The organism is Providencia sp. 2023EL-00965 (assembly GCF_033550225.1).
GTDB classification, from domain to species: domain Bacteria; phylum Pseudomonadota; class Gammaproteobacteria; order Enterobacterales; family Enterobacteriaceae; genus Providencia; species Providencia manganoxydans.
Window position 1 is genome coordinate 115,343 of sequence record NZ_JAWUEH010000010.1, and the last position, 57,671, is coordinate 173,013.

The 57,671-nt window shown below is 37.2% G+C and carries 52 protein-coding genes (2 of these 52 running past the window's edge); 24 read left to right on the forward strand and 28 right to left on the reverse strand.

What is annotated here, in order from left to right; genetic code table 11:
- Positions 1-573: the 5' end (the start) of a chitoporin ChiP gene (chiP, locus tag SC428_RS13685; protein ID WP_410003661.1), read on the reverse strand. It extends 804 nt beyond the left edge of the window; 573 of the gene's 1,377 nt are visible here — the first part of the coding sequence; its start codon is at positions 571-573; its stop codon lies beyond the left edge, outside the window.
- A gap of 509 nt (positions 574-1,082) precedes the next feature.
- Between chiP and SC428_RS13690 the strand changes: the two genes are divergently transcribed.
- The 6 genes from SC428_RS13690 to SC428_RS13715 all read left to right on the forward strand — a co-directional run bounded on the left by SC428_RS13690 (position 1,083) and on the right by SC428_RS13715 (position 8,876).
- Positions 1,083-2,288 carry an MFS transporter gene (locus tag SC428_RS13690; RefSeq protein WP_318708103.1) on the forward strand — a complete coding sequence of 402 codons (1,206 nt, stop codon included), beginning with the start codon at positions 1,083-1,085 and terminating at the stop codon, positions 2,286-2,288.
- A gap of 12 nt (positions 2,289-2,300) precedes the next feature.
- Complete coding sequence (locus tag SC428_RS13695) at positions 2,301-4,073, forward strand: SDR family NAD(P)-dependent oxidoreductase (RefSeq protein ID WP_070927268.1); 1,773 nt, start codon at positions 2,301-2,303, stop codon at positions 4,071-4,073.
- A 10-nt stretch (positions 4,074-4,083) separates the two neighbouring features.
- A complete protein-coding gene (locus SC428_RS13700) occupies positions 4,084-5,748 on the forward strand; it encodes an amidohydrolase (protein ID WP_318708105.1) in 1,665 nt (554 codons plus the stop codon).
- A 57-nt stretch (positions 5,749-5,805) separates the two neighbouring features.
- Positions 5,806-6,945 carry a class II histone deacetylase gene (locus tag SC428_RS13705; protein WP_070927265.1) on the forward strand — a complete coding sequence of 380 codons (1,140 nt, stop codon included), beginning with the start codon at positions 5,806-5,808 and terminating at the stop codon, positions 6,943-6,945.
- A 69-nt stretch (positions 6,946-7,014) separates the two neighbouring features.
- The gene (locus tag SC428_RS13710) at positions 7,015-8,067 is read left to right on the forward strand and encodes a RidA family protein (protein WP_140187240.1); all 1,053 of its coding nucleotides are present in this window, start codon (positions 7,015-7,017) and stop codon (positions 8,065-8,067) included.
- A 20-nt stretch (positions 8,068-8,087) separates the two neighbouring features.
- Positions 8,088-8,876, forward strand: a complete 789-nt coding sequence (locus SC428_RS13715; RefSeq protein ID WP_070927263.1) for a MoaF C-terminal domain-containing protein — start codon at positions 8,088-8,090, stop codon at positions 8,874-8,876.
- On the opposite strand, the gene SC428_RS13720 is transcribed toward SC428_RS13715, so the two are convergent.
- Together SC428_RS13720 and SC428_RS13725 are read right to left on the reverse strand one after the other, a co-directional pair.
- Positions 8,864-9,190 carry a helix-turn-helix domain-containing protein gene (locus SC428_RS13720; RefSeq protein WP_254679868.1) on the reverse strand — a complete coding sequence of 109 codons (327 nt, stop codon included), beginning with the start codon at positions 9,188-9,190 and terminating at the stop codon, positions 8,864-8,866. The genes SC428_RS13715 and SC428_RS13720 overlap by 13 nt on opposite strands.
- Positions 9,191-9,237: 47 nt before the next feature.
- Positions 9,238-9,918, reverse strand: a complete 681-nt coding sequence (locus SC428_RS13725) for an AraC family transcriptional regulator ligand-binding domain-containing protein (RefSeq protein ID WP_254679867.1) — start codon at positions 9,916-9,918, stop codon at positions 9,238-9,240.
- A 493-nt stretch (positions 9,919-10,411) separates the two neighbouring features.
- Here SC428_RS13725 and SC428_RS13730 point away from each other — a divergent pair, with 493 nt between their 5' ends.
- The gene (locus SC428_RS13730) at positions 10,412-10,834 is read left to right on the forward strand and encodes a DoxX family protein (protein WP_070927306.1); all 423 of its coding nucleotides are present in this window, start codon (positions 10,412-10,414) and stop codon (positions 10,832-10,834) included.
- Between the two features lie 43 nt (positions 10,835-10,877).
- Here SC428_RS13730 and SC428_RS13735 read toward each other — a convergent pair whose 3' ends face one another.
- The 4 genes from SC428_RS13735 to SC428_RS13750 all read right to left on the reverse strand — a co-directional run bounded on the left by SC428_RS13735 (position 10,878) and on the right by SC428_RS13750 (position 14,334).
- Entirely contained in the window at positions 10,878-11,471 is a 594-nt protein-coding gene (locus tag SC428_RS13735) for a glutathione S-transferase family protein (protein ID WP_140178880.1), read from the reverse strand.
- A 50-nt stretch (positions 11,472-11,521) separates the two neighbouring features.
- Positions 11,522-12,220: a YafY family protein gene (locus tag SC428_RS13740; protein ID WP_318708114.1), complete on the reverse strand. Its 699-nt coding sequence runs from the start codon at positions 12,218-12,220 to the stop codon at positions 11,522-11,524.
- Positions 12,221-12,297: 77 nt separating this feature from the next.
- The gene (locus SC428_RS13745; RefSeq protein WP_318708116.1) at positions 12,298-13,098 is read right to left on the reverse strand and encodes a nucleotidyltransferase domain-containing protein; all 801 of its coding nucleotides are present in this window, start codon (positions 13,096-13,098) and stop codon (positions 12,298-12,300) included.
- Positions 13,099-13,107: 9 nt separating this feature from the next.
- Positions 13,108-14,334, reverse strand: a complete 1,227-nt coding sequence (locus SC428_RS13750; RefSeq protein WP_272581118.1) for an RtcB family protein — start codon at positions 14,332-14,334, stop codon at positions 13,108-13,110.
- 262 nt (positions 14,335-14,596) lie between these two features.
- On the opposite strand from SC428_RS13750, the gene rtcR reads away from it, so the two are divergent.
- Both rtcR and rnz read left to right on the forward strand, forming a co-directional pair.
- The gene (gene rtcR / locus SC428_RS13755; protein ID WP_318708119.1) at positions 14,597-16,198 is read left to right on the forward strand and encodes an RNA repair transcriptional activator RtcR; all 1,602 of its coding nucleotides are present in this window, start codon (positions 14,597-14,599) and stop codon (positions 16,196-16,198) included.
- Positions 16,199-16,339: 141 nt separating this feature from the next.
- Entirely contained in the window at positions 16,340-17,254 is a 915-nt protein-coding gene (rnz, locus tag SC428_RS13760; RefSeq protein WP_318708121.1) for a ribonuclease Z, read from the forward strand.
- A gap of 39 nt (positions 17,255-17,293) precedes the next feature.
- On the opposite strand, the gene fic is transcribed toward rnz, so the two are convergent.
- The 3 genes from fic to deoC all read right to left on the reverse strand — a co-directional run bounded on the left by fic (position 17,294) and on the right by deoC (position 20,146).
- Complete coding sequence (fic, locus tag SC428_RS13765; protein ID WP_070927252.1) at positions 17,294-18,409, reverse strand: protein adenylyltransferase Fic; 1,116 nt, start codon at positions 18,407-18,409, stop codon at positions 17,294-17,296.
- 242 nt (positions 18,410-18,651) lie between these two features.
- Positions 18,652-19,431, reverse strand: a complete 780-nt coding sequence (deoR, locus tag SC428_RS13770; RefSeq protein WP_070927304.1) for a DNA-binding transcriptional repressor DeoR — start codon at positions 19,429-19,431, stop codon at positions 18,652-18,654.
- 46 nt (positions 19,432-19,477) lie between these two features.
- Positions 19,478-20,146: a deoxyribose-phosphate aldolase gene (gene deoC, locus SC428_RS13775; RefSeq protein ID WP_070927250.1), complete on the reverse strand. Its 669-nt coding sequence runs from the start codon at positions 20,144-20,146 to the stop codon at positions 19,478-19,480.
- 173 nt (positions 20,147-20,319) lie between these two features.
- Between deoC and rbsK the strand changes: the two genes are divergently transcribed.
- The 3 genes from rbsK (at position 20,320) to SC428_RS13790 (ending at position 23,869) form a co-directional block, all read left to right on the forward strand.
- Positions 20,320-21,240 (forward strand): ribokinase, encoded by a 921-nt coding sequence (rbsK, locus tag SC428_RS13780; RefSeq protein ID WP_070927248.1) that lies wholly within the window; start codon positions 20,320-20,322, stop codon positions 21,238-21,240.
- A gap of 204 nt (positions 21,241-21,444) precedes the next feature.
- Entirely contained in the window at positions 21,445-22,749 is a 1,305-nt protein-coding gene (fucP, locus tag SC428_RS13785; RefSeq protein WP_070927246.1) for an L-fucose:H+ symporter permease, read from the forward strand.
- Between the two features lie 103 nt (positions 22,750-22,852).
- The gene (locus SC428_RS13790) at positions 22,853-23,869 is read left to right on the forward strand and encodes an aldose 1-epimerase family protein (protein ID WP_070927301.1); all 1,017 of its coding nucleotides are present in this window, start codon (positions 22,853-22,855) and stop codon (positions 23,867-23,869) included.
- A 38-nt stretch (positions 23,870-23,907) separates the two neighbouring features.
- On the opposite strand, the gene SC428_RS13795 is transcribed toward SC428_RS13790, so the two are convergent.
- Entirely contained in the window at positions 23,908-24,303 is a 396-nt protein-coding gene (locus SC428_RS13795; protein WP_070927244.1) for a DUF2750 domain-containing protein, read from the reverse strand.
- A gap of 154 nt (positions 24,304-24,457) precedes the next feature.
- Between SC428_RS13795 and SC428_RS13800 the strand changes: the two genes are divergently transcribed.
- From SC428_RS13800 to SC428_RS13815, 4 genes are all read left to right on the forward strand, one after another.
- Positions 24,458-25,477, forward strand: a complete 1,020-nt coding sequence (locus tag SC428_RS13800; RefSeq protein ID WP_070927242.1) for a mechanosensitive ion channel family protein — start codon at positions 24,458-24,460, stop codon at positions 25,475-25,477.
- 272 nt (positions 25,478-25,749) lie between these two features.
- Positions 25,750-27,909 (forward strand): ornithine decarboxylase, encoded by a 2,160-nt coding sequence (locus SC428_RS13805; protein ID WP_318708128.1) that lies wholly within the window; start codon positions 25,750-25,752, stop codon positions 27,907-27,909.
- 184 nt (positions 27,910-28,093) lie between these two features.
- Positions 28,094-29,029 (forward strand): nucleoside hydrolase, encoded by a 936-nt coding sequence (locus tag SC428_RS13810; RefSeq protein ID WP_140178899.1) that lies wholly within the window; start codon positions 28,094-28,096, stop codon positions 29,027-29,029.
- A gap of 14 nt (positions 29,030-29,043) precedes the next feature.
- Positions 29,044-29,526 (forward strand): DUF6882 domain-containing protein, encoded by a 483-nt coding sequence (locus SC428_RS13815; RefSeq protein ID WP_070927238.1) that lies wholly within the window; start codon positions 29,044-29,046, stop codon positions 29,524-29,526.
- Between the two features lie 106 nt (positions 29,527-29,632).
- On the opposite strand, the gene SC428_RS13820 is transcribed toward SC428_RS13815, so the two are convergent.
- The 12 genes from SC428_RS13820 to SC428_RS13875 form a co-directional block, all read right to left on the reverse strand.
- Positions 29,633-30,802 (reverse strand): hypothetical protein, encoded by a 1,170-nt coding sequence (locus tag SC428_RS13820; protein ID WP_070927236.1) that lies wholly within the window; start codon positions 30,800-30,802, stop codon positions 29,633-29,635.
- Position 30,803: 1 nt separating this feature from the next.
- Positions 30,804-31,652, reverse strand: coding sequence for a prepilin peptidase (locus SC428_RS13825; protein ID WP_140187248.1), 849 nt, complete (start codon positions 31,650-31,652; stop codon positions 30,804-30,806).
- Positions 31,653-31,670: 18 nt separating this feature from the next.
- A complete protein-coding gene (locus SC428_RS13830) occupies positions 31,671-32,699 on the reverse strand; it encodes a type II secretion system F family protein (protein WP_070927232.1) in 1,029 nt (342 codons plus the stop codon).
- Positions 32,683-34,017, reverse strand: coding sequence for an ATPase, T2SS/T4P/T4SS family (locus tag SC428_RS13835; protein ID WP_412544688.1), 1,335 nt, complete (start codon positions 34,015-34,017; stop codon positions 32,683-32,685). The genes SC428_RS13830 and SC428_RS13835 overlap by 17 nt, the downstream gene beginning before the upstream one ends.
- A 208-nt stretch (positions 34,018-34,225) precedes the next feature.
- Positions 34,226-34,756, reverse strand: a complete 531-nt coding sequence (locus SC428_RS13840; RefSeq protein ID WP_070927230.1) for a hypothetical protein — start codon at positions 34,754-34,756, stop codon at positions 34,226-34,228.
- On the reverse strand, positions 34,744-35,568 hold the full coding sequence (locus SC428_RS13845) for a hypothetical protein (RefSeq protein ID WP_283126249.1): 825 nt from the start codon (positions 35,566-35,568) through the stop codon (positions 34,744-34,746). Before SC428_RS13845 ends, SC428_RS13840 begins: the two co-directional genes overlap by 13 nt.
- Positions 35,569-35,572: 4 nt before the next feature.
- Entirely contained in the window at positions 35,573-36,112 is a 540-nt protein-coding gene (locus SC428_RS13850) for a hypothetical protein (RefSeq protein ID WP_140178913.1), read from the reverse strand.
- Entirely contained in the window at positions 36,105-37,610 is a 1,506-nt protein-coding gene (locus tag SC428_RS13855) for a type II and III secretion system protein (protein WP_318708141.1), read from the reverse strand. The genes SC428_RS13850 and SC428_RS13855 overlap by 8 nt, the downstream gene beginning before the upstream one ends.
- Before the next feature lie 3 nt (positions 37,611-37,613).
- The gene (locus SC428_RS13860; protein ID WP_081335928.1) at positions 37,614-38,048 is read right to left on the reverse strand and encodes a TcpQ domain-containing protein; all 435 of its coding nucleotides are present in this window, start codon (positions 38,046-38,048) and stop codon (positions 37,614-37,616) included.
- Between the two features lie 24 nt (positions 38,049-38,072).
- A complete protein-coding gene (locus SC428_RS13865; RefSeq protein ID WP_140178919.1) occupies positions 38,073-39,695 on the reverse strand; it encodes a type II secretion system protein in 1,623 nt (540 codons plus the stop codon).
- An 80-nt stretch (positions 39,696-39,775) separates the two neighbouring features.
- The gene (locus SC428_RS13870; protein ID WP_070927217.1) at positions 39,776-40,519 is read right to left on the reverse strand and encodes a type IV pilus major pilin; all 744 of its coding nucleotides are present in this window, start codon (positions 40,517-40,519) and stop codon (positions 39,776-39,778) included.
- 112 nt (positions 40,520-40,631) lie between these two features.
- Positions 40,632-40,910, reverse strand: coding sequence for a helix-turn-helix domain-containing protein (locus tag SC428_RS13875; RefSeq protein WP_070927215.1), 279 nt, complete (start codon positions 40,908-40,910; stop codon positions 40,632-40,634).
- Positions 40,911-41,636: 726 nt separating this feature from the next.
- Here SC428_RS13875 and dusA point away from each other — a divergent pair.
- The gene (dusA, locus tag SC428_RS13880) at positions 41,637-42,665 is read left to right on the forward strand and encodes a tRNA dihydrouridine(20/20a) synthase DusA (RefSeq protein WP_070927213.1); all 1,029 of its coding nucleotides are present in this window, start codon (positions 41,637-41,639) and stop codon (positions 42,663-42,665) included.
- A 44-nt stretch (positions 42,666-42,709) separates the two neighbouring features.
- On the opposite strand, the gene SC428_RS13885 is transcribed toward dusA, so the two are convergent.
- Positions 42,710-43,693 (reverse strand): quinone oxidoreductase, encoded by a 984-nt coding sequence (locus SC428_RS13885; RefSeq protein ID WP_318708147.1) that lies wholly within the window; start codon positions 43,691-43,693, stop codon positions 42,710-42,712.
- Between the two features lie 328 nt (positions 43,694-44,021).
- Between SC428_RS13885 and dnaB the strand changes: the two genes are divergently transcribed.
- The 3 genes from dnaB to SC428_RS13900 all read left to right on the forward strand — a co-directional run bounded on the left by dnaB (position 44,022) and on the right by SC428_RS13900 (position 48,159).
- A complete protein-coding gene (gene dnaB, locus SC428_RS13890; protein WP_070927209.1) occupies positions 44,022-45,431 on the forward strand; it encodes a replicative DNA helicase in 1,410 nt (469 codons plus the stop codon).
- Between the two features lie 252 nt (positions 45,432-45,683).
- Positions 45,684-46,766, forward strand: a complete 1,083-nt coding sequence (gene alr, locus SC428_RS13895) for an alanine racemase (RefSeq protein WP_318708148.1) — start codon at positions 45,684-45,686, stop codon at positions 46,764-46,766.
- 196 nt (positions 46,767-46,962) lie between these two features.
- Complete coding sequence (locus tag SC428_RS13900; protein ID WP_070927205.1) at positions 46,963-48,159, forward strand: aromatic amino acid transaminase; 1,197 nt, start codon at positions 46,963-46,965, stop codon at positions 48,157-48,159.
- Between the two features lie 86 nt (positions 48,160-48,245).
- Here the strand turns inward: SC428_RS13900 and uvrA are convergent, their stop codons facing one another.
- Complete coding sequence (gene uvrA / locus SC428_RS13905) at positions 48,246-51,080, reverse strand: excinuclease ABC subunit UvrA (protein WP_070927203.1); 2,835 nt, start codon at positions 51,078-51,080, stop codon at positions 48,246-48,248.
- Positions 51,081-51,421: 341 nt separating this feature from the next.
- On the opposite strand from uvrA, the gene SC428_RS13910 reads away from it, so the two are divergent.
- Positions 51,422-51,940 carry a single-stranded DNA-binding protein gene (locus SC428_RS13910; RefSeq protein WP_140179013.1) on the forward strand — a complete coding sequence of 173 codons (519 nt, stop codon included), beginning with the start codon at positions 51,422-51,424 and terminating at the stop codon, positions 51,938-51,940.
- Between the two features lie 405 nt (positions 51,941-52,345).
- On the opposite strand, the gene SC428_RS13915 is transcribed toward SC428_RS13910, so the two are convergent.
- Together SC428_RS13915 and SC428_RS13920 are read right to left on the reverse strand one after the other, a co-directional pair.
- A complete protein-coding gene (locus SC428_RS13915) occupies positions 52,346-52,753 on the reverse strand; it encodes a helix-turn-helix domain-containing protein (RefSeq protein ID WP_070927573.1) in 408 nt (135 codons plus the stop codon).
- Between the two features lie 368 nt (positions 52,754-53,121).
- A complete protein-coding gene (locus SC428_RS13920) occupies positions 53,122-53,769 on the reverse strand; it encodes a GNAT family N-acetyltransferase (RefSeq protein WP_070927575.1) in 648 nt (215 codons plus the stop codon).
- Between the two features lie 82 nt (positions 53,770-53,851).
- On the opposite strand from SC428_RS13920, the gene SC428_RS13925 reads away from it, so the two are divergent.
- The gene (locus SC428_RS13925; RefSeq protein WP_070927577.1) at positions 53,852-54,442 is read left to right on the forward strand and encodes a TetR/AcrR family transcriptional regulator; all 591 of its coding nucleotides are present in this window, start codon (positions 53,852-53,854) and stop codon (positions 54,440-54,442) included.
- A gap of 72 nt (positions 54,443-54,514) precedes the next feature.
- On the opposite strand, the gene SC428_RS13930 is transcribed toward SC428_RS13925, so the two are convergent.
- On the reverse strand, positions 54,515-55,681 hold the full coding sequence (locus SC428_RS13930; protein ID WP_318708153.1) for an MFS transporter: 1,167 nt from the start codon (positions 55,679-55,681) through the stop codon (positions 54,515-54,517).
- A 338-nt stretch (positions 55,682-56,019) separates the two neighbouring features.
- Here SC428_RS13930 and ivbL point away from each other — a divergent pair, with 338 nt between their 5' ends.
- Positions 56,020-56,109, forward strand: a complete 90-nt coding sequence (gene ivbL / locus SC428_RS13935; protein ID WP_154598840.1) for an ilvB operon leader peptide IvbL — start codon at positions 56,020-56,022, stop codon at positions 56,107-56,109.
- A gap of 105 nt (positions 56,110-56,214) precedes the next feature.
- Positions 56,215-57,671, forward strand: partial view of an acetolactate synthase large subunit gene (gene ilvB, locus SC428_RS13940; RefSeq protein ID WP_070927581.1) — the 5' portion only. It continues 241 nt past the right edge of the window; 1,457 of the gene's 1,698 nt are visible here — the first part of the coding sequence; it begins with the start codon at positions 56,215-56,217; the stop codon falls past the right edge of the window.

A 57,671-nucleotide genomic window follows, 5' to 3' on the forward strand; every position in this document is an offset into this window, starting at 1 on the left:
CTCATCTGTCCACATGTAGGAAATGTTAAATTTACCATTTGAGTCAGCATCAAACTCAGCACCTAATTCAGCTCCTCGATATGTGCCAGGCAAAAAACTCCAGTTAGGTGCTAGCAATGTTTGCCCTGCGGGTTGTATATAACCTACATTAGCCCAAAATGGTCCGGCTTTTAATTTGGTTGCTGCTTTGGTGAATGTAAATCCACTACGGTCACCTTTCCATTTTTCATCCCAAACCGTTTTTGCATCGCTAAGACCAATTTCATTTGGAGCCGCAGGGCCAGCATTAGAAAGCTCAAACGCGTAAAAACCTGTGAAATCGAAACCAATAAAATCTTGAATATATCCAGATGAAAAATCTAAGGCAACATTCGCTGAAGAATGCTTTAAGTTATCTGAGTATTTATTGGTTGTAGTGTCTTTTCTTGAGCGATCTCTTTGCAAATAATAAATACCACCTTTTAATGTTGAATCTTCAAAAAAAGGTTCTGCATTGATTTTTGGAATATAGCAGGATGCAGTTAATATCGAAAATATCTCTAATGCTAATAGCTTTTTAGTATGCTTGCTCATTGAATTAGCCATTCTTTATTCCTCAATATCTCTTGAGTTAATTAATTTTTATTTTATATATATAGGAGGTGGGCAATAACTTAATAAAATATTATTCCCATAATAGTTATATTTTTTGTCAGAAATTAAGCAATCTGAAAATGTCTATTTTAGTATGATAAATGCGGTTAGTTGATAAATGTATTAAAAGTTAGTCATTATACTTGCTTTAATAAGATAAGGTGGATTTTTGTTCTGTTTAGATGATTATGTATAGACTTTATGCTTAAATATTATTTCTATTCTTTGTTTTTTAAATGAATTTAATTTTTTTTGTTATTTATAAATGTCAATGAGAAACAATTAATAGAGCTAAGATAATAAAATAATATGTTCTTTTTTTTATGTGATTGACTGTCAATGTTTTCCAATGTGTCGCATAAGGACAAAAAAATGTCATCTTCAGCTATTAAATAAAGAAAAAATTCATATATATATTAATGAAAATAAAAATTAACCAAGGGTTTTATATGAGCGAGTCAGTCGGATCTATAAAGTCACACAGATTACCGTTAGTAACATGGAAAATATATTTAGCACCTATAATTGGTGGTGTATTTATACCTATGATGTTTTTATGGGCGCCTTTAATATCTATACAGATGGATAAAGAACTTGGATTTTCGCCTGAAAAGGTAGGCTTTATTTATATGATTGAAATATTAACAGGTATGACAGCGAATATATTGGCTTTCTTCTGGTTAAAAACTAAGATTAATTGGTATCATATATTTGTTGCGATGATTTTCTTGACAGCAATATTGAATATAATTTCTGGTTTTCTAATTAAAGATCATTTTAATTTATATATAGCAGTAAGGATTTTAGCCGCAATATCAGGCTCTACAATTTTTATTATTACCAATTCAAGTATGGCATTGTTACCAAATTCGTACCGAGCATTTAGTATCTCTTTGTTTAGCCAGATTATTTTAGGTAGCTTGGGGCTGTTTATACTTCCCTTATTTCTTGGTGAATATGGCATATTTTCTGTTTATCTTTTTGTATCGATACTGCTAGTTTGTGTATTACCATTAACAAAAGGTATTGATTCAATTTGGCGTATGAAAGAAGAAAATATCTTCAAGGAAAAATCACAATCACAGCAAGGAATTGAACCTCGTTCTTATGCAATAAGAAAAGATATGTACTTATGCCTCGCAGGTATTTTTCTATTTAACCTTGTAGTTGCTGGTGTATGGACATTTATTGGTGGGTATTTAACATCATTAAATGTAGAGCTATCCGTTGTTTATAATGTCCTAGGTTCATCCAGTATGGTTGGGATATTAGGTGCAGGGACATCTATTTTGTTCAGTAAAAAAGTGAATTTTGTTATTGTAACTTGCTTTATATTCTTAATTGCTTCTGTTTTGGCAATGTACATGAATATTAATGTTTTACTGGTTATTGTTAGTTGTTATGCATTTAAATATATCTGGACATTGATTTTACCTTTTACAATGAGTATTGCAGCAGAGTATGAAGTTGATGGAAATACGATGAACCTTGTTTCATTATCATTAGGCTTAGGAATAGCATTAGGACCAATGCTTAGTGGTATGTTTATCGAAAGAGTTAGCTTTTCTTCAATGTTTCTATTCAATCTTATAATGCTGATAATCTCTATGGCCATCATTATGAAAATTATATTTAAATCAAGTAAAAATAAATAAGGCCTAATACTAATGAAAGAAAATTTAAATAATTATCATGTTCATACGACATGGCAAGAAGTATTAAATGGTATCTCACTTAAAGACAAAAAATATTTAATTACGGGAGCTAACATTGGTTTAGGAAAGGAATCTGCTAAAGCAATACTAAGTCATGATGGCTGCGTTATACTGACTGTACGAACAGAAGAAAAGAAACAAACACTTTATGAAGAATTAATTTCACAATTTGACTCAAGTTTATTTGAAATTCGATTACTTGATTTAGCTTCACTGGCAGATATCCGTCGTTTTACTAAGGAGTTGCAATTAGAAAGTACTAAGTTAGATGGTGTACTTGGTAATGCCGGAATTATGGCGACGGATTTTAAATATACAGTCGATGGATTTGAACAACAATTTGGTGTTAATCATTTAGGGCATTTTGTTCTAATTAATCGGCTGACTGCTTGTTTATTAAAAGGCGCGCGAATTGTAATGATGACATCGGGGGCGCACCGCCTAAGCAATGTTGATTTAGTCGATCCTAATTTCAATCATCGTGAATATAGCCGCTGGACAGCTTATGGTCAGTCTAAATCAGCGAATGTGTTATTTGCGTTTGAATTTGATCGGCGCTGGAAAGACTATAATGTCCGCGCATTTGCTGTAGCTCCTGGTATTGTGCTGGATACCAATCTTCATTTGCATTTACAACATGATGATTTTAATGAATTGGCGGAGAAACAAGACACTGACAAAGTCCCTGTGAAATCATTGCAGGCGGGGGTAGCAACCCAAATCATGGCACTTTGCCATCCTGAATTTGCTAATAAAGGCGGGATTTTCTTAGAGCATTGTAATTACTCTCAAGTTAATGGCGATACTCGCCAAGGAACAGGGGTCATTCCATGGGTTTTAGATACGGAATTTGGGAAAAAACTTTGGCAACTGTCAGAAGAAATGGTCAATGAAGTCTTTCCTGAAACGGCTAAGCTTGCCTATGAAATTAGTTACGGAGAACTTGCACATAATCGATTACCTCAAAGCCAGAAATTGGAGCTGACAGGTATTGAATTTAAAACTGAAGATTCGATTATCGAAATGTTCTTTGAACAGGAGACTTGCACGATAGAAGGGTATCATCACCCTGAGGTTTCAATTCCTTCTATCGCTAATTATGAGTTGATTGAAGTTCGTGATAACTTGTTTTTTGTCGATCTTTTATTTACTGAAAATACAGAGATCACTGCATCAATAGCGATAGATTTTAAAACCAATAAGGCACTGTTTGTGTTGACACGTTATCAACCAGCGAGTACGCCTGACCAAAATGCCCCTATACCACTAAAATTAGCCTCGAATTATCAACAGTATTTTACGCCAGCGATTGTATTAACGGGGAATCATCAAGTTGAACACAGCCAATATCCTCATATTACAAAAGATTTAATCGGGAGCCGATCGTTATATTGTTACTCGACTTCAATACCTACCGTTTATGAGCATATTTATATTAATTCACACTGGTATTGTTATAACGTGATTAACGGAATAAGAAAGGGGGATGGGGGCTGCGATCAAGTTAGTTACTATAAATTTGATGATTCAACTTATGTGGTGACTTGGCGAGAGCTACTTATCGACCTATCTTTTGTATTTGTTTATGACCTTGATAATAAAACCACCACAGGGAAAGGTTGGGGAAATCTTTCTGACGTCAATAAGATGATCAACATACCTGCTGGCGCTCATATTATTTCGCTTAACTCGTTGAATTATCCATTGAATTATATTCCAACCTAAGGTGATGATAATGAGTCAGGGAGTTGATTTAGTAATTATTAATGCAAAAGTTGCTACGGTGGATAAAGATTTTTCATTTGCAGAAGCTATCGCTATTCTAAAAGGCAGGATTGTAGCTGTCGGTAGTAATGAGGCAATTAAACGAAAAATAGGCCATCAAACTCGTGTTATTGATGCAGATAATAAACTAGTTTTACCCGCAGTTCATGATGCGCATATCCATGCTACGCATACAGGTATGTTGATTTCAGGAGACTTTTTAAATCTATTTGAAAGTAAAACAAAATGTGATTTTGATAATCAGCTAGATGCTCATTTATGCACCGAAAAAAATAGGGATTGGATATACGGCATTGGATGCCAATTTGAGCTCAGTGATGAAAATAACCAAAGCTTTAGTCTTAGTAAATCATATTTAACTGATCGAATACCAGAAAAAATGGCAAGTTTTAGTGATTTTAGCTTGCATAATTTAATTGTAAATCAGAGTGTTATTGATAAGCTTGAAATGAATCTGACCAATTTGCCAAGGGAAGTAGGGCGAGTAGGTTTAGACGATCAAGGTGATTTGAATGGAATTATTTTTGAATGGGGAGCAATGAATCTTGTTGGTAAACATCTCCCCCAGTTATCCGATGAAGAGCTTAAAAAGTATATTTTATTGGTTCAAAGCCATTTATTACAAAATGGGATCACTAGCTATACCGATATTTTAGGACCTGGTGGTGAGCATTTATTTCATGGCGCATGGAGTAGTCGAATTATTCAATTATATAAGGAACTCCATGATGAAAATAAATTATTGGCTCGAGTCAGCGTCGATCTTTTTGCGGCTAAAGATGGGATCCATAGTTTTGAGCATATTATAGCTGGCATTGAAGAATTTGAGTTTCCTGTTGGCCTTGATAAATCATGGTTAAAAATTGATACCATCAAATTGTTTGGCGATAGTTCACCCTGTATTAGAACTGCCTGTAATGGCTATCATGGTGAATTAACATTTGCAGGTAATAATATTGAACAACAAATAGCAGAGCTCAAAAAAACAATAATTGAATTGCATTGCTTAGGCTGGCAGGTTGGGATCCATGCAATTGGAGGGAAAACGATTGATGCAGCGATCGATGCTTTCTGCTACGCAGAAAAAATAATGCCTAATAAAGATCTGCGCCATTTTATTATTCATGGTGATGATTTAACTATAAATAATGCAAAAATAATGGCGAAAAATAATATTTTGCTTTCCTGTCAACCTGTTGCTGGTTATTGCATTATCGACGGTATTAAACAGCTCATTCCTGATGAATACAATGCTAAGTTATTTGATTGGCAGTCATATATTAATGAAGGAGTTACTGTGGCGGCGGGATCAGATGCCTGTTGTTTCCCATTTAATTGGTTAGAAGGGCTTGAATTTACAGTTACGCGCAGAGCAAAAAACAATAAAGTTTATCAAGCTGAATTAGCTTGCAATATTGAAGATGCTATTCGTATGTATACGATAAACGGCGCTATTCAAGAACATTTAGAAGATGAGCTTGGCTCTATCGAAATTGGCAAATTTGCCGATATACAAATACTGAGCCACGACATATTTACCATCCCTCCCGATCAAATAGGAAAAACAAAAGTAGTGACAACTATTTGTAATGGAAAAGTGGTTTACGAGCGGTAAGCCGCTTTTATACCGTTAAAAAGTCTTGAATTTCACTATTTTTCTAGAGGAGGGATTATGCTTTGTACGATTAAAAATCCAGCAATTAAAACGGGCTTTTTTTATCATGAATATTGTTTATGGGGCCGTAGCCATAAATCTTCGCCTTTAGGACACAATCAAATGAATTGGCTGCAACCTTTTGCAACTAATGAATTTGGTGCTAGTTCTGCAAGTTGTGTGCGTCGATTTAAATCATTAATTGATATTAGTGGTATGAAAGATCATTTATTTACCAGTAGTGGCGTACCAATTACTTATAATGACGCAGCTCGAGTGCACACAGAAGAGTATTTAAATAATTTTATTGAGTTGAGTAAAAATGAGGGAGGAGAACTAGGCTTACAAGCTGCTTTCGGTCCTGGAAGTTATCAAATTGCATTATTATCAGCTGGACAAGCAAAAGCTGCGGTTCATCATGTTATGCAAGGTTCATTAAATAGAGCTTATGCTGTTTGTGTTCCTGCGGGACATCATGCTTTACCTGATAAAGCGATGGGAGCCACGTATCTCGCAAATAGCAGCATTGCGGCTAAATATGCCTTGGAATGTTTAGGGGCAAACAAAGTTGCCATATTAGATTGGGATGTTCACCATGGAAATGGTACTCAAGCCATTTTTTATGATGATAATAAAGTTCTCACAATATCAATGCATCAAGATAATTGTTTCCCAATTAATTCGGGGGGAGTTGAAGAACAAGGTAGTCGGGAAGGATTAGGTTTTAATATTAATATTCCTTTATTACCTGGATGTGGGCACGATGAATATTTATATGCACTAAGAACAATAGTGCTTCCTGCTCTAACCACTTATAAACCTGATATCATTATTGTTGGTAGTGGATATGATGCAAGCACTTTTGATCCTTTAGGCCATATGCAACTTCATAGCCAAAGTTTTAGAGAAATGATGGAAAGCATTGTGGCTATAGCAGAGGATATTTGTCACGGGAAAGTCGTGGTTGTTCATGAAGGTGGCTATTCAGAGCACTATGTTCCTTTTTGTGCGTTGGCTGCATTGGAAGGATTAAGTGGAATAAAAACGCATGTTATTGATCCTTTTATTTCATTTATTCAACAGCAACGTATTCCAGAAGCATTAAAAGATTTACAAGAAAACCTTATTAATTATCAGGCTATCAAATTAGGTTTATAAACAATTAAATTCTCGATACTAAAAAAATCGTTCTAGTATTACTCCCATCTATTAATAAGGTGTTTAACCATGAATATATTAAAAACAAATGACTGTATTATTGTCGGATGGCATTCATCTTGTTATACAGGAAATTTTGACTCACAATTAAATAGTATTATTATAGAGGTTAATGACATTTTAAATAAAATGGGTATCAGCTATGCTGATATGTTGAAACATACTATTGCAATTAAAAGTGGCGAAGTTGATCCTATTTATGCAATTAATCAATTTCATGAAGTTAGTCGAAAAATATCTAAAGGATATGGAGAGAAAAAACCTGTAGGTACTATTATTAAGCTTCCTAAGCTATTGTCTGATAATGCATTGGTCGCGATCGAATTTATTTTTCCATGTAAAAAAACAGATGTTTTATGTTTACCTTTTAACACTATGAAAATGGATGTAAGTCGTTCTTTAATATATGAAAAACTTCTATATATTACCGGTACGGAAGCCTTGGAAGTTGTAGATGATGCTATTAATTCTTATTATGTGAGCAGTACTTTAGAAGAACAAATTGAAGTTGTATTTCAAAAAATCAATCATTCAATTATCGAGCTTGATTATCTGATGGATGATATATTTTTATTGAATGTTTATTTACGTAGCGATATTGCTTACCAAACCGCAGTCGAATTGATAAAGCAAGAAATTGCTAAATATACAGATAATACACTTGCGATTAACTGTAATATTAATGTCACGTATTGTGATGGTATGGCTACTGATGATTTTTTAATTGAAATAGATGGTTTTGTTAAGAACAAAAACTCCACTTCAGATGAGCCTATTAGTTATGCATGTTTTCAACTTAATTTAGACTTGTATGATAGCTTTAATCATGCCAAAAATCATCTTGATAACTTATTAAAGAATAACGTATCACCAAGTATTAGAATTACAACAAAATATGTTAAGAGTAAAAATAGCAGCGAGGTCTATATTGATATTATACATGATGAACTGATGATGAAATTAAACAATGCTAATATAGATAATTATATCATAGAGACACTTCCAGTTAGAAAGCTAATGAATAATAAGTCTTTTTTAGAAATAAATATTCATTCATTTTAATTCATATAATAGGTGATAATATGACTGAGCAACTAATTCATGATATATCATTTGATACTTTTACTAATGAGTTAAAGAAAAATAGGTTGAAAAGAAGTAATGAGATTATAAATATTGAATTCAATCTTTTTTTAAATAATGAGAGTTTTTATTTTTGTATTGATGAAAATGATAGGATCAAGACGAATAGTATATTTCTTAGTGATTATTTTGATAACAAAAATAGGCAAATCAGTGATTTAACTGAAGCTGCACAAGGTGTTTTTTTGATTGAGTTATCAAAAGGTAATGTGGATTTTGCTCACACAGTTCTGATCTTAGATTTGAATAATAACAATGTTGTTTTATTTGTTTCTCAATATCAACCGAGCAAAAAAACATCACCTCGTTTTGAACAAAACTACCATATTGGTAGGATTATTGGTAACCATTCAAATACGCTGTTACCAACAGAAACTCGTGATTTGATAGGATTACATATTTTAAATGAATATAGTGATACGACCGCAGTAGAACATATCTATATTAATAGTCAGTGGTATGCTTACCATATCTATGGTGGTGTGCGTCATGGTGATTGTGATTGTGACCAAGCAAGTTATTTAAAAATTAGAGATAATGTCTATTTATTAGGTTTCAGGGAACGAGCAGTGGATGTGGCGATTATCTTGATACTGGATATGGAATCAATGCGGAATACAGGGTTTGCTATTGGTTACACGGATCAACAATGGTTTAGTATTCCTATTGGAGCGTACATGAAAAAAATTAACAAAAGGTTAGATGAACATAACCTTTATGCTTTGTGATGACCATTTTTTTTAATGTATTGAAGCGGTGGTGAGCCAGTCCAGCGTTTGAAGGCTTTTGAAAATGCGGCACTGTCGGTATAGCCTAGCAATTCAGCTAGGCTATCAATTCTGATGTTTTCTTCAACGAGTTTGTTAATTGAAATATCACAACGAATTTTATCGAGAATATCTGAAAAATTGATGTTCTCTTTTGCCAGTTTTCTCTGAAGCGTTCTCGGTGAGATATATAATTTAGAGGCTATCCAAGAGAGTGAAATATCTTTCTCAGATAAAATATATTGATGAACAATGTCTTGAACTCGTGTACTCATTGATGCAGGCATACTTGTTGAGTGTTTGAGTCTGTCCAAATGGTTTTTTAAGAAAAAATAAAGGTTTCATCATACTCTTTTTGGTTAAAATTATCATGAAGCCAATGTTCACTGAATGAAATCGCATTGAATTTAGCATTGTCTTCATAATGAGTAGGAATTATTTTCTTTAAATTTTCTTTGTCTTTTTTAGTGAGTGCATATTGAAAATGGAATGAATCAGGTACCCAGTTTTCCCCTAATCGCTCACGTAATTGGCTCACTAAACGAAACAGACTATACTCAATATCAAATCTATAAAAATCAGGCTTAAGTATACTGACTTCATAGTTAACAAAAGCTTTATGATTTTCTATGATAATATTTGTGTTAGTTTTACCTTGAAATAAATCGGTATATTTATTCAATTCAATTAAGGCATCATATAATGTCTTTGCAGACATAAAAATCTCTCCAATAGGAGAGTAGTTATGATTACAAGAGGAAAGTCCAGCTTTAGCGCACCATTGTAAGTCTTTGGTTTCATAGGCGATTAATCGTAAAAATTCGTTATATACCTGTATTGGGGCGACCTCAGTTAGCTTTAATAGCTTAAATTTATTATATAAAACTTTCGATCTATATGAGAAAGGGACATCTATTGATTGCAAATAACTTATTATCTCAGATAATTTGAGTTGGTGTATGTATGAATGACTAGAGTGATGAATACTATTTTCTTTTTTCATATTGATGTCTCGTATTAAGGAGATACTATTTTTATGAATTAAATACACCAATTCATCATTTTTAGATAATAAATTTACATGTTACTAACTAAATAGCAACGATTTTGTATGGTTATCACTTTATATAGATAAATTAAATCAATCGCATCCCTTTTTATATTAATTAATAGATATGGTTAATTAATGTTTACTCTCATACATAAAATACTGATGGTATTTATATACAAAAGGGATAATAGATTTAGAATTCATTATTTTTTATCGCCATAAGTGATGGTCTTTTTAAGGTGGTCGTAAATAGATTGATTATGTTTGTCTTTATTGCCTTATATTCAAATCACTGTAAGAAACTTTGCGTTATACCACTAAAGTATTAGTCACAGTTGCAGATAAAAATGATACTGGTATAACAATTACGAATAAATATGATCCTCATTTTTTTCGCTGCTATCCATAATAAATAACAAGAAATATTTTAGTTAGGGGGTATATGGTGTTAGGTTTCTTTAATCGGTTGTTGGCGCATGACGATGCTGGAAAGTTATTATTGCGCATTACTATTGGTGGGCTCATGTTGTTCCATGGCATGAGTAAATTATTAACGGGAGCTAGCGGTGTTAAAGCCATGTTAGCTGCTTACGGTTTACCTGAATTTATTGCGTATGGGACCATCTTAGGTGAAGTGGTCGCGCCTATTTTGATTATTCTGGGTATTTTAACACGACCATCGGCACTTTTGGTTGCTTTCACTATGGTGGTTGCATGGTTGATGGTCGGTTTAGATAAAACTTTTGTACTTGAAAAAACAGGTGCGTGGGCAATAGAAAGTATCGTTTACTTTTTTGTTGGCTCTATTGCTTTGGCATTGATGGGAGCGGGGCGGTTCTCTATTATCAAAAACCCAAAGTGGCGTTAAATATTGTAAGGCCATCGAGTTTGATGGCCGTAACTGATCATGATCACATTCTTTCGATAAAGGCTTTGTGTGATTTGAGAGCCTGTAAGTAATTGTGCATTACGGCAGTAGGTTTAAGGAAATTAATTTTTTCTAAGAACAGTAAAAATGAGCCGATATATGCATCAACCGCAGTGAGCTGTTTTCCACAAATATAAGGAGCAGCGTTGGCGATCCCAGTCTCTAAACAATCCATTACTCGATCTAATGAACCAAAACCTGACATTTTTTGTTGTTCGGCATCTAATTCTAAGCCCATAGCATGAGCAGTAAATGCAGCTTCAATTGGACCCGCAGTGAAAAAGAACCAACGGTAATAATCAGCGCGTTCAGGTGCTCCTAATGCGGGAGCTAAACCTTTCTCAATAAATTTATCGGCTAAATAGACACAGATAGCGGCAGTTTCGGTAATAATTTTATCGCCATCGACTAATGCAGGCACTTTTCCCATTGGATTAATTGCAAGATATTCTTTAGTGTGCATTTCCTCACCATAATCGAGTTCAATACGCTGGTACGGTACGTTGAGTAGCTTAAATAGTAGATCAACCGTATTACCGCGCGACATTGAATTGGTGTACAGAGTTAGTGAGCTCATGATCTTTTCCTTATGATTAAGTTGAGGTGTAATCATAAGGAAAGCTGTTGTCAGATTTTGTCAGTAGTCATGCATAAAACGTCTTTTCGCCACTGTTCAAATAAATAATGTTTTGGGTACGGTAATTTGTCATCAAGGGCTGAATAGGATTGGATCCGATCTAATCGAAAATGGCGATAGCTTTGGCGTAATTCACACCATGCTGCAAGTACCTGAGTCTCTCTCATATAGCCAATAGCAATAGGCCAAATGATTCTATTGCTGTGTTTACCTTGTTCATCTTGATATTCAATTTTAGCCTTGGTTTCTTTACGTAAACTACGACGTAGATCTTTGGCTATCACATTATCAATAGATGTAGTTTGGGTACTTGGTGCAAATAATGTTGTTTGGTGAATAACAGTTTGAGCGCCCTGTTTGACCACAGAATTAATTTTATTTACGGCGCGCATTGCAGCTAATTTAAGTTCTTCATCGGCATTGTTTTCAACCCAGCGTAAGCCAAGGATCAGGGCTTCTAATTCATTATCATCGAACATTAATGGAGGCAGTAATAACCCCGATTTTAATTGGTAGCCAATTCCAGCTTCCCCCACAATTTCTGCACCCTGACAACGCAATGAGTCAATATCACGATAAATGGATCTGACACTTATCTGTAATTTTGATGCAAGCGTATCCGCTGTTATTGGATAACGGCTCTCTTTTAAAATTTGTAATAAGGTCAGCAAACGTTGGGTGCGAGTCATTTTTATCTATTTCAGGCCATAGGGGGTAAAAGTCATCATTTAAAGTGTGGTAAGGTGTTCGACCGTACCACACTTTATTATGCAATTTTATTTATTAAGATTGTACTTTTCAAAAACTCATCTAATAAGCGGCTATCACGGCAATAGGGCTCAGGTAGATTAAGTGTTTCAGCGCTTGCAATCGTTTCACTTATTAACCGATCAATTGCAGGTCGGCGGGAACCATATTGGCTTTCATTAGCATTTTGTTTGATTACTAATAGCTCGTCGATTTCTGCTAACACTGTATGATCGGTTACTGTTGCTGCAACTAGTTGCGAAAATGCCATAGGTGGCATATCGTTTGATTGTTCGATCCATCGTAACGCTAATATCGCTCTCAATATATAAAAATACTTTTTAAGCTTTACTTGCTCATTTTTAAAGTCAGTATGTAAGTTACGCTTTGCTATAGATAGATAGTGATAGCGCGCTTTCAATGATGAATAGAATTTTGATGCTAATTGCTCCAATTGTTCAAAGAATAGTTCATCTTTTCTGTAAACAATGGGGGAATGTAGCCATTCAATTAATGCAGGGTTAGAATTACGCATTAACCTCAATGCCTTAGATAGCTCCCAACCTGCTATATCTAATTCGTTATCAATGGGTTTTTCAATAACATCACGTTTGCTATCGAGGGTTAAATACCAATCCAATGAATGAACGTAGATAAATCGCACATCATAATCACTATCACGTGAGGAAAATCCCCATCCACGACTTCCTGATTCACAAGCAAAAAGTACTTTTACTTGATGTTCTATTTCTATTTTTACTAAAGCCTCTCGGATCCGTTTTTGCATCTGTGATGATACCATCACGCATTGACTTTCCATGCTGTTCTCCTATCCTTTTACACACACCACTTGGCGTAGTGTATGTACAATTTCTACCAATGATGATTGCGCGGCCATTACGGCATCAATATCTTTATAGGCCATTGGAATTTCATCAATCACATCACTATCTTTTCGGCACTCAACATGGGCGGTGGCTATTTTCTGATCGGATACGGAATAACGTTTTTTGGCTTCAGTACGACTCATCACACGGCCTGCACCATGGCTACATGAGCAGAAGCTTTCTTCATTTCCTAGACCACGAACGATGAAACTTTTGGCTCCCATTGAGCCTGGAATGATCCCCATTTGTCCTTTTTTCGCCGATACCGCACCTTTACGTGTCACCAAAATTTCTTCACCAAAATGTTGTTCTTTCTGCACATAGTTATGATGGCAATTAACCGCTTCTTGTTGCGTGGTAAAAGGTTTCGCAATCTGTTTAGATAGCGCTTCAAGTACTCGGTGCATCATCACTTCACGGTTATGACGAGCAAAATCTTGTGCCCAACCAACGGCTTCCATGTAGTCATTGAAGTGTCGGCTACCTTCCTCAAAGTAGGCCAAATCGCGATCAGGTAAGTTAGCGATATGTTGCTGCATATCCTGTTGAGCTAATGAAATAAACAGGTTACCTATCGCATTACCGACACCACGTGATCCGCTATGTAGCATCACCCATACTCTATCTTGTTCATCTAAACAAAGTTCAATGAAATGGTTACCGGTCCCCAATGTTCCTAAATGGTTGTAATGATTGGTTCCACGTAGTTTTGGGTACTTATCACAGATACGTTTAAACTGTTCATCTAGAGCAGCCCAATGTTGATCAACTATCTCAGGCGCTCGATGCCATGCTCCTTTATCGCGTCCATGTCGATGAGTTGTACGCCCATGCGGCACCGCAGCTTCAATGGCAAAACGAATGCTTTGTAGGCTGTCTGGCAGATCAGATGCAGTTAATGACGTTCGTACGGCAATCATTCCACATCCTATATCGACACCAACGGCCGCAGGAATAATGGCTCCCTTAGTTGGGATCACGCTACCAATCGTTGAGCCTTTTCCAACATGGACATCTGGCATCACCGCAAGGTGTTTAAAAATAAATGGCATTTTGGCTGTATTTTGGAGTTGCGATACTGCTTTTGGATCAACTGGAACGCCATTAGTCCACATTTTTACTGGGGCGCTATTTTCTAAAATGAATTCGTTAAAGCTACTGCTTATCATTATTTATTCCTTAGTTTTTAATTTTTAGTTGCCACGCTATCTTTACTGACTGCATTCTCGGTTTAGTCATATCTGATAGTGGGTGAAATAAGTATTGCTATAAGCGTGCCAATTATGAAAAATTCGCTGAAAATAATTTCATCCATATGATATTAAATGAATAATTTATTTTTTTGTTTTTAGGGTGTTATTTTTCAAGTAAATGTCTTATGTTATTTTTTATCTTTTTATATATAAACTTATAAATTTATATAAGGTATTTATGGGCAATAAACGTAAAGTGGTCATTGGTGTATTAGGTACTGTCCTAGACAGGCGAGGTAAAAAGGCCAATCGCTGGACAAAATGGCGTCCCACTGTTGGTTTATGTCAGCAACCTGATTTAGATATTCATCGTTTTGAGTTAATTCATCAGATAAATGATTATAGCATGGCCCATCGTGTCAAAGAGGATATTGAGCAAGCATCACCAAATACTGAGGTGGTGTTGAGAGAAGTGAATATTGCTGACCCTTGGGATTTTGAAGAGGTGTATACCTCATTGCTCGATTTTTCGAGTAATTATTGTTTTGATACCGAAAATGAAGAATATTTGGTGCATATTACCACTGGAACCCATGTGGTGCAGATTTGCTGGTTTTTATTAACTGAAGCGCATTATTTACCTGCTAAGTTATTGCAAACATCACCTTCTCAAACAGGGAGGGAAAAGGATCCTGCTGGTATTTATACAGTGATAGATCTTGACCTTAGTCGTTATACTCACATCACCAGTCGCTTTCAAAAAGAACAGCAAGCCCAGATTTCCTTTCTTAAGTCAGGTATTGCAACGCGTAATGCCAAGTTTAATGTCATGATTGAGCAGATGGAGCGTGTCGCATTACGCTCAAAAGCGCCTATTTTGTTAAATGGTCCAACTGGAGCCGGTAAGTCTTTTTTAGCTCGCCGAATTTATCAATTACGTGAAAGCCGTCATCAAGTTAAAGGTCGGTTTGTTGAAGTTAACTGTGCCACTTTACGTGGCGATAATGCGATGTCGACTCTGTTTGGACACATTAAAGGGGCTTTCACAGGAGCCATTAATTCACGCCATGGCTTATTGAAAGAGGCCGATGGCGGTATTTTGTTTTTAGATGAAATTGCAGAGCTTGGTTTGGACGAACAAGCGATGCTGCTTAAAGCGATTGAAGAAAAAAGCTTTTTCCCTTACGGCTCGGATGAAGAAGTAAAAAGTGATTTTCAATTGATCACAGGGACTCATCGTAACCTTGCACAATGGGTTGAAGAAGGTAGATTTCGAGAAGATCTGTATGCACGGATTAATATGTGGACCTTTACTTTGCCGAGTTTGGCTGAAAGACGTGAAGATATTGAGCCGAATATTGATTATGAATTAGCAAAATTTAGTCAAGAGATGCAGAGTCAAATTCGTTTCGATAGTGAGGCTCGTCAGGTATATGTTCGATTTGCCTGTTCGAAAAATGCATTGTGGCGTGGAAACTTCCGTGAATTAGGGACATCAATTAGTCGTATGGCAACGTTTGCTGAACATGGGCGGATCACAAAAGCGATCGTTGATGAGGAGATCATACGTTTGCAATCACAATGGCTCAGTAAAAGGACAATGACTCAGTCTCTACCAGCAGAAATTGGTGAAATTGATCTATTTGAGCAGCAACAGTTGGCAACCGTTCTTGAGGTTTGCCGACATTCAGCGAGCCTTTCAGAGGCTGGGCGAACTCTGTTTGCGGTTTCTCGTCAGCAGAAAAAACAGCCTAATGATGCTGATCGATTACGTAAATATTTGGCGCGCTTTGGGTTAGAGTGGGAAAGGCTCAAAAACAATGAGTTATTGGAAAAATAATAGTGGCTTATACGGTTTGATATGTAGTTATGATTTTTTGAAAAAATCTTGCAAAAAGTGATGCTGGTAAATTTGAATTATTTGGAATAGATTGAAATCATTAAATATAATAAAAACAATTAATTATATAAGGGTTGAAATATGGAGTTAACTTTCCTAGGAACGAGTGCTGGCGTACCAACAAAAGAGCGTAATGTGACTAGTATGCTGTTAAATCTTACAGGGATCCGCAAAACCTACTGGCTATTTGACTGTGGTGAAGGTACTCAACATCGGATCCTTAATAGCGTATTTAAGGCGCCGAGAATCGAGAAAATTTTTATTACTCATTTACATGGTGATCATATTTTTGGTTTACCGGGGTTGTTATGTAGTCGATCAATGGGGGGATCGACTGATTTATTAACATTATATGGACCAAAAGGGCTCAAACAGTACGTGGAAACGGTATTAACGTTGAGTGCCTCTTACTTAACTTATCCATTGGAAATTATTGAAATAGAAGCGGGACAGTTGTTTGATGATGGTCAGCTAATTGTGACGGCATATCCATTGGATCATCGTGTTGAGTGCTATGGCTATCGTATCGAAGAACATCCCAAACTTGGCTCGTTAGATACTGAAAAATTAGCGAAGGATAATATTCCTCGCGGACCATGGATGCAGGCACTGAAAGAAGGTGAAACTATCACCCTAGATGATGGACGGACGGTTAATGGGACTGATTATTTAGGTGAGCCGAGAGCAGGAAAAGTGATTGCTATTTTTGGTGATACTGAGCCAACGGAGCAGGCGCGATTACTGGCGCAAAATGCTGATGTGATGGTGCATGAAACAACGTTAGAAAATGCGTTTTATGAAAAAGCCAATGAGCGTGGACATAGTACGACTGGGCAAGCTGCGCAGTTAGCACGTGATGCTGGAGTGAAACGGTTTATCGCAACGCATATTAGTGGCCGTTATAGTGCAGAGGACGTACCTATGTTACTGGCTGAGTGCCAGGCTATTTTCCCAAATACCGAAATAGCCGCCGACTATTTGACGATTAAAATTTAAAATTAAACCACCTAAAGCTCAGGCTAGGTGGTTTTTTACTTATTCGCTTTGGTTGGGATAGGGCTCAAATTGATGTTGATCGTCACTCATTAAACTCATCAATCTATAGTTAACGAATAATTTTTCCCTTCCAACCTGCATTTCATGTAATACATTAATATCACAAAGCTTTTTTAGATACTCTGATGCAGTTTGTCGTTGTGCGATTTTTTTATCAACTAAATTTTTGATCCGGCAGTAAGGTTGTTCGAAAATGCACTGTAATAATTCATAGCTATAAACATCATTATGATGTGTTTTAATATATGAAGATGTCAGTTCCATTAAATCACGAATGGCATTGATTTTTTCCATTGTCCATTTTGATGTATGTTCAACGGCAGAGAGCATATAGAGGATCCATGACTGCCAGTCATTTTCTTTGGTAACGTTTAACAGCAAAGAGTAATACTCATTTCTATTTTTAATAATATAGCGGCTTAAATAGAGGACAGGGATAGTAATCAAGCCTTTTTCGATTAAAAATAATATATTTAAGATCCTTCCTGTACGCCCATTGCCATCTGTATACGGGTGAATAGCTTCAAATTGATAATGAGTGAGGGCTAGTTTAACTAAAGGATCTAAATCATCTTCTTGGTGGATAAATTTTTCCCAATTACTGAGAAGCTCTGTAATTTTCTGCTCCCCTAGTGGCGGTGTGTAAATAATTTCCCCCGTCTTTTGATTTTTTAGTGCGGTTCCAGGCAGCTTTCTAACTTCCATCTGAGTATTTTTAATGGTATTACAGACTTTCAATGCCGTATTTGCACATAATGGTCGATTTTCTAATTCTTTATAGCCTTCATAGAGTGCAGTTCGATAGCGCAAAGCTTCCTTAGTCATTGGATCTGCATGACTATCTTCATTGATATACTGAAAAAGCTTATCTGTCGTTGTTACGATATTTTCTATTTCAGAGCTATCTTTCGCTTCAAGTATCGGAATAAGATTAATTAATAAATTTTGATTAAGTAATAATTCACCCGCTTGTTTTAGCCCTTCTAGTGCTGTTCTTGCTTCAACACAGGCTTTCAAAACAACTTTTGTTTCAACATCTTGTTGTGGAGGAAGTTGAGGTAAATTGTTATGGGGTAGTACAGGATCCCAATTCATTGTCATATCTCTATTATTGTCGTTTGTCATAGAGTATAAACTAAAATTGGTGATCTCACTTTAAATATGTCGAAAAATCGTGAAAAAATGTACATGTTTTGAGGTTATGTCGACTCAATCGACACGTCATCATGATGTGTCGAAAAATTATAAAAAAATGTACATATTCTGAGGTTATGTCGACTCAATCGACACGTCGTCATAATATGTCGAAAGTTTTATAAAAAATCGACATATTGAAGCTAGTATATAACTTTCACAAACCCATTGCGGCAATAGGTCTCGTATTCATCTGAGAGTTGCCGATTAGTGATGATGATATCAAATTGGGAGAGAGCCCCCATATTTGCAGTCGCTACCTCGTCAAATTGATTGTATTTTGCGAGTAAAATTTTACGAATCGACTTTTCCATCGCTTTCTTTTTCATTGGTAGATCATCTAAGTTGTAGCAGGTAACACCATAGCTACTATGAATACCCGCTGCGGAAATAAAGGCTTTTTTAGGGTTTATTGAATCGAGAATTGAAGGTTGGGTTGGATTATAAAAAGAGTCGCTCTTAGGGTGATATTCCCCACCGCATAATAATGCCGTAGCATTTTTTTTCTGACTGAGAGCAAGAAAAACGTTATGGGAGTAACAAATACCCGTGAAATTGATTTCTTCAGGGATCAGTGAAATCAGTGTTGCCATCTCGATGCCATTATCAAAAAAGATCACATCGTCTTCGGATACCATACTTGCTGCTAAATTAGGGATATACAACTCTTCAGTTTGATCGGGGGTAAAAATGTTGGCTTGTGGATCGTTTTGCTGCGGTGAGGATGGTTGGGTAACAGAAACAATATAGCCACCAAGAAGGGACATAGGGATAGGGCCTTCAGTATCTGCATTTAAGTCACGGCGAATCGTCATTTCAGAGACTTCAAGTATTCTCGCTGCTTCTTTAAGATGAATTCTTCCTGAGCGTTTAATACATTCGCTCAATCGACGAAGGCGTTCTTTTTGTTTAGTTTCTATCACCGAGCAATCCTTTTTTAATTGGCGCGGGCTGGCCGCGCCCCATCGTTTAGTACCCACTTGAGGTTACATTTTCGCCCGAGACAATCGCGACACTCGCGCTAGCACCAACGCGGTTGGCTCCGGCTTTGATCATTCTCTCTGCTGTTTCACGGTCGCGAACACCACCAGAGGCTTTAACTCCAATTTCCTCACCAACCACTTTACGCATTAATGCAACATGGTGTTCAGTTGCCCCCATTGTACTGAAACCTGTTGAGGTTTTCACAAAACCAACGTTCAATGTGCGGCAAATTTCACAAACTTGAATAATTTCTTCATCAGTTAGCAAACAAGTTTCTAAAATGACTTTTAGTGTTGCATTGCCACACGCGGCTAAAACGGTCGCGATGTCTTGGCGAACAAACTCTAGGTCACCACTTTTTAGCATCCCCACATTGATCACCATATCAACTTCATTTGCGCCACGACGCACGGCTTCAGCGGCTTCAAACGCTTTTGCTTCTGTTAAGCAGGCACCGAGAGGAAAGCCTACCACACAACAGACCATAACATCGCTATTTTTGAGACACTCGCTAGCTAAAGGAACATAGCCTGTGTTAACACATACGGAAGCAAAGTGATATTCAGCGGCTTCGGCGCAAAGCTGTTTGATGTCATTTACGGTAGCATTGGCTGCTAATAAAGTGTGATCGATAAATTGTGCTAAGTTTTTCATTTAAATGTTTCCTATAAAGATCAAATATGGGTTTCATAACAATGAATGAAAAAATGTGGCGGATATAACACTTGGTCATTCGTTATTCGAGATCTTAATCACAAATGATATTTATGCAACATGATAATGTTATAATTATATCATTATGTGATTTATTTAACACGAGGGACATTATGGATATAGCAGTTATAGGTTCAAATATGGTCGATTTGATCACTTACACCGATCAAATGCCAAAAGAAGGGGAGACCTTGGAAGCCCCATCATTTAAGATTGGTTGTGGCGGTAAAGGGGCCAATCAAGCTGTTGCCGCTGCAAAGCTAAATTCAAAAGTGATAATGCTAACAAAAGTAGGAGATGATATTTTTGCAGATAATACGATCCGTAATCTCGAATCGTATGGCATCAATACCCGTTATGTTGAGAAAGTACCTTGCACATCCAGCGGTGTTGCACCGATCTTTGTAAATCCTAATTCTGCAAATAGTATTTTGATCGTGAAAGGCGCTAATAAATTCTTATCACCTGAAGATATTGAACGCGCTGCGGAAGATCTAAAAAAATGCAAATTGATCGTATTGCAGTTGGAAGTGCAATTAGAAACGGTTTATCACGCAATTGCTTTTGGTAATAAGCATAATATCCCTGTATTGCTTAACCCAGCACCAGCACAACGGACATTAGATCTCGATTTTGCTTGCCGCTGTGATTTCTTTGTTCCCAATGAAACCGAGTTAGAAATTTTAACCAATATGCCAGTCGATACCATGGATAATATCCGTCGTGCAGCTCAATCATTATTGGATAAAGGATTGAAGAATCTTATCGTCACATTAGGTGAAAAAGGGGCGTTGTGGATGACTCGTGATAGCGAATTACTGATCCCTGCTATTAAAGTGAATGCGATAGATACGAGTGGTGCAGGGGATGCGTTTATTGGTTGTTTCTCTCATTACTATGTCCATACAGGCAATATTGCTGATGCATTGAAAAAAGCCGTACTATTTTCTGCATTTAGTGTAACGGGCAAAGGCACTCAATCTTCTTACCCAAGTATTGAGCAATTTACCGAGTTTGTGCAGCTGAATAGTTAATAAAAAACCAATATCCCTCGTTATTAATGCGGCCGTAGAGCCGCAATAAAACGGATCTACTCTGAATAATTTGAGGTATAGCTAGGTAACAAATGAATGAGGCTAGGGCATATATAAGTATGTGATTAGCGTCGTGAGTGAAGTTAGTAACACTGTAGCTTGAAATATGATGAGTATATTAATAATAAAAAGAAGGGTTACGTAATGAACATCAAAAATATTACTCAGTTACCTGATGGTTATCTGAGTCGGACTCCTATATTCCAATTTATCCTACTGTCGTGCTTATTTCCACTCTGGGGATGTGCTGCGGCACTTAATGACATTTTAATCACACAGTTTAAAAGCGTTTTTGAATTAAGTAACTTTGCTTCTGCATTAGTGCAAAGTGCCTTCTATGGCGGTTATTTCTTAATTGCCATTCCGGCTTCTCTCGTGATCAAAAAAACCAGTTATAAATATACAATTATGATTGGTTTAATTTTATATATTGCGGGCTGCTCAATGTTTTTCCCTGCATCACATATGGCAACTTATACCATGTTTTTAGCTGCAATTTTTGCGATTGCGATCGGTTTAAGTTTTCTTGAAACTGCGGCAAATACTTATAGCTCGATGATTGGGCCAAAACAATATGCAACATTGCGCTTAAATATTAGCCAAACCTTTTATCCTATTGGTGCTGCTGGCGGCATCTTACTTGGCAAATATCTTGTATTTTCGGAAGGCGAAAGTTTGCAAGCTCAGATGGCAAACATGAATCCCGACCAAGTGCATCAATTCCGTTTAGCGATGCTTGAAAATACACTAGAGCCGTATCGTTATATGATCATGGTGTTGGTTGTGGTGATGATCCTATTTTTACTGACTAAATTTCCTAAATGTAAAGTAGCAGAAACTAAAGATCATAAGCGCCCATCAGCATTAGATACTCTGAAATATCTAGCAAAAAATAGCCGCTTCAGAAAAGGAATTATTGCTCAGTTCTTATATGTGGGAATGCAAGTCGCGGTATGGTCATTCACTATCCGTTTAGCACTTGAAATGGGCGATATTAACGAACGTGACGCCTCTAACTTTATGGTATATAGCTTCGCTTGTTTCTTTATTGGTAAGTTTATCGCCAATATATTAATGACTCGCTTTAATGCCGAAAAAGTGTTGATTATCTATTCTGTAATCGGTGCTCTTTTCTTAGCTTATGTCGCCTTCATTCCTAGTTTTACCGCGGTTTATGCAGCTGTATTAGTGAGTATTTTATTTGGACCGTGTTGGGCAACAATCTATGCGGGTACTTTAGATACAGTTGATAATGAACACACTGAAATGGCGGGGGCGGTGATCGTTATGGCAATTGTGGGAGCGGCGTTTGTTCCTGCCGTGCAAGGTTATGTTGCCGACGCACTCCATTCACTGCAACTTTCTTTCCTCGTTTCTATGTTCTGTTTTATCTATGTTGGTATTTACTTTGTTGGTGAGCGCCGCTTCAAAACAAAGAATGCTGAATAACTCTTTTATAACACGGAGCGGGAAAACATGCTTTTATTCCGCTTAGTCCACAACTTCAGGCAGGCTAACCTGCCTTATCGATTAATTAACCGTGAGTATGAAAATGAATACGCTAATTCCACTTCACAAAAGCTTATTTACGGATAGACCAACACTGATCATTAAAAATAACCATTTTACGGCACATGCCTTTCGATATGCTTCGGGTGTTGAAGGTTTAAGAATTGAAAATTCACAGGGCTATCTGACCGTTTTACCATTTCTAGGGCAAATGATTTGGGATGCGGAGTTCTGTGGGCAAAATCTGAAAATGGATAATATGTTTTCAGAGCCTAAACCAGTAAAAACGGTAGTAGAAACCTATGGGTGTTTTGCTTTCCATTCAGGTTTAATTAGTAATGGCTGTCCATCGCCAGAGGATAATCATCCATTACATGGTGAAATGCCTTGTGCAGCGATGGATAGTGCATGGTTATCGTTATCAGCAAACAGCTTACAAGTTTGTGGTAAATATGAATATGTCATGGGATTTGGTCACCATTATCTTGCAGAACCAAGTGTAAAATTAACCACGGATAGCGCGCTATTTGATATTCAAATGTCAGTAACTAACCTTGCATCCGTCCCTATGCCGCTGCAATACATGTGTCATATGAATTACGCCTATGTTGATGATGCACAACTGAGTCAAAATGTGCCTGACACCGCCATTATGTTACGTGAATCTATTCCTGGGCATGTTCATCCAACACCACAGTGGCTAGAGTTTAATCAGGCTATTCAATCAGGTAAAATCACATTGGATCAGCTCAATCAGCCGAGCCTTTGCGATCCCGAAATTGTGTTTTTTATCGATAATTTAGCTCAATACACCCAACACCCTGAATTTCGTATGACATCGCCTGAAGGAACTTCGTTTGTAACGCGTTTCAGTGCTTCAGAGCTTAATTATGCGACTCGCTGGATCCTGTATAATGGTGATCAAAAAGTAGGTGCATTTGTTTTACCTGCAACGTGTCGACCGGAAGGTTTTTTAGCTGCAAAAAATAATCAAACTCTCATTTGGCTTGAGGCAGGAGAAAAGCGGCAGTTTACCGTGACAACAGGGGTTGAAAAATAATATTGTCACCAGCACAGGTACTGTCTGGACCTGTGCTTTTACTGGTATTGTTTGCATTCCTCAATTAAGTCTTGCAAAAGAGGGTTTGCTTCAGTGATAACATAGGTTTGGCACTGTGGATCCATCATAATTGCAATTGTTATATTCGCTTCATGCATATCAGGTAACATTTCCGTCATTAAATAGGTTAAATCCAGCTGTTTTGCTGCAAAATGTGACCATTTCCCCTCTAAATTACGCTCAACATAGGCTTTTGCTGGCCAAACTGGAAACAACAATCGATGATGATCATCTTTGAACGTTACTAGCTCATTGACATCACACAAAGTCCAAACTTCCTGCCAATCGGCAACTTTACCAACAAAATAAAGGTATTTTTGTTGTAAGCTTAGCTCTAGTACATTTTTAATCTGTTTTTGATTTGGGCTAAACATGTTATCTGCTCTGTATTAGACGCTCTAAAAAAGTGACTGATAATTATCAAGAAAATAAACTCTAAAGTTGTTATCTTAGTAACGTTTTAAATAGTTCGCAATGTAACAAATACCATCGAAAAATGTAAAGTATGGCTGTTGAGGGCAGTAAAGTATGATTGACACATTACTCGAAAAATATGCGATCGGGATTACGATCATTACAGTATTTTTAGCCATTTTTATTGTTTTCGAGATGCTCAGTAAAAGGCATAAACACAAACATAAACGTAAAAGCATTTTGATTCATGTTATTCAAACCGCCGTATTATGCGGGATAGTTGTGGTTGCGGCGCAGTATGTTGATATGGCAGCGACCGACTTTGATTTGACCTTTATTTCAACACCATTGGTTAATTTTATAACAGTTGCATTAATTGCCGTTATTCTGATGCGCAAATTATTTCAACTGGCTAACCGGCTTGAAAAAGCGCAAATAAAGAAAGGCAGCGATCCAACATCAGCACGTATCATTGCAAGGGTATTTAAAACGGCAACATTCGTCGTGATCATCTTACTATTTGGTGAACATTTTGGAATGAGCCTGTCAGGATTAATGGCTTTTGGTGGTATAGGTGGTATTGCTATCGGTATGGCGGGTAAAGATATACTGAGTAACTTCTTCTCAGGGATCATGCTGTATTTTGATAGACCTTTTAATATTGGTGATTGGGTAAGTTCTCCAGATAGAAATATTGAAGGGACAGTGGTAGAGATTGGTTGGCGGATCACGAAAATTATTACCTTTGATCATCGACCTCTGTATATTCCAAACTCTGTATTTTCATCGATAAGTGTGGAAAACCCTGGCCGTATGACCAACCGTCGGATCAAAACCGCGATAGGCCTGCGTTATGAGGATGCTGATAAGATAGGCGTCATTGTTAGCGATATTCGCACTATGTTGCAGCAAGACCCTAGCATTGATACAGGGCAAACCTTATTGGTTTACTTTGATGAATTTGCTGATTCATCCTTAAATATCATGGTGTATTGTTTCACTAAAACAACCGTTTGGGCGGAATGGTTAGCAGCACAACAAGGTGTTTATTTAAAGATAATTGATATTGTTAAACAGCATGGCGCTGACTTTGCGTTTCCTTCGCAAACACTGTACATGGAAAAAAACAACTAACGTCCCATTCTTGATAAAATTGCCGACTAATATTCTGATTAAAATCTCAATGTTGGTCGGTGATTTTACTTGATATAACATTTTTCATGTTTAATTCTGTTTTCTTTCAGTGTACGCCTCAATATTTTTATACGATTAACCAGCGGGTTATAAAAGATCATCTGCTTTATAGCGCATCTAATTATTTCTAGGCGTACTGAGCATTCCAATCTTAGTTTCTATCCAGTATATTGTCGGCCTCTTTTCCTCAGCTAACCAAGAGCCAGACTGTTATGCAAAAAATTAATGTGGCATGTAGTCAGGGGGTCGCAATCTACTTTTCGGGGGATTTCCAATGGGTAGATATTCGCGATGCACAGTTAAACAATATTGCTGCCGTTGTGCTATCCGAACAGGATGCCAATCAAGGGCTGTGGAAAAGGGTTGCTGATAGCAAACTCAGTATTCCACTGTTTATCATTAGTGATAAACAGCTCCCTAATGATATTAAAATTCCTCCCTATTTAACGGGAATTTTACCGCCGGCACCTGCTGAGCGTACAGAAAATAGTCGCCAATTATTTGATGCCGCAACGCGCTATCTTGAACAATTATTACCTCCATTTTTTGCACGAATGATGGATTATGCCGCAGGTCATAACGTTACTTTTGCCTGTCCTGGCCATCAAGGCGGGCAATTTTTCCGTCGCCACCCAACGGGCGAACAGTTTTATCAGTTTTATGGGGAAAATTTGTTTCGCACTGATTTATGTAATGCTGATGTGGCGATGGGTGATTTATTAATTCACGAAGGTGCAGCAAAAGAAGCACAGAAATTTGCTGCAAAAGTATTCAATGCAGACAAAACCTATTTTGTACTAAATGGGACTTCCTCATCCAATAAGGTGGTACTTAATGCCTTATTAACACCGGGTGATTTGGTACTGTTTGATCGTAATAATCATAAATCTAACCACCATGGCGCCTTAATTCAGGCGGGGGCAACACCTGTATATTTAGAGACCGCTCGTAACCCGTTTGGTTTTATCGGGGGAATTGATGCACACTGCTTTGAAGAAAGCTATTTGCGTGGACTCATTGATGATGTAATGCCAGAAAAGAGTGCTACTGCGCGCCCATTCCGCTTGGCGGTGATCCAATTGGGGACTTACGATGGCACTGTATATAATGCAAAGCAAGTAGTCGATAAAATCGGTCACCTTTGTGACTACATTTTATTTGATTCAGCATGGGTCGGTTATGAGCAATTCATTCCAATGATGCGTCAATGTTCACCATTATTATTGGAACTGAATGAAAATGATCCTGGCATTATGGTGACTCAGTCGGTACATAAACAGTTAGCAGGGTTCTCTCAAGCATCACAAATTCATAAGAAAGATAATCATATAAAGGGGCAACCGCGTTTTGTGTCCCATAAAAAGCTCAATAATGCATTTATGATGCATGCATCAACCAGCCCATTTTATCCGTTGTTTGCTTCTCTTGATGTCAATGCTCGTATACATCAAGGGGATGCGGGTGAAATGATGTGGATGGAGTGCGTTAAGCAAGGGATTGAGGTGAGAAAAGCGATTATTAACCACTGTAACTATTTCAGGCCATTTATACCTGAACTAGTGGATGATAAGCCATGGCAAACCTATCCAACAGAGCAAATAGCCTCTGATCAGCGCTTTTTTAATTTCATACCTAAACAGCGTTGGCATGCATTTGATGGTTATGCAGAAAATCAATATTTTGTGGATCCATGTAAATTAATGCTCACCACGCCAGGTATTGATGCTCAAACTGGTGAGTATGAAGCTTTTGGTGTTCCTGCCACTATATTGGCGCATTTTTTGCGCGAACATGGCGTGATCCCTGAAAAATGCGATTTGAATTCAATTCTATTTTTACTGACCCCCGCAGAAAGCCAAGAAAAGCTTGATTTATTGGTGATGCATTTGATTCGTTTTGAACAGTTTCTAGATGAAGATGCATTATTAGAGGATGTATTGCCGTCAGTTTATCAACGCTATCAACAGCATTATCAAGGTTATACTCTGCGTCGCTTATGTCAGGAAATGCATCAATTAAGCGTTGAATATAATATTAAACAGCTACAAAAAGAGATGTTTCGCAGGCAGCATTTTCCTACGGTGAAAATGAATCCGCAGCAAGCTCACCTTGAGTTTATTCGTGGCAATGTGGAGTTGTTACCATTATCCGAGTTAGAAGGCCGTATTGCTGCCGAAGGTGCGTTACCCTATCCTCCGGGTGTATTGTGCGTAGTTCCCGGTGAAGTGTGGGAAGGGCCAGTATTGCGTTATTTCCAAGCTTTAGAAGCAGGGATCAATTTACTCCCCGGTTTTGCGCCTGAGTTACAAGGGGTCTATCTTCCAAAAACAGAAGATGGACAAAAGTGTGTTTATGCGCATGTTTTAAAATAATCGTTAGAAATTGCCTACAGCATAAAATAGGTTGTGGGCAATACTTCTTGATAAAAGACATCACTTACGCCTTTATTAGCGCCATTGAAAAGTATAACTTTGAGATGGTTAACAATGCGTTCTCAATAATTTATCTATACACTAAAAATAATGAACCTGTTATTTATGCTTAAAGGTAGGGTGTATGGCAAAAAAAATTATTCTTGATTGCGATCCGGGGCATGATGATGCAATCGCACTTCTCTTGGCCTACGGTAATCCTGAAATTGACTTACTAGCGGTTACCACAGTAGCGGGTAATCAGACTCTGGAAAAAGTAACCCATAATGCGCTAGCTGTGGCTGAAATGGCGAAAATCCAAGGCATCCCTTTTGCTGCGGGAGCTTCTCGGCCATTAGTGCGTGAAATAGAGGTGGCTCCAGATATTCACGGCGATTCTGGTTTAGATGGCCCAAAACTGCCTGAGCCGACATTGATGTTGGAAAGTTGCCATGCTGTCGAGTTAATTATTAAACTTATCATGTCACATCCACCTAAAACCATTACCTTAGTACCAACAGGTGCATTGACTAATATTGCACTTGCGGCAAGGCTTGAGCCCCGTATTGTCGAACGGGTCAAAGAAGTGGTTTTGATGGGGGGCGGGTATCATGTCGGTAATTGGAGCGCTGTCGCTGAATTTAATATTAAGATTGACCCTGAAGCGGCACATATTGTTTTCAATGAAAAATGGCCATTAACGATGGTTGGACTCGACCTAACTCACCAAGCATTAGCAACCCCCGATATTGTCGCGAATATCACCGAGGTGGGAACGGATTGCTCTCAATTTGTAATCGAATTATTAGCGTTTTTTGGAAGGATGTATAAACAGGCTCAAGGTTTCGATGCTCCTCCAGTACATGATCCCTGCGCTGTTGCTTATGTTATTGACCCAACAGTAATGACGACGCAGCGTGTACCGGTAGATATTGAACTAACAGGGACATTAACATTAGGCATGACAGTCGCTGATTTTCGTCATCCTGCCCCCGATGATTGCCATACTCAAGTTGCAGTTAAACTCGATCATGCTAAATTTTGGCAGCTGGTGGTCGATGCATTAAAGAATATTCGATAATTAAGGTAATGATCATGGATCAACAACTAGAAAATATGCCTTATGCTGCATTAATCGAGCGCAGCATGAATTCTTTGCAATATAAAAATCAATTTCATTGCGATAACTGGAAACTTGATGAAGCGAATTGGTCTGTTGATCAAGAGCAGGGGACAATCATATTTCAAGCCCCAGACAATATAGTGGTTACAGCGCCTGTACAAATAACTGGTACTTATGATCAAAACCAAGGTAGCTGGATGTGGGGGTGGGCAAATAGCTCAATTGAAGAGCCGCTTATTCGAGATGCTCTGGCAGTGCAGGAATTTGGTGAGCGCCATGGTTATGAGCCTTTAACTGAAGCAATTTGTGAAATTGATGAAATTGAAGCATGGCAATATGCTGCTTTGGCTTGTGAATTAAATCAGCAACAAGGTGTGTATCGTGGGGTTTCAGGTAATGTATTAATTTTTATGACTTTTGGTGAGGTTTCGGTACGGCGAATGAGTGCTGATTAACACTCCACAATGTTGTATTGTGAAGTGATTTGGCCACGATTTAAATAAGGCGTCCGTAGCGCGAACAGCCGCCTTATTGTCTAAATTTTATAGGTAATATATTTCTCTATTGACGACTTTCAATCTTACCATTAACAATCGTAAAGTTTGGCGCTAGCTCACAGATATTTGAGCCTATATTTGGATAGGTTGTTGTATGTATATAGCAAACATATTTATCCAAATACTTTTTATCTAAGTATTTTAATTGATTTGCTATTCTAGGTTGCATTGCATAGGTTGGATTATGGCAAACTTTATTTTTATCTTTAGCTGCAATATAGTTGCAATAATCTCGGTCAGTATCATCCATTAATTGTTTTAACTGAGTTGCAGAGATCTTTTTTCCTATTTTGAATAGATTACTATTTACCTTTTTCTGAGAAAAACCACGATCCATTGCCTTTTTATCATAAGATAAGAGTCTGTTTTGATGAATGATAGAATTTTTCCTAGAGAATAAATTGGTAATATCGCTATCTGATTTAATTGGATAAAAAGTACCTTCAAAATCATTATTTTCATTTTTAAATTGACATAATTTAGAGTTTTGTGGGCAGTAACTATAGTACAAACAATCATCATAGAGAGCATATACTGCATCTTTCGAGTTGACTCTTTGAGTTTGTGAAAAGGTGGCTGATTGGAAAGCTTGACGTCCTTTACATTTACCATAATCAACAGTAACAGTGACCTCTTTTGCATTATAAGCTTTAAATACACCTACTTTTTTAGGAACAACATGAATTTTGACGACAATGTCACCATATTCAACTTTTTTGTCTTGATAGCTGCTACTATTACTCGAGTCGGATTTACAGTCTAACTTGCCTGTAGGATTATTTTTATTATAATTTGCTATTGAGGTTTTATCACTATGAAAGTTAGTCCTAGCTTTGTTTGATAAACAAACTTGATATTCAAAATATCCATAGTGGTATTGATCGAAGACCATGTCTAAATATAAATCATCTTCTATCTTATGGACATAAATACCACCTGTTCCGCGTAATGCTAGACCTTTAGAATGAAAGCGGTTTTCATTATCTGCATAAATAACCCCGGCAGGTAAGCTTCCCACTCTATCCCACATCAATCTCTTTTCAAGGGTAATATTGTCATCTAGTTCATTTTTTATTAAAACACTAACGTATTGGCTTGCTTCAGCATAGGTATAATGACTTGTAGCCATAAGACATAACAATATAAACTTTAAAAAAAATGTAGGTATTTTCATATTAAACCTTATAAGGAAGATAAAAAATAATTAGAACATTCAGTATGATTGACAAGCAAATTGATGGGCCAAATGGAATAACTTTATCTTTTATTTCGATGATATCGTCTAGGTAACTAATGTTTTTAGTAGAGCATATATTGGCTTTTTTATTAATGATATAGAAAATAATACCAAAAATAGAAGAAAAAATAATGAGATATTGAATATGGAAAATACCACACCATGCACCGCCAACAGCAAATAGTTTATAGTCTCCAAATCCTATAGCATCAATACCACGGAAATATTTAAATAAAAAACCTGTTATAAAAATAATAGTAAATATAACAATTGAGCCAATCACTGATTCCATGATTGTGATAGGTATGAAATTATACCATGCAGAAATAAACCCCAAAATAATTAGAGGTATTGTCATTATATCCGGAATTAAAAAATGCTTTAGGTCAATGAAAAAAATGCAATATAAATAACTAAAAATGACTAAAATACATATAGTTGAATTTATACCATACTGAGGATAGAAAAGTATAAAAACAGATAGGTAAACAACACTGAAAACAGCCTCAGTGATTAAATATTTGATTGAATATCTAGAGCCACAGTGGCGGCATTCACCTTTTCTTAATAACCAGCTAATAATAGGAATATTATCAGTTTTTAATATTTTTTTATTGCAACTAGTACAGTGAGAAGCGGGATAAAATAACGAAATTTTTTCCGGTTTATTTTTATCCTGTAACATTATTATAGGATATCTATAGATCACAACATTGATAAAACTACCAATACAAGCACCTATAATTAAAAATAAAATTGGGTAATACCAAGCTAAGAAAGAATCCATAAATTTACCATTATATATCTACATAGCAGACATTTTAGAAAGTTGATCAGATAATGAAAATAACGCAATAAAGACCCAAATAACGCATCCACCTAGTACCAGTGTAGAAAAACTTTTTAATCCATTGGCTAAACCTTCTATTTTCATTAGAATATTCTTTTTTGTTATTTCTGATACGGAGTTAAGAACATCATAGAATGAGGGTAACGATGAATATAAACTTATATTTAATAATACTTGTTTATCAAATATCCCTGTATTTAAGGCGTCACCATAATTTAAGCCTGTAGACATATTCTTGCTCATAATTGTGACATGATATAAGAGCCACTTATTTGCATTTAATGAAATAATATTCAATGCTTCTTGGATGGGGATTCTGTTTTGTAGCATAGATGCGATGCTTGTCATTAATACAGCGGCATTAACTTTTTTATATATAGAGAACGGAATAACCCTATCCAGTATATCATCTCTTATTTTTCCTTTAACATTAGCTAAAAGGAAATTAATTAAAAAATAAATAACAACAGCGGAAATTAAAATATTAATCCATAACCCATCGACTAAGGATAATCCGAAGTTATAAAGAGAGCTTGTCACACCCGGCCATCGATTTGATGGGAGTACTTTTTCAAATGCAGGGAAAACTTTAACTGAATAACCTGCAATAACCACTAATGATAGGCATATCATAATGATAGGAAATGCTAATGCTTTTTTTATTTTAGCGCTGAGCATATCTTTGTAGGTTATTATATCTATTAGGCCTTCAAAACCTTCCGCTAAGGCACCCGATTTTTCAGAGGAATAAATTAAACTTAATTCTTCTTTAGGTATGTATGGCTCAAAAGCATAGCTAATTGATTCGCCAGATGTCATGCGATTTAATAACGCATCAATTTTTTTTACAAAACTCTTACCTAAAATAGCAAGACCTTCTTCTTTAAGCTTAAGTATTGAATCATAAAGAGGTAGATTAGCTTGTATCATATCGGCACAGAATTTATACATATATAAACGCTGTTTTTTACTGAACTTTCTCAAAAATTACCTCCATATCTTCAGTGCTTAGCTCACCAAATTCATGAGTAAACCACTCGTAACATATATAGCCTTTTATCACAAATGCCATCGTTTTTTCTTTAATAGAAAACCCTTCGCTCATTCCTGGATGAGTAAGGCGTTTCTTTCTCCACAAAATATAAGCTTCAAGCCAATTACTTTTTGAAATGGCAATTAATTCATCTTGTTTTGGTAGCATATATTCGGCAATTAATTTCCTACCTTTGATGCCAGTGTAATTGCAGTATTCACAACCATCATTATTTTTAATATGAATAGAAACGTCTCTATTTAGAATAGGAACTATTTTTGTATTACAACACTTAGGGCACACTAGTGGCATTAGCTTTTGACATTGCAAGCCGGCAATAAAACCGGGGGTAGAAAGCTTATCGCCTGTAATACCTAGAGCACTAAGGCGCTGAAGTAGAGTGACTATGCTACCTGCATGCACTGTCGTAAAACAATAATGTCCACTCTCAACGGCACCAGCTAGTGCATTTGATGAAACGGTATCACGAATTTCACCAATCATTAATACATCTGGATCTCTACGTAATGCAGATTTAATCGCGGCATGAAATCCCCCGCCATTAACGTCAAGCACTGAGCTTTGTTTTGCGCCATATATATAATATTCGACAGGATCTTCAACAGTTAGAAAACAACCTTTATCATCATATCGATTAATTTGTAACCACTCCATGACCGTCTTCAGCGTTGTTGATTTTCCTGAACCGGTTGTACCTGCGATAAAATAAACACCATATGGATTGCTGAGTATTTTTTTGACATCAGAAATTTCTTCAGGCGAAAAGCCTGTTTTATCTAAACTTGGATTAACAACTTTATCAATATCGGCTGAAATAATACGTAATACACAATGATAGCAATCTGCTGACTCACCAAATATAGGGAAGTGGGCATAGCGAAAACGGTATTTTTTCTTATTTAATGTATATAAAATATTAGCACTTTGTGGAACTTGCCTATTCCATGTGGTCTCTTTTGTTGTAGCTTCAACATTATAAAGTACAAAAACAAGTTCATCACATTGTTTGGAGCGCATTTGAGAGTGCAGACGCAGCTCACCATTAATTCTAAACTCTATTTGCGATAGAATATCACCTCGTGTGATATGTAAATCACTCGCTCCGGCAGCAGTAGCTTGAGTGAGAAGCTGCTCCAATTCAAGTTGAACTTTACTTGATTTTGCGATTTTTTTAGCTTTTATTTGTAGTGAATCGCGCTCAATAATCTGGAAATAAATAGGCTCATCTAAAAGTAAAACCCCACAAATTTCAATCTTATTTTTATAGCTTATATAATTAATCTTCTCACGTATGTCATAAAAGTTATTTATATCAAAATCGTAAGAGAGTAAATATGTTGAGTCTTCTTTTTTGGCTAAAATCAGGTTATTCTCAAAAATAGAGAAGTAAAATCCTGACATGTCAAAAAATGGCATATCCTCATCTCTGTGATCAATTAGATTTATCGATTTCACTTTATTTACCTAGTATAACATATTTTCCATTTTGACTTCTTACATAATATTTTTTCCCTGAGTTATCTTTGAATTCCTTATTGAGTCTTACGAATGTTAATTTACCATTCACTGATACACCAAATGTGGTTATGCCTCCGACATCTGAAGAGAGGAGAAGTGTTGGTTTTGTCTCTTTTTGAGGTATGTTTTTTTCACTTTCATATGAATTGTTATCATAATAATCAATATTTTCAGATTCAAATCGGGAATCTGAACTTTTATTTTCATCTTTCAGTTTAGCTATTTCACTTTTTAATTTTTCTATTTCCAACTGATTCTTTAATTTGAGCTTTTGTGTCTCAAATTCCATTGAATCTTCTAAATAAGTTAAAAGTTGTTCTTGATCCAAGGAGACTTGATTACCTTCAGAATTATCTTCATTAGCGGTATAGATTTCTTCTAGTTCCGCGTTACTCAGCTCTTCAGAGGCTGTGAGCGTAGAATTGAAAATCATCAATGTTAGAAATAATGTTTTAGTTATTTTTTGCATATGAATTTACCATTTAATTGAATTATATTGTTAATTTCTGAAGTTTTCTGAAAGCTATCAAACAAAAAATAATCTTTATAGGGTTTTCTTTCCCAAAATGTTTTCATTTTAAATGCATTATCACTGTGTGTTAGGCTGATATTTCCGACCATAAAGCCATAACTATATTGATAATTGGGGTATGTATCCTCTTGAGAGCTAACTGATGACGTTGGCAATGAGGTAATAATTATCTTTTCATTTGGATCATCTTGTAAACTATTATATGAATAAATAAAATTTAATACATTACTGCATGAAGGAGGTGTTATTTTCTCTTCATTATTAAATTTGTTTTTTATTTTATTACCATCTAATTTTGATAGCACTTCGTTATAGGATAATTCATCCGCTGAAAAAGAAGGTTTGTAGCGATCTTTGTAAAAAATCTTTTCCTGTACAGAAAATAATGCTCCTTGCCGTAGCTTATAATTAAAATTACAAGCTGATTGGTTACATTGATATGCATATTCAGTAAAACCAGAACGTTCAATGTTCACTCGACTACGATTGATTTCGTTTAATAATACAACTAATTTATCAATGCTTCCGCCTTCAAATGCCTTTTCATAAAAATTTTCAATGGCTTTTTTTCCAGCTTGCTCCTGCTTTATTTTAAGCTCTTTGGCTATTTTTATTTTCTCTTGCTCTTGATGATGACTATAGTAAAAGTAAGAACAAAGGGATATTGCAATGATAATAATGACCATGGCAATAATTAATATCCTTTTTATTTTTACTGAGTCTTTCCAATTATTAATGATTTCGTTCATATCATCATCCATTTAAAAGATAATCAGCGATAAAAAGAGATATAAGAGAAAAAATCAAAAAAAGCCCTGATATCAAAATTGATAATTGCTTCCTTTTTTTGGAAAAGATCCTCTTTATTAACTCATACTCATCGATTATTTTTGAAAAGTGAGTTTTTGTAAGTTCAACTACCATTAGATTTTTATACGCAGAACTATCAATACCAGAAAGTAAAAAATCCAGCATCTCTCTATTGATAATACAGTCTGTTTCACATGCTACATTACCATTTTTTATTATTAAAAAATAAAATAGTTCAGAATTTTTATCATCTATTTGACAATAATAAATTCCATCGCCATAAATTTCTTGAATATAGATAGCTAGTATTTGATAGCGTTTAATACCTGACGTTACTAAACAGTAATTATCAGAACTTTTACACTTCACCTTAAATTTATTTTTCTGTGAAGGACATAAATTATTTATTTTGTTTTTATCAATCCAAGTATTGTTGATAAATAGGTTACTAGATAAAAGAGTATTTAGAGTTATATTATTCATAATAGCCAGGTTTACTGTTATAGTAATCAATACCAATGACCATGACAGTGGTGTTATTTTTGTTATTACTATTTACAAGGAATGAAAAAACACCAAACTTTGAATCATCACCCATTTCATTAACATCAAATTCACTGACTATACCAATGCTACCTGGACGCATCAGAGAGGTGTTAAACATCTCAACAGAAGACACTGAGGGAAGCATCACTTCATCACCACCTTCATCGAAGGTACTCATACTATCTAGCGTACTTTTTGTGAATCCACTGACAACTTCGATATTTCCGTCAGACATGATCCTTGGAGTGATAATAAAACTCGTTCCTACAGTGACTTTATCAGTCGTAATTTGTGTTTCTAATAGATCTGAATTTGTGCTGATCGCCTTAGACCTGCCCGATACATAATGACGTGAAGTCGTCATATTTAATGGGATCGGAATATTATTTTTAGTTATAAAAGTTCCACTTTGTAATATTTCTTTTCCTGTTAAAGAATATAGTGCATCAAGCTGAGCGCCTAATTTAAATTTGGGGTTTTCTCCGCCACTAAAATTAGATGAGATGTTAATATCTCCAGCTAGTCGATCGAGCATTCCGTTATTAAGACCAATTGTTGTACCACTTTTACTAAATTGAAATCCTAGTTCTGAACCTATTTTGTCAACTTTTGTTTTATCTAAAACATATATCTTATAGCTTACAACAAACTGTTTTGCATTTGATTTTTGATATTCATCAACAATTGATTTTAGTGTTCGATATTCTGAATTTTTTCCTGTGAATGTTAATATCGAAGCATCCTTAAATATAGTATAAATTCCACTTGATATATTGTTTGAATCAAGTTTTTCAATATCACTCCAAAATGAGGAGGTGAACTTAGTCGTAGAGCTACCAGAAAACCCTGAACCAGAAGTTCCTTCATTGGAACTGACATTTAAGCTCGTTTCATATTGGCTATCTTGACCATAAAAATCTAATTTTATAGCGTAATTTTTATATTTGCTAGCTTGCAATATATTTTCATTATTTAACTCTATATTGATATCGTAAAGATTTGAAATGTAAGAGATAAAATCTGATAATTTTCCATCGAATTTTATTCGATGTGTATCTTGAGTATTGTTAGAGTACATATCATCATTATAACTCACATTTTGTTCTGTATTACCATCACTATTAATTTCTGTTAATAGCTTATAGGTTAGCCCTGTTTGTTCTGCTAGCATATTAAGGACGACACTAATGTCTACCGGTGAAAAACTATCGATATTGACTGGTTGCTCTAGTACACGCTTTTGTTCCGGTGTATAGTTAACTTCCTCACCTAAATAGGGTTCATCATATTGAGAAAATGGTTTTTGCTTTGCCTGATTGATGCCTTTAATTTTATCATCAAACTGAAATAAATTATTTTTGCTATATTTCTCAGTATAAAATGAGCTACATCCCTGTAGCAATACGATGCAAAATAAAATTAGTGATTTATTCATTTTTTAATTCTCATCAACAACGAGTACGTTATTTCTTTTATAAAATTTTATGTTTAAATTATAATTTTGAGAGGCGAGAAGATCACCTAGGTGGCTAAGTACTTCTATATTATCTTTGCCATGTATATATATATCTTTAAAAATAAGATAGTCACGCTGAGCCTTCCATAATAGCTTATACCCTTTAGGTTCAGCCCATATCTCTATTTGTTGGCTGAGGAGGTTATTTTCTTTAAGAAAAAGATCAGGTGTCACTTTTACTGGTTTTGTATTTTCATCACTAAATAGTAATTTATTATCTTTAGGTTCATTTAAATTTATAGTGTCATTTTTAGAAAACAGGCTTGATTTAGGGTTTTCTATTGTTAGCAATTCTTCAGTATTTCCTAGTGGGATCCACGATAAAATAATAAAGCAGCCTATTATCTTCTTGTTCATATTGTTCTCATATAAAAATATATATTAATCATCTTGAGGCATAGAGCTACACCACATCATTGCAATAATGGATAATGATTTTGGGCTGATGTAATTATTAATGTCTTTACCATTACTCGCTGATGTTGATGCGGAGATAACCCAATTTTCATTATTTTTATTAACTTGGATAATGATATTACCCATTACACCTTGATTCTCTAATCTCGTATTTTTTCTTGATTGCGATGGTGTACTTAAATCTACTCCTTCAAATTTTCCACTACTGTCTTGAATTGCGACAATGGAAGAGATCGATGCCGCTAGTCTTGGATATAACTTTTTACTTTTGTCTTTCGGATGAATAGGGCATTCTTGTTGTTTAAAAACAATATTGTCCTCATCTCCAAATGGGTCAGCCTCATAACTTGTTTCAACGGGGGGGCGTTGCCCCGTAAAATCTAAATAAACAATTTCTACAGGAGTACGATATTCATCCACATACTCATATTTTCCTGTTTGTTTTGATTTATTTAAATACTGATTTTCGGTGATCACTTTTGCTATTAATGTTCCTGCTTTCTCAGTTCCATCTTCGGAAAATTCAGTTAAATATAAACTAGGATCATCCAGTGAACTCTCTTTCTTCATACCAAGGCAGCTAACAATTTTGTTTTCGTTTTTACTCCAGCATAGTCCTGGCGCTTGTTCATTTTTATCGAGGGCGCCGCTGACGAGTACTAATTTATTTTTTTGATCATCAGCTGTATTGTATGGCTTTAAACAAGGGCCGAGTGCTTTAGTTTTTTCACTCCAACACAATTTTTCGGCACTAACGGAACCATCAGATTTTAGATAAACGCCTTCATTCATATAAAAGCTAAATCGGATACCATATGTTTTATTCTTTTTAAACCGATTAAGCTGGGTGATTGATTCGCCTAACTGTAAGCTTACATCTGTTCCCGCTATTTTCATTAATTCCCAGTCTGCGGGTGATTTTGTGTTTCTTTCGATGATACTGGCTTGATCGTATGCAAGTACTTTCTGATTGAAAGAATTAATAAAATTACTTGTGTATGTTTCGAATTCCGCCGCTTCTTTTTGCCCATCAAACGGAGTATAGGTTAAAAAATAATCTACTCGGGTTATGTCTCTATTGTTTGCATTACCAATCAAATCAACACGCTCTAGAGAAAACTCACTCGTTTTTATACTACTATCCAATGTACATTTTAAAAAATCCTGAGTCATACTCATATCCGAGGATATTTCTGTTGTATTTTTTATACATTTTTTATCAATAAAATAACTTCTATCTTGTTCTTGGTTATTTTCAGAAGCCCAATTTAAATAATTCTCTTTACTTATATTTCCATTTACATTGTTAGTATTTCTTTTGCTATAAATCGAATTGTTATTTTTATCGTATAGCGGGTTGAGTATCTGATTTAACTCTCCTGTTTCATTATTTTCTATTTCAATATAATGGCTCTGTACAAAATGATTAAAATTGAACATCTCAGATACAATGCCATCAGTTGTTATTTGGCGTTTTTTTTCGTCTGCCATTTTTTTTAAATAATGAGCAGAAGCGAGCATGACAAGACCGATAATAGAAATAACGATTATCATTTCTAGAAGTGTGAATCCACGATTTAACTTCATAAAATAATCCTATGATAAGATGAATACCCAAAATATAAGATATTCATCTTAAATTAATCTTAGATACTAAAGATTAATGATTAACGAGTACCTAAAATTACCGAGTTAGTTGGTGCATCCACACAAACCCCTGCGATTGAATCTGGCGTTAGGGCTACATTGCCTGCTTTACCTAAAGAACGAAGAATACCTTTTGTTGCATCAACATCAGTTGTCATATCCACAACGTCTTCTACGCTATATGCGCCTGCTGGAGCATCTGCACCTACAGCAGCATAATCCCACTGGTTTCCAGTTTGAGAAAGAATACTACGACATTGATCTTGAGTTAGGCCGTTAATCTCTATAACGAATCCTTTAAATCCAGATTTTCCTGCTTCAGTACCTTGGTTATCTGCTGTTTTTCCCGCTCCAATGTTGATAAAGTTATTCGATATACCATTGAGCGCTTCATCGATACTCGCTTTACCTAATTGAACAAGACGCGCGACAGCTTCAGTCGATGCACTCGTATCTTTAATTGTATCAATATCATAACTCGCAGCAGCCCCTGTTGAGACTGGATAGCTAGGAGCACGCTGGTATGCATCTTTCATTGCAACACGTAATGTATTGGTGTTATTTACAACTTCTGAAATTGCACGGCTATCAAATGCACGTTGTGCCAGTACAACAACGCCAGCAGCAATAGTACCAACGATCCCCAAGACGATAATGATTTCAAGTAATGTCATGCCTCGTTGGTTTTTAGCCGTATGGAGTGCTTTTAACTTTTGAACTAGTGATTTCTTTTCGACTTGCGCGTTTTGATAAAACTTAAACATCAACTTCTCCTATTGTTTATTTTAGATATACATTTTTTATAGATGAAATAAGCACCTATAAAAAATATAGAAACTAAGAAAGATATAATTTAATATAAAAAGGTTTTTGAGATTACTGATAATCTACATTAAGTAATATGTCTTTATTTTCATTCCAATGAATTTCGGTGAGTAAATCATTAATATTTTTTTCTAAAGCTCTTAGAAATAAGATAAGTTTACAAAGGGTGAAGCTAGTCAGGCCTCTTTCATAACGAGAGAGTTGTTGATGGCTGATATTCAATTTTTGTGAGAACTCTTTACCACTCATTCCTCTTGCTCGCCTTGCTTTTCTAATAAAGCAACCAATCAGATAATTAATGTTATTTTCATTATATCTATTAGTACTCATAATTTTGCTCATATACGTTATGTAGTAATTGGATAATTAACTTGTCCTGATGTGAATTATAATATCATCGAATGATAATCCATTGTAACCTATTGATAATGTCCGAAACAAAAGCGAAAACCTATCATGAAAAATGTATTAATAACCATTTTTATAGTTCATCACGAAATTTTATTCTATTATATTGTTGATTTTAAATGAAAATAGAAATACATTTTTAACGTGTATTTATTGAGTTAGAAAAAGAATACTTGGTATACGGGTAATAATTTATGGTCAGAATTCACTAAAATAGAAATATATTAAAATGCTATGAAAGGTTTTGTTTCAAAGTTCTCTTCAGATAAGAATTTAATTTATTTCTATAGCGTAGATATATGCTTAAATATGTACATTAAATATGAATTGTATCTATATTATATAGTTGTTATTTTCTTCAAATTACTCATATGATAAGAATTTTCTCTCTTGTTTATTATTTTGGATGAAGTAATTGTTCACTTACTCGTTAATTTACCTGATTTAAGGTATATGTATTAATCGATAAATGCTTAATCTAATCATTTGATTGCTTTAATCTCCGGTTAACATGATACAAAATAGTCATTAAAGTACGAATGGTCACGATGACACAAAGTCTATGCTACAATACTCAACTGAATTGGTTCTTGGATTACGTTTTTTATTTCTAAAGAGCTAAAAATCAATAAAACTCAAAAGATTAGTATGCAACAACAAACACCAAACTCAATCAGTATTGAACATACTACAGCGCAAGGTTACCGTAATCTTAATCGCTTCTCGGTTGCGCCTATGTTGGACTGGACCGACCGTCATTGTCGATATTTTCATCGCTTACTCAGCAAAAATACTTTGCTGTATACAGAGATGGTAACGACTGGCGCGATTATTTATGGTAAAGGGGACTATCTTGCCTTTAGTGAGCAAGAACAACCAGTTGCATTGCAATTGGGGGGAAGTGATCCCATTGCATTAGCACAATGCGCGAAATTAGCTGAACAACGTGGCTACAATGAAATCAATCTGAATGTAGGCTGCCCGTCTGATCGTGTACAAAATGGTCGCTTTGGTGCTTGTTTAATGGCTGATGCTCAATTAGTCGCAGATTGTATCAAAGCGATGCAAGATGTGGTTTCGATCCCCGTTACGGTGAAAACACGTATTGGTATTGATGAGCAAGATAGCTATCAATTTCTGTGTGATTTTATTGATACGGTTTCAATTAAAGGCGGATGTGAAATGTTTATTATCCATGCACGCAAAGCATGGCTATCCGGCCTTAGCCCGAAAGAAAATCGTGAAATTCCACCGCTAGATTATCCACGCGTTTATCAACTGAAACGCGATTTCCCACATTTAACCATGGCTATTAATGGTGGCATTAAAACGCTTGAGGAAGCACAAGAACATTTGCAGTACCTTGACGGCGTGATGGTGGGGCGTGAAGCTTATCAAAATCCATCGATTTTAACTGCTGTAGATAATCAATTATTTGATAATCAATTACCTGTCGTTGATGCTGTTGAAGCAGTGCGACAAATGTTTCCTTATATAGAGAAAGAATTATCGCAAGGAGCCTATCTTGGACATATCACTCGTCATATGTTAGGCATATTTCAAGGGATCCCCGGCGCTCGTCAATGGCGGCGTTATTTGAGTGAAAATGCACATAAGAAAGGGGCAGATTTAGCCGTGGTTGAGCACGCTCTTGCGCTAGTGACTCGCGGGGAATAGTGTTGATTGGGTGCCAATAAGGTTGTTGACACCCACATTGCTGATTATGGTATTAGTAGGCTAGAGCCTTGTGTTTTTCGTGATTCCAGTGTGCGGTGAGCGGTTTGCACATCTTTAAGTGCGAATATTTGTTGCTCTGGCACATTGACATTAAGTTTGCCGCTTAAAATCATATCAAATAGTGCCTTGCTTGCTTGATCCAGCTCCGCGCGATCGGAAACATATACACCCAATGATGGGCGAGTGACGTACAGGCCGCCTTTTTGATTTAGAATACCTAAATTAACCCCAGTTACAGGGCCAGAGGCATTACCAAAACTCACCATCAAACCGCGACGTTTTAATGAGTCCAGTGAAGCAATCCAAGTAGATTGACCAACAGAGTCATAAACGACGTTAACTTTCTCGCCTTGGGTTAGTTCCTTAACGCGCTCAGCAATATCTTCAGTCTGATAATTAATGACTTCCCATGCACCAGCGGCTTTTGCGCGCTGAGCTTTTTCGTCGCTACCAACAGTACCTATCATTTTTGCGCCGAGAGCTTTCGCCCATTGACAAGCAATTAAGCCCACACCGCCTGCTGCTGCGTGAAATAGGAAAATTTCATCGCGTTTAATTTGATAAGTTTGGTTTAGGAGATAGTAAACGGTCATCCCTTTTAGGCCACAAGCTGCGGCTTGCTGGAATGAAATTCCATCAGGAAGGTGAGCGACAGCATGTTGCGGCACATTATGCACTTCACTATATGCTCCCAACGGCCCTTGAGCGTACATAACGCGATCTCCAGGCCGAAAGCCTGTCACCTGAAAGCCAGTTCTTACAACAACACCTGCGGCTTCAGTTCCTAAGCCTGAAGGTAAACTGGCTACAGGGTATAAACCACTACGCACATAGGTATCAATATAGTTAATCCCTATGGCATGGTTTTCTATCTGAATTTCGTTATCGGCGGGTTCTTTTAGGTCAAAATCGGTGTAATTTAAAACTTCAGGGCCACCGTGTTGTACAAATTCAATACGTTTTACCATGATCATCTCCGATAGGAACAGTCTGTTTTATACTCTAAATATTTCAAGGTGCGGTTAGATGACAAGTGAATGAATCGTTGAGAGCCTACATAAGTAGGTGACTAGTTATACCTTAACGAAAAGCACCACAACTTGAAGCATAATGAGTATATCCACCATATCAATGACTCGACAATAACGCTATGTTTTGGTGATATGAATGTAGGGTTGTACAGCAAATAAATAGGATCTAAAAATTCAGCTAACTAAAGTCAAAGAAAGACCCCCTTCAATAACAAGTTTGGCGTATACTAATGCGCTAGTTAATAATAGATGTGGATCATAAAGTATGGCTAAAAAATACCCTTCAGAAAACAAGAACAGTGCACCGCGCGATCCGCAGATGGAAGGCTTAAAGCTTCCACCTCATTCTATCGAAGCGGAACAGTCTGTATTGGGGGGGTTGATGTTGGATAACGAACGCTGGGATACCGTTTCTGAGCGTGTGACCCATGCCGATTTTTATAGCCGTCCACACCGCACTATTTTTGCTCAAATGCAGACTTTACTTGAGCAAGGCAAACCTATCGATTTGATCACATTATCTGAATCTCTTGAGCAGCAAGGTGAATTAGATGGTGTTGGCGGGTTTGCTTATCTCGCTGAATTATCTAAAAATACGCCAAGTGCGGCAAACATCAACGCTTATGCAGATATCGTCCGTGAACGTGCGGTTGTGCGTGATATGATCTCTGTCGCCAATGAAATTGCCGATGCAGGATATGATCCGCAGGGGCGTAGTAGTGAGGATCTGCTCGATTTTGCGGAAACAAAAGTCTTCCAAATTGCCGAATCGCGCGCAAATAAAGACGAAGGGCCAAAAGATATTGAAGCCATTTTGGCCGAAACTATCGAAAAAATCGAAAAGCTCTACCAACAACCTCATGATGGGGTGACAGGGGTATCGACTGGCTATCAAGATCTCGATAAGAAAACCGCTGGCCTGCAAGGTTCGGATTTAATTATTGTTGCGGCTCGTCCATCAATGGGGAAAACCACTTTTGCGATGAACTTGTGTGAAAACGCGGCCATGACAGAAGAAAAACCCGTGCTTATTTTCAGTTTGGAGATGCCCGGTAACCAAATCATGATGCGTATGTTAGCGTCTTTATCACGTGTAGACCAAACTCGTATTCGTACTGGTCAGTTAGATGATGAGGATTGGGCGCGTATTTCGAGCACCATGGGGATCCTTTCTGAAAAACGTAACATGTATATTGATGATTCTTCGGGGTTGACCCCTACAGAAGTGCGTTCCCGTGCCCGACGTATTTATCGTGAGCATGGCGGCCTAAGTCTTATTATGATTGACTACTTGCAGTTGATGAGAGTACCGGCTTTATCTGATAACCGTACTTTAGAAATTGCAGAAATTTCACGCTCATTGAAAGCATTGGCAAAAGAGTTGAATGTTCCGGTCGTTGCTTTGTCACAGCTTAACCGAAGCTTAGAGCAGCGTGCAGATAAACGCCCTGTGAACTCTGACTTACGCGAATCAGGCTCTATCGAGCAGGATGCTGACCTTATTATGTTTATTTATCGTGATGAGGTTTATCACGATAATAGTGAATTGAAAGGGGTTGCTGAAATTATTTTAGGTAAGCAACGTAATGGTCCAATTGGTACGGTTCGACTGACATTTAATGGTCAATGGTCGCGGTTTGATAATTATGCGGGGCCTGCATACGACGATGAATAAATACTCGTCATACTTCAAGCTGTAGCGGCGTTGCTTTCATGCGCTAACCTTAGCCACATACTTTTGTATGCTCCTAGGGGTTGGCTTTATTTGCCGCCTTGCTACAACTCGAATTATTTAGAGTCTTTATCAGTACATGCATACGATAGTCTCCTTGAGACTCACCTCACTGTGACTTGAACCATTTAGCGCTAACTTACTGAGTCAATTTTGATATTGATTAGCGTATAGAACATAAATAAAAGAGGAAATATGAAAGCGGCAACCGCATTAATTAACCGCCGCGCTCTGCGACACAATTTGCATCGAGTAAGAGAACTTGCGCCACACAGCCGTCTCATTGCAATTGTTAAAGCAAACGCTTATGGTCATGGATTAACCGAAGTAGGTAGTACGGTTGAAGATTTAGTCGATGGCTTTGGTGTTGCCCGCCTTAAGGAAGCTATCGCATTAAGAGAACAAGGAATTAAGTCACCGATCGTATTATTGGAAGGTTTTTTTGAACGCGCTGATTTGACTTATTTAGTTGAGCAACAAATCGATACCGTCATACATTGTGTTGAGCAGCTTGAAATGCTAGAAAGTAGCTCGCTTTCTAAGCCTATCAAGGTATGGATGAAACTTGATACAGGTATGCATCGTTTAGGTGTACTCCCCCAAGATGCAGAAGCCTTTTATCAACGCTTACAGTGCTGCAAAAATGTTAAACTCCCCATTAATATTGTTAGCCACTTTTGTCAGGCGGATGAGCCTGATCTGCCAACAACAACCCAGCAAATACACTGTTTTAAACAATTTATTGCCAATAAAGCAGGTGAAAAATCAATTGCGGCATCCGCAGGGATCTTATTATGGCCAGAAGCTCACTACGACTGGGTAAGGCCGGGGATCATCATGTATGGTGCCTCCCCTCAAGAGGGAAAATCCGCAGAACAGTTTGGTTTGCAAAGCGTGATGACACTTAAATCAACCTTAATTGCGGTCAGAAAACATGCCGCAGGGCAATGTGTTGGCTACGGCGCAACATGGTGCAGTGAACGTGATACTCAGCTTGGTGTGGTCGCAATTGGCTATGGCGATGGTTATCCAAGGAGCGCTCCATCAGGAACACCAGTACTGATCAATGGTCGAAAAGTGCCAATTGTTGGACGAGTTTCCATGGATATGATCACCGTCGATTTAGGGCCAAATGCCAACGATAAAGTTGGGGATGAGGTCATTTTATGGGGTAAAGCTCTGCCTGTTGAAGAAATTGCCGCATATACAGGCATAATCAATTATGAGCTACTTACAAAATTAACCTCACGTGTCGTTATGGAATATCTAGACGAATAGCTAACAAAGGGTTATGTTCAAAATACAAAATAATATAAATAATTCAAGATGCAGCTAAGTGACAAGAGAATGAGTTGCTAGGGCATACAAAGAGTTTGATAAATAGCGATTGAACGCGGTCATTATACCTTAACTAAAGGTGTAATAACTTGAAGTATAACAAATCAATATAATAGAAGAAGTTAGGGAGATACCTGTGTACAAACATGTTGATTCTTACCCTGGCGATCCGATTTTATCGCTGATGGATGAGTTTAATAAAGATAGCCGTGATAACAAAATCAATCTAAGCATTGGCCTATATTATGATGGTGAAGGCAAAACCCCAGAGCTAAAAACGGTTGGGCATGCAAAATCAGAAATCAATAAACGTCCTGCTAGCGCGTCACTCTATTTACCAATGGAAGGTTTGAAGGATTATCGTTTAGAGATCCAAAAACTGCTATTTGGTGCGGATTGTCCTTTAATTGCACAAGAGCGTATCGCAACTGTACAGACTATCGGTGGCTCTGGCGCATTAAAACTCGGCGCTGATTTCCTTCATCACTATTTCCCCAAATCAGAAGTATGGTGCAGCGACCCAACATGGGAAAATCACGCATCAATTTTCTCTGGTGCAGGAACAAAAGTGCACTACTACCCTTACTTTGATGAAAAAACCAAAGGGGTAAAATTTGAGGAAATGCTAGCAACATTTAAGCAGTTGCCAGAACAAAGCATTATTTTGATGCACCCTTGCTGCCATAATCCAACGGGGTCTGATTTGACTCCAGAACAATGGGATGAGGTGACTAAAGTCGCTAAAGCCCAAAAATTGATCCCATTCTTAGATATCGCATATCAAGGTTTTGCAGAAGGGATCGATGAAGATGCTTACGCGATCAGAACAATGGTCAAAGCAGGATTACCTGTATTTGTTAGCAACTCATTCTCTAAAATCTTTGGTATTTATGGTGAGCGAGCAGGTGGCCTGTCAGTGATCTGTGAAAATGAAGATGAACGCGACCGTGTATTAGGGCAATTGAAAGCGGGTGTACGCCGTTTATATTCTAGCCCTCCATCTAATGGGGCTAAAATTGTGGCTCAAGTGCTGACGGATGCTGAGCAAAAAGCACAATGGTTACAAGAAGTAGAAGAAATGCGTGTACGTATTTTGGAAATGCGTACTGTATTAGTGAACGAGCTGAAAAAGGCGCTACCTGAAAAGAATTTTGACCACTTATTGAAACAACGCGGTATGTTCAGCTACACCGGTTTTTCAAGAGAACAAGTTGCTCGTCTAAAAGATGAATTTGCTGTTTATTTAGTTGGAACGGGTCGTGTATGCATGGCTGGTGTTAATCGCCATAATGTTCAGCGTATTGTTGAAGCTTTTGCAGCGGTAAGCGAATAAATAATCAGTAGATAATTGATTGATAGAAAAACGCAGGCTTAGCCTGCGTTTTTTATTATCTCAATCCGAAAGACTGGTTATTATCATTAATAACCACGCGTTAAGATAGGCTTTAAGAAACGTGCTGTATGTGATTTTTCGCATTCAGCGACTTCTTCTGGAGTACCTGAAATCAGAATTTCTCCGCCACCGCTTCCTCCTTCAGGGCCTAAATCAACAATCCAGTCGGCTGTCTTGATCACATCTAAGTTGTGTTCAATAACTACAATGGTGTTACCCTGATCACGCAGTTGGTGCAAGACGGTAAGTAACTGTTGAATATCAGCGAAATGTAGCCCTGTGGTTGGTTCATCAAGAATATAAATAGTTTGCCCAGTTCCACGTTTTGATAGCTCACGTGCTAATTTAACGCGTTGCGCTTCACCACCTGAGAGTGTAGTCGCTGATTGCCCTAAGCGAATATAAGACAGTCCAACATCCATTAAGGTTTGCAGTTTACGGGCGAGTGCAGGTACGGCATCAAAGAAATCACGTGCCTCTTCGATAGTCATATCAAGGACTTCATGAATGCTTTTGCCCTTATATTTGATTTCTAAAGTTTCGCGATTATAACGCTTACCTTTACATTGATCACAAGGCACATAGACATCAGGTAAGAAGTGCATTTCAACTTTGATCACCCCATCACCTTGGCATGCTTCACAGCGCCCGCCTTTGACGTTAAAACTAAAACGTCCTGGATTATAACCACGGGTTCGTGATTCAGGTACGCCAGCAAATAGCTCACGAATTGGTGTAAATACACCTGTATAAGTTGCAGGGTTGGAACGTGGCGTACGACCAATTGGACTTTGGTCAATATCAATCACTTTATCGAAATGCTCTAAACCTTCAACATCCAAGTAAGGCGCTGGTGTGATTGTGGTAGCACCATTCAATTGACGTTGTGCAATTGGGAACAAGGTATCGTTGATTAATGTTGATTTCCCCGAACCTGAAACACCTGTGATACAGGTAAATAAACCAACTGGTAGTTTTAAGGTCACATTTTTCAGGTTATTACCTTTGGCCCCAAATACGGTCAGCATCTTGTCTTTATTGACTGGAATGCGTTTTTCGGGGATCTCAATGCGGCGTTCACCACTCAGGAATTTACCAGTCAATGATTCAGGGTTAGAGACAATATCTTCTAATGTGCCTTGAGCGACGATTTGTCCGCCATGTACCCCCGCACCGGGACCAATATCAATAATATGATCTGCGGCACGGATTGCATCTTCATCGTGTTCAACCACGATGACGGTATTACCTAAGTTGCGTAGATGGATTAAGGTTTCTAATAAACGGTCGTTATCCCGTTGATGTAGACCGATTGATGGTTCATCCAGCACATACATGACTCCAACTAAACCAGCACCGATTTGGCTAGCAAGACGGATACGTTGAGCCTCACCTCCAGATAAAGTATCTGCTGAACGTGATAGGGTTAAGTAGTTGAGACCCACGTTAACTAAGAATTTCAGTCGATCACCAATCTCTTTTAGGACTTTTTCTGCGATTTGCGCACGTTGCCCACTTAGCTTAAGATTTTGGAAAAACGCCATTGCGTGACCAATGCTGTAGTCGGCGATTTCTGGTAGTGTCGTATTTTCAACGAAAACAAAGCGTGCCTCTTTACGTAAACGTGTACCGTGACATGTCACGCAAGGACGATTGCTAATATATTTTGCTAATTCTTCGCGAACTGCGGTTGATTCCGTTTCTTTATAACGACGCTCCATATTATTGAGTACGCCTTCAAAAGGATGGTGACGCACTGTGATATCGCCGCGATCGTTACGATATTTAAACTCAATGCTTTCTTTCCCAGATCCATAGAGAATAATTTTTTGAATCGCTGGGCTGAGTGAATCATAAGGTGCTTCAACATCAAATTTATAATGTTCAGCAAGAGACTGTAGCATCTGGAAGTAATAAAAATTACGACGATCCCAACCACGGATCGCGCCACCGGCTAATGAAATCTCGGTATTTTGGATCACTCTTTCGGGATCAAAGAATTGTTGTACACCAAGACCATCACAGCTTGGGCAGGCACCTGCTGGGTTATTAAATGAGAACAGGCGCGGCTCTAATTCAACCATGCTATAACCACAGACTGGGCAAGCGAAGTTAGCCGAGAAAATTAATTCTTCAGCTTTAGGATCATCCATATCTGCAACAATTGCGGTACCGCCGGATAACTCTAACGCGGTTTCAAATGACTCAGCCAAACGCTGAGCAATATCATCACGGATCTTAAAGCGATCAATAACGACTTCAATAGTATGTTTCTTTTGTAGTTCGAGCGTTGGCGGATCGGAGAGGTCGCACACCTCACCATCGATACGTGCACGGATATAGCCCTGTGTGGCGAGATTATCTAATAATTTTACGTGTTCACCTTTACGATCTTTCACCACAGGTGCAAGTAACATCATTCGGCGCTCTGCCGGTTGAGCTAACACGTTGTCGACCATTTGGCTGACGGTTTGTGCCGCTAATGGGATGTCATGATCTGGGCAGCGAGGCTCACCCACTCGGGCAAATAACAAACGTAGATAATCGTGGATCTCAGTGATTGTTCCTACTGTTGATCTCGGGTTGTGGGAGGTTGATTTTTGCTCAATCGAAATCGCTGGTGATAGACCTTCGATATGGTCAACATCAGGTTTTTCCATCAAAGAAAGAAATTGCCTTGCATAGGCTGATAGAGACTCAACATAACGCCGTTGGCCTTCTGCATATAGCGTATCAAAGGCTAATGAAGATTTCCCAGAACCAGACAACCCAGTAATAACTATCAGCTTGTCTCGGGGGATGATGAGATTGATGTTTTTCAGATTATGAGTGCGGGCACCGCGTACTTCGATATTATCCATTTACCACTTCCCGGATGATTTGATAGTGAACAATCATAAGTGGATCATTATCGCACAACTTAAACTGAATGGATATACAGTATATTATTAAAATGATACAACTTAAATAATTCGAGGTGTAACTAGGTGGTATGGAATAGGGCGCTAGGAACATAGATAAATGTGATGAGTAGTGAATGAACGCAGTCAACTCGAAAGATGGCGAATATAATTACAAAGCGGCTCGCATTTTGATTAACCCACTGTTATTTTCATCAGTAATGCGTATGCAATAGAGGATAGGTCGTGCTAAACTTCACGATTAATACAGAGATTAAATTTAATGCATCAGGAGTAATTAAATGGCCAGCAGAGGCGTAAATAAAGTAATTCTTATCGGTAACTTGGGGCAAGATCCTGAAATCCGTTACATGCCTAACGGCGGTGCTGTGGCAAACCTAACTCTGGCAACTTCTGAAAGCTGGCGCGATAAGCAAACCGGTGAAATGCGTGAAAAAACCGAATGGCACCGTGTAGTGATTTTCGGAAAATTAGCTGAAGTTGCGGGCGAATATCTGAAAAAAGGCTCACAAGTTTACATTGAAGGTTCTTTGCAAACACGTAAGTGGCAAGATCAAAGTGGTCAAGATCGTTACACCACAGAAGTGGTTGTTAATATTGGCGGTTCAATGCAAATGTTAGGAGGCCGTGGCGGTGATTCATCAGGTCAAAGCCAAGGTGGTCAAGGTGGTTGGGGTCAACCTCAGCAACCAGCAGCAGCTCAGCAATTCAGTGGCGGCGGGGCTCCAGCACGTTCACAAGCTCCAGCTCCACAAAGTAGTGAACCACCAATGGATTTCGATGACGATATTCCGTTCTAAGAGTGGCTATTAAGAGCTATTCTGAAAAAGCCCCGTTTATCGGGGTTTTTTGTTTTATATAAGCAAAGATTTAACTTTAGAAAAACAATTTTAGAAGTGAAAGTATAAATGGTATTTAAATTGATTAATCAATTTATGATATTTTTTATCGATTAATTTAATATTTAATTTTGAGCTGGTGTTAAATATAAAAATAACTTTAGGCATTACTTCAATAATAACTTTATTTATGAATAAAAACCTTAAGACTTTATTAAGATTGATTTAATTAATAGTGTAACGAAATATAAAGCGGGTATTTTTGTTTTTTACCAAAAAATAAAGCTCCAATCGCTTAAGATGTGGAGCTTATTAGAGGGTTATACGGTTATATTTTAAATTTCGATATTTTTTCATATTAGCTGATTAAGCTACCTGTGGTTCTAACAGCGGAAGGTCATTATCACAAATATCAGCAAGACGGTATAAAGAAGGTGACGTTCCTAAATACGCTCTAAATCTTTTTGCGAATGATTGCTGTGAATCGAATTGGTATTTTAATGCTATATCAATTACTTGCATGTCTGTTGTTCGTAGGTCTTTTGCTGCTTCACTGATCCTTCTACGACGAATATATTCCCCTAAGGGTATACCTACAACTTTACGGAATACCCGCTGTAAGTGCCATTTTGTATACCCAGCATGCTGTGCAATATCATCTAATAATAATCGGTTGGTAAGATTTTCTTCTATCCAAACAATAATATCGGAAACGACAGTAGACTGGAATTGAGTATATCTGTTGTTAGATGAGATGGATAATTTGTTATACATAATGATTTTCCTGCTTGTTAGATTATAAGCATAGCCTCCATTTAGTCGGTTTTAAATAAATAAAGATTAAACAAACTACAATGCCGATTGTTGTTGAGCAATAAAGTGATTTCTACTATGAAAAATAGTGATTACATCGGCATTTACTGTATTTAGCTATTTATCGAAAAATTTTTCTTTTAATATTCTAATTCCAGCATTATCTGTAACTTTATTGCTAAATTGATAAATAATAATTCTCTTTTGTAGGGAGAGTAATTAATATAACTCACGCTATTTTTGTAACGCAGCGGATAACATTATTAAATTCAAGCTAAATGTGCCCATAGTTTTTTGATTCATAGGGTTAGCTGTAGATAGTAAAATCTTTAAAGATTACAGTTCATATAAAACCAGCCGTTAATACCCATAGCAAATTTTGTGATGGCTGATTTTTCATACTCATCTTCTTGAAATCCTACCTGCTCGTAGAGTCTTTTAGCCCCAAGATTAGATTCAGCCACATACAATGAAACTCTTTTTGCTGGTGTATTGAGCTTGGCATAGTGATTTATCCAAGCTAGGATAAATTTCCCGATGCCTTTCCCTTGAAACCGTGTATCAACCCCAATATAGGCAATATGAGCCTCATCATTTTCAGGTGTGTATTTAAGTAATGAATACACCCATTGTGCTTTTAAAAATGTCAATAAACCATATTTTTTCACCAATCTAATGACGTCATTGATGGGCATTCGTGGCAACTTTTCTGATTGTCCAGAAAGAGAGATACCAAAAGCTGCGACGACGTTGTTTTGATATTTCACTATGAATTGCCTTTCTGATTTATCAGTAAATTGGATTTTCCAGATATCATCGATCAGCGCTTGCAAAGTGGTATTTTCTGATTTTTTTAACATCACAAATTTGCTTTTAAAGGACTGAAAAAAGAGCGCCGATGATGCTAAGATTGACTCACTAGATAAAGGCTCGATATTGAGTAAGTCTAAGCTAAAATTTTGCTTTTCAATTAGCATAGGTTGGCCTTGTCACGGTTAACTAATTATAGATAGAGTAATCAGTCTAGTTTTTTATGTCCAGTGTTTTTGGGAGAAATCTATGTCGGCTCAGACCGAAAGGCAAAAAGCAAAGAAAAAACAAATTATTGATGCTGCGATTAGCTGCTTTATTGAAAAAGGCTTTCATGCAACATCAACTGCTGAAATATGTAAAGCCGCTGGAATGAGCCCTGGGAATTTATTTCATTATTACCCAACCAAATATGCCATTATCGAAGCTATTGCCATAGAAGATCAGCTTTATTTTGAGCAGATCTTAAATTCAGTTGAAGAAGCTAGTTCATCTATTGAATCCGTGATCTTAATGATGACAAGATTGATCGAGCTATATAACGATCCTGACTATGCGCGAATTAGTATCGAAATTTTCGCTGAAGCTAGTCGCAATCCTGAGATTAACCGTATTTTTGTTGAAAACGATAAAAAACTGCGGGATAAGCTGACAGCATTAATTATTGAGGGGCGAAACAAGGGGGAAATAGACCTCCAGCTACACCCGGAGAATACCGCATCTTGGCTAATGACAACAGCCGATGGAACAATCGGTCGTGAATTAATGGATCCCGAATTTAACTGGCAAAAAAGTCTTGATGCTTTTATTTTTATGATTAAGAAAACACTATCAACGTAAAACTCGATTGTTAAAGAGCAATGATTTAAGAACCAGTATTTAAGAACATTGTGGTAGGTGATATGCCTACCTCTAATGTGGAAGATATTTTTTTAATGATAGATAGGTTACAAAGATCATCAGAGCTGCGATAACCGTTACGATATTCATAAGTTGCCAGCCAAGTGAGAAGAATAATACTCCTGCGCCAAGGCTGCCTATTGCGCCAAAAGAGTAAATCAGGAAATCTGTCATACCTTGCACTTTGCCTCGTTCATGAGCTTGATAGCTATGAGGTAATAGGCTGGTAGTGCTAATTAAAATTAAATTCCATGCAAGGCCAACACAAATACCTGACAGTAGATAATTATAAAAATCAGTGCCAAGAAGATTCATTGTGGCAGATAACATCAGTAATAAAATGCCCAAAGAGAGGATCTTTTTCGCACCGATTTTTTGCACTAGATGCCCTGTAAAAAATGAAGGAGCAAACATACTCAGCACATGGCACTGAAATACAATTGCGATCAACGCAAATGAAAAACCATGTTGTTTCATGGAAAGTGGAATAGAAGCAAAAGTAAATACGACTAATGCATAACCAGCAGCACTGACAACAGCAATTAATTTGAGTATTGGCTGTGAGTAAAGTTGTTGATAGTTACGCTTTTGGTCAGTGTTATCCTGTTGGTACAGAGATGTTTTCTTTAATGGGATATTGAGCAATAGCACAAAGGCGATTAGGTAGATAACCACTAATGCGCTAAACGGACCCGCAAATGGATACGCGGAAAAAAAGCGCTGCGCTGTTACGGCAAGTGTTGGCCCAATTAAAGCGGCGGCAATACCGCCACTCATAACTAAACCAACTGCTTTAGCATGCAAATATTGAGGCGCTTCTTCAAGTGCAGCAAAACGAAATTGTTTTGCCGTACCAATGGCGACCCCAGTAAAAAATAAGCCAATCGAGAAAAGAATTAAGTTGTGATAAATAATTCCTAAGATGGATAAAATCGCACCAATCATTCCAGCAATATTGCCAAAGATAAAGCCAAATTTTCTAGAATATTTCTGCATGAAATAGGCAATGGGGATCGTCGCCATAATCAGACCAATATATTGACTCAATAACGGTATTGTCGAATAACTCGGATCTGACGAAAGCGATTCACCAATGACAACGGCAGTAGAAAGCACAATGGCATTTCCCGTGGTAAATAGCGCTAATGCAATTGTTAACCACCAAACATTTTTTGGCATAACACCCTCTAAAATAAAGAAAATAAATTGATATTGCCGCTACATTTCAATTGTGGATGGCGTTGGATGTTTGGCATCTTACAACTTCAAGTTGACTTGAAGTCAAGGGGGAAGAAATACTATTTTTAACTAGATAATAATATTTCATAATTGAAGATTATTAGATAAATCGTTTGTATTTGTTTAATGTGATATTGATCGCGTTTTACATTCGCGGTATATAAAATTGGAAAAAATGATTGTTATTATGAATTAGATGTGTTTTCTTAAAAGCACTTACACAGAATAATGATTAATAATTTAAACTCAGAATTGATTAATAGGATTAACCCGTGAACATGACTCTTCATCATTCAAACCTACTACTTACCGCGCCACGTGCTGCGGTGGTCGTGCGTGTGGTGGTGGTCGTGGGCTTAGCGCCGTAACGGGTACAAATCAACGCAGATTTAGAACCCCGCCGGCGCGAACCGAGCGGGGTTTTTTTATGACCAACCGCTCGGATCCGCCGCCTAGTGTGAAGGATAAAAATTATGAGCAAGTCGGGCGCAACATCATCAAACAAAACCTGTTTTACAGGCGCTGAACTGATAGTTCACCTGTTGGAAAGACAGGGTATCACCATTGTATCGGGGATCCCCGGTGGAGCTGCACTGCCTTTTTACGATGCTTTAGGGAAAAGTAAACAAATCCGCCATATTCTTGCTCGCCACGAGCAAGGTGCTGGTTTTATTGCCCAAGGCATTGCGCGTACCACGGGTAAAGCTGCGGTATGTATCTCTTCCAGTGGTCCGGGAGCAACTAACCTTGTGACCGCTATTGCTGATGCTAAGCTCGATTCTATCCCATTGGTTTGTATAACAGGGCAAGTACCCTCTTCAATGATTGGGACGGATGCATTTCAGGAAGTCGATACCTATGGTATTTCGATTCCAGTCACTAAACATAACTATTTAGTTCGTGATATCAATGAGTTGCCACAAGTCATTTGCGATGCATTTCGTATTGCAGAATCAGGACGTCCGGGGCCGGTTTGGATTGATATCCCTAAAGATGTACAAACAGCAACCATTGAGCTTGAAGCATTACCTGAAATTCAGGCAAAAGATAAAGCGCCTAGTTTTGATATGGAAAAAGTCCTGCAAGCAGCCGAAATGATTAATCAGTCCAAGCGACCTGTTCTCTATTTTGGCGGTGGGGTGATTAGTTCTGAATCGACTGAAACAGCGGTTGCTTTTGCTGAAAAAGCCTCATTGCCAACCACCATGACACTTATGGCGTTGGGGACGCTTCCTATGCGCCATCCGCTTTATTTAGGCATGTTAGGTATGCACGCCGCTCGTAGTACTAATATGGTGATGGAAGAATCTGATTTACTCATTGTTATTGGTGCACGTTTTGATGATCGCGCAATTGGTCGAGCAGAAAAATTTTGCCCTAATGCGAAGATCATTCACGTTGATATTGATAAGGCGGAAATCAGTAAAATCAAACGCCCTGATATTGCGATAAATGCGGACGCAGGACAAATTCTTGAATTATTATTGCCATTGGTTGAACGAAATCAACGTGAAGAGTGGATAACTCGTGTTAATGAATTGAAGCAGAACTATCCATTAAATTTAAGTGAGGCAGATAATCCATTAACTCACTATGGCTTAGTCTTAGCGGCGGCAAGAGCGGCGGGTGAAGAAGCGATAGTGACTACGGATGTTGGGCAGCACCAAATGTGGGCTGCACAGGTTTATCCATTGTCACGCCCACGCCAATGGCTGACTTCTGGTGGTTTAGGCACGATGGGCTTTGGCTTACCCGCAGCAATTGGAGCGGCTTTAGCTAATCCAGATAAGACGATCGTTTGTTTTTCAGGTGATGGCAGTTTAATGATGAATATTCAAGAGCTTGCTACCGCAGTTGAACATCAATTGAATATTAAAATTGTTTTGATGAATAACCAAGCACTAGGCATGGTTTATCAGCAGCAGGAGCT

Excerpts from the sequence above, each read along its gene's own strand:
- SC428_RS13860 (WP_081335928.1), bottom strand. The coding sequence starts at position 38,048 with ATGAACAAGAAGATAATAGGCTGCTTTATTATTTTATCGTGGATCCCA.
- fic (WP_070927252.1), bottom strand. The coding sequence starts at position 18,409 with ATGAATTGGGATCCTGTACTACCCCATAACAATTTACCTCAACTTCCT.
- SC428_RS13725 (WP_254679867.1), bottom strand. The coding sequence starts at position 9,918 with ATGAAAAAAGAAAATAGTATTCATCACTCTAGTCATTCATACATACAC.
- SC428_RS13805 (WP_318708128.1), top strand. The coding sequence starts at position 25,750 with ATGCAAAAAATTAATGTGGCATGTAGTCAGGGGGTCGCAATCTACTTT.
- ivbL (WP_154598840.1), top strand. The coding sequence starts at position 56,020 with ATGACTCTTCATCATTCAAACCTACTACTTACCGCGCCACGTGCTGCG.
- SC428_RS13855 (WP_318708141.1), bottom strand. The coding sequence starts at position 37,610 with ATGAATAAATCACTAATTTTATTTTGCATCGTATTGCTACAGGGATGT.
- SC428_RS13850 (WP_140178913.1), bottom strand. The coding sequence starts at position 36,112 with ATGAATAATATAACTCTAAATACTCTTTTATCTAGTAACCTATTTATC.
- SC428_RS13715 (WP_070927263.1), top strand. The coding sequence starts at position 8,088 with ATGACTGAGCAACTAATTCATGATATATCATTTGATACTTTTACTAAT.
- SC428_RS13740 (WP_318708114.1), bottom strand. The coding sequence starts at position 12,220 with ATGACTCGCACCCAACGTTTGCTGACCTTATTACAAATTTTAAAAGAG.
- SC428_RS13745 (WP_318708116.1), bottom strand. The coding sequence starts at position 13,098 with ATGGAAAGTCAATGCGTGATGGTATCATCACAGATGCAAAAACGGATC.
- SC428_RS13885 (WP_318708147.1), bottom strand. The coding sequence starts at position 43,693 with ATGGTAAAACGTATTGAATTTGTACAACACGGTGGCCCTGAAGTTTTA.
- SC428_RS13800 (WP_070927242.1), top strand. The coding sequence starts at position 24,458 with ATGATTGACACATTACTCGAAAAATATGCGATCGGGATTACGATCATT.
- SC428_RS13705 (WP_070927265.1), top strand. The coding sequence starts at position 5,806 with ATGCTTTGTACGATTAAAAATCCAGCAATTAAAACGGGCTTTTTTTAT.
- rnz (WP_318708121.1), top strand. The coding sequence starts at position 16,340 with ATGGAGTTAACTTTCCTAGGAACGAGTGCTGGCGTACCAACAAAAGAG.
- SC428_RS13820 (WP_070927236.1), bottom strand. The coding sequence starts at position 30,802 with ATGAAAATACCTACATTTTTTTTAAAGTTTATATTGTTATGTCTTATG.
- SC428_RS13690 (WP_318708103.1), top strand. The coding sequence starts at position 1,083 with ATGAGCGAGTCAGTCGGATCTATAAAGTCACACAGATTACCGTTAGTA.
- SC428_RS13875 (WP_070927215.1), bottom strand. The coding sequence starts at position 40,910 with ATGAGTACTAATAGATATAATGAAAATAACATTAATTATCTGATTGGT.
- SC428_RS13810 (WP_140178899.1), top strand. The coding sequence starts at position 28,094 with ATGGCAAAAAAAATTATTCTTGATTGCGATCCGGGGCATGATGATGCA.
- SC428_RS13825 (WP_140187248.1), bottom strand. The coding sequence starts at position 31,652 with ATGGATTCTTTCTTAGCTTGGTATTACCCAATTTTATTTTTAATTATA.
- SC428_RS13915 (WP_070927573.1), bottom strand. The coding sequence starts at position 52,753 with ATGTATAACAAATTATCCATCTCATCTAACAACAGATATACTCAATTC.
- SC428_RS13865 (WP_140178919.1), bottom strand. The coding sequence starts at position 39,695 with ATGAAGTTAAATCGTGGATTCACACTTCTAGAAATGATAATCGTTATT.
- dnaB (WP_070927209.1), top strand. The coding sequence starts at position 44,022 with ATGGCTAAAAAATACCCTTCAGAAAACAAGAACAGTGCACCGCGCGAT.
- SC428_RS13790 (WP_070927301.1), top strand. The coding sequence starts at position 22,853 with ATGAATACGCTAATTCCACTTCACAAAAGCTTATTTACGGATAGACCA.
- SC428_RS13695 (WP_070927268.1), top strand. The coding sequence starts at position 2,301 with ATGAAAGAAAATTTAAATAATTATCATGTTCATACGACATGGCAAGAA.
- SC428_RS13815 (WP_070927238.1), top strand. The coding sequence starts at position 29,044 with ATGGATCAACAACTAGAAAATATGCCTTATGCTGCATTAATCGAGCGC.
- SC428_RS13845 (WP_283126249.1), bottom strand. The coding sequence starts at position 35,568 with ATGAACGAAATCATTAATAATTGGAAAGACTCAGTAAAAATAAAAAGG.
- SC428_RS13795 (WP_070927244.1), bottom strand. The coding sequence starts at position 24,303 with ATGTTTAGCCCAAATCAAAAACAGATTAAAAATGTACTAGAGCTAAGC.
- fucP (WP_070927246.1), top strand. The coding sequence starts at position 21,445 with ATGAACATCAAAAATATTACTCAGTTACCTGATGGTTATCTGAGTCGG.
- SC428_RS13910 (WP_140179013.1), top strand. The coding sequence starts at position 51,422 with ATGGCCAGCAGAGGCGTAAATAAAGTAATTCTTATCGGTAACTTGGGG.
- uvrA (WP_070927203.1), bottom strand. The coding sequence starts at position 51,080 with ATGGATAATATCGAAGTACGCGGTGCCCGCACTCATAATCTGAAAAAC.
- SC428_RS13700 (WP_318708105.1), top strand. The coding sequence starts at position 4,084 with ATGAGTCAGGGAGTTGATTTAGTAATTATTAATGCAAAAGTTGCTACG.
- SC428_RS13930 (WP_318708153.1), bottom strand. The coding sequence starts at position 55,681 with ATGCCAAAAAATGTTTGGTGGTTAACAATTGCATTAGCGCTATTTACC.
- SC428_RS13735 (WP_140178880.1), bottom strand. The coding sequence starts at position 11,471 with ATGAGCTCACTAACTCTGTACACCAATTCAATGTCGCGCGGTAATACG.
- SC428_RS13925 (WP_070927577.1), top strand. The coding sequence starts at position 53,852 with ATGTCGGCTCAGACCGAAAGGCAAAAAGCAAAGAAAAAACAAATTATT.
- rbsK (WP_070927248.1), top strand. The coding sequence starts at position 20,320 with ATGGATATAGCAGTTATAGGTTCAAATATGGTCGATTTGATCACTTAC.
- SC428_RS13720 (WP_254679868.1), bottom strand. The coding sequence starts at position 9,190 with ATGAGTACACGAGTTCAAGACATTGTTCATCAATATATTTTATCTGAG.
- SC428_RS13870 (WP_070927217.1), bottom strand. The coding sequence starts at position 40,519 with ATGTTTAAGTTTTATCAAAACGCGCAAGTCGAAAAGAAATCACTAGTT.
- SC428_RS13920 (WP_070927575.1), bottom strand. The coding sequence starts at position 53,769 with ATGCTAATTGAAAAGCAAAATTTTAGCTTAGACTTACTCAATATCGAG.
- SC428_RS13840 (WP_070927230.1), bottom strand. The coding sequence starts at position 34,756 with ATGCAAAAAATAACTAAAACATTATTTCTAACATTGATGATTTTCAAT.
- SC428_RS13710 (WP_140187240.1), top strand. The coding sequence starts at position 7,015 with ATGAATATATTAAAAACAAATGACTGTATTATTGTCGGATGGCATTCA.
- deoC (WP_070927250.1), bottom strand. The coding sequence starts at position 20,146 with ATGAAAAACTTAGCACAATTTATCGATCACACTTTATTAGCAGCCAAT.
- alr (WP_318708148.1), top strand. The coding sequence starts at position 45,684 with ATGAAAGCGGCAACCGCATTAATTAACCGCCGCGCTCTGCGACACAAT.
- SC428_RS13750 (WP_272581118.1), bottom strand. The coding sequence starts at position 14,334 with ATGATAAGCAGTAGCTTTAACGAATTCATTTTAGAAAATAGCGCCCCA.
- rtcR (WP_318708119.1), top strand. The coding sequence starts at position 14,597 with ATGGGCAATAAACGTAAAGTGGTCATTGGTGTATTAGGTACTGTCCTA.
- dusA (WP_070927213.1), top strand. The coding sequence starts at position 41,637 with ATGCAACAACAAACACCAAACTCAATCAGTATTGAACATACTACAGCG.